Source organism: Lentzea sp. NPDC051213 (assembly GCF_044455585.1).
Classification (GTDB): Bacteria; Actinomycetota; Actinomycetes; order Mycobacteriales; family Pseudonocardiaceae; genus Lentzea.
The window spans coordinates 509,351-567,021 of record NZ_JBITEX010000007.1; the positions used below are offsets into that span (position 1 = coordinate 509,351).

A 57,671-nucleotide genomic window follows, 5' to 3' on the forward strand; every position below is an offset into this window, starting at 1 on the left:
CGCGGGCTCGCCGCTGCCGACCGGCTCGGCGGGCGGAGTGTCGGGCGGGATGGGCGGAGTGGTCAAAAGAGGCCCCCGTTTCGGCAGCGGACGCGGATGTGATCGTCTGGCCGACGCGAGCAGTCCCCCCAGACTTCCGCCCATCCTAGGGCGGCCCGGGACTTTCCCGGACCGCTCAACGGGTCATGTGCGCACCGTCTCAGCGAGATCGGACAACGCCGCCGGCAGCGGCTCGTGGTGCAGCACGCCGAGCCGTTGCGTGGCCCGGGTGAGCGCGACGTACAGCTCGGCCGCGCCGCGCGGTCCGTCCGCCAGAATCCGTTCCGGCGCAACGACGAGCACGGAGTCGTACTCCAGGCCCTTCGTCGCCGAGGCGGGCACCGTGCCGGGCACGCCGGGCGGCCCGATGACGACGCTCGTGCCGTCCAGCCGGGCCTCGGCCAGTTCGAACTCCTCGATGGCGGCGGCCAGCTCGTCCTCGGTCACCTGCCGCGACCACGGCTGGACACCGTTGGCGCGCACCGATTCCGGCGCCTGCACGTCCGGCGCGAACTCGGCGAGCACCTTCGCCGCGACGGCCATGATCTCCGCCGGGGTGCGGTAGTTCACCGTCAGCGACCGGTACTCCCAGCGGCCGGGCACGTACGGGTCCAGCATCTCGCCCCACGACGTGGCACCCGCGGGTGCGCGGCGCTGGGCGAGGTCGCCGACGACGGTGAAGGAACGGCCGGGGCAGCGGCGCATCAGCACTCGCCAGTCCATTTCGGACAGTTCCTGGGCCTCGTCGACCACCACGTGCCGGTAGGTCCAGCTCCGGTCGGCCAGCGCGCGTTCGACGAGCGTGCGGGTGTCGTGCTCCTCGAACCGCTCCGACAGGTCCTCCGCGAACATCATGTCCGTGGCGAACAGGTGGTCCTCGTCGTCCATGTGGTCCTGGCGGCCGACGAGGCTCTCCAGGACCTCGGCGGCGTAGCGGGTCTCGGCCTGCCTGGCCGCGGTGGCGGCGGCCTCGGCCGCGTCCTCGGCCCGCTTGTCGCGGCCCACCAGGTCGTGCAGCTCGTCGAGCAACGGCACGTCCGACACCGTCCACGCCTCGCCCTGCGCCCGGTACAGCGCCGGATCGGCACCGGCCGACCTCAGCCGCTCCGGTGACGAGTACAGCGAGCCCAGCAGCCACTCCGGCGTCAGCACGGGCCACAGCTCGTCGAGCGCCAGCGTGAACTTCTCGTCGTCGGCGAGGTCCTTGATCAGGCCGGACCGCATGTCCTCCCACCCGCGCCGATCCGACCGGGACAGCCAGCCCTTGCCGATCCGGCCGATCGCCCGTTCGGTCAGGACGTAGGTGATGATCTCGACGAACACCTTGCGGGCCTCGTTGTGCGGCTGGCCGCTGTCGCGCGCCTCCTGCCGGGCCCACTCCGCGGTCTCGGCGTTGATCTCCACCACGACGTCCTTCATCGTGATCGGGATCGACTCCTGCGGCAGCCGCTGCCGGTCCGCGACCGCGGCCGTCAGCACGTCCACCATCGCCCGCGAACCCTTGATCCGCGCGACCTGCGGTGAGTCCTCCGCCGTGACGGTGAGGCCCGGCAGGAGGCCGCCCGCGGTCGTGAAGACCACATCGGACTCACCGAGCGACGGCAGCACGCGGCCGATGTGGTTGAGGAACGCCGGGTTCGGGCCGACGACGAGCACGCCGTGCCGTTCCATGCGTTCGCGTTGCGTGTACATCAGGTACGCGACGCGGTGCAGCGCCACCACGGTCTTGCCGGTGCCGGGGCCGCCCTCGATCACCACCACGCCGGGGTGGTCGAGCCGGATGATCGCGTCCTGTTCGGACTGGATGGTCGCGACGATGTCGCGCATGCCCTCGCCGCGCGGCGCGTTCAACGCCGCAAGCAGCGCCACGTCACCGCGTTCCTCGCCGATGCGGCCGAACACCTCGTCGGTGAAGCCCGCCACCGCCCGGCGGCGGGTGTGGAACTGGCGGCGCCTGCTCATGTCCTCCGGGTTGGCGCCGGTGGCGGTGTAGAACGGCCGCGCGGCCGGTGCCCGCCAGTCGAGCAGGGCCGGCTCGAACTCGTTCTCCTCGTCGAACAGGCCGATCCGGCCGATGTAGGACACGTCACCGTCGACGCTGTCCAACCGGCCGAAGCACAGCCCGTTGTCGGCCACGTTGAGCCGCTTCATCTCGCGATGCCGGGCCCGCACCTCGTTGTCCCGTTCCATGACGGTCTCGCCGGTGCCGCCCAGTGCGACCTGGTACGCCGCCTTCACGCGCGCACGCTCGGCATCGAGCCGCCCGTAGAGGTCGGCAACGTATTCACGCTCGGACTGCAGTTCTTCTTCGTACCCCACGTGCTCCCCAGTGCGCCTGTGTTCTGGCATGAGGCGATGAGTGTGAACGATGCACGGGGCCTTGTGGCAAGGCCCCCTGTCTGCTATACGGTTAAGTGGGTAAAAGGGAGCGGAGATCCGCTCCCTTTTTCATGCCCTTCACAGCCACCCGCGCGCCTTGGCGCTCACACCGGCCTGGAAGCGCGTGTCGACCTCCAGCCGTTCCATCAGCTGCTGCACGCGTTTCTGCACTGTGCGCAGACCGATCCCCATCCGGCGTGCGATCGTCTTGTCGGTCGCACCGGAGGCCAGCATCGTCAGCAGCCAGCTCTCGGACTCCGACGGCAGGTCGGCGCCGGGCTCCGGGTCGGAGGGGCGCAGTGCCACGGCGTAGCGCCACATGCCCTCGAACATGCGCGACAGACCGTCGAGCAGGATCGAGGGTCCGACCACCAACGCGCTCGCTGTACCGCTCGAGTAGTCGGTGAGCGCGATCATCGCCTGGTCGTCGTCGGCGATCAGGAGCTTGAACGGCGCGCCGGTGATAACCCGCGACTCCTCGCCGGACTCCCGCATCGCGGCCAGGTACTCGACCTTGCCGGGAAGGTCGAGCACCTCGCGGTCGTAGAGCCACCGGTTCCGCACGCCTTTGCTGAGCATCTCGGCCTCTGCCTCGTTCTCCGTCATCAGGTACGGAGGCATGTCGATCCCGCGCAGCTGCGTGCGCGCGGCTCGTTCCAGCTGGTAGGCGCGTCGCCGCACCTCCTGCGGCCCGACGACGACGTCGATGAGGTCCAGGGGGTGCCGGACGCCGCGCAGCCGGAACCGTTCCGCGAGCTGCTGCACCGCGGCCCGTGCCCGCCGCACCTGCTCCTCGGCTCGGCGCACTCGCTCCTCCCTCAGCGCGACCATGGCCGCGAACCCGATTCCGGGTTCGATCGCGCAGTACTGGTCACCCGGCAGCCGGGCGATCAGGCCCAGCGACTCCAGGCGGGCCGGCACGTCCTCGCCGGCCGTCGAAGCGAGCTCGGCGGCGGTGAGGCTGCCCGCGTCCACCAGCGCGAGGTACACCGCCTCCTCGCGGGGATCCAGCTCGAAAGGCTCCAGCACGTCCGCATCCTCAGTTCGCAAACCCGCATCGGCGCATATCCGCAGTGCTGTTCGTATTCCCGCCGCCACCGCGACCGTGTCACGATCCGGTGCGTTGAGCAAGGGGTCGTGCACACCCCCTGAGCTGCGGGAACGTCCGCGTAACCAGTCGGTCGCTCCCCGTCGCACGCGCGGCTCGGCCGCGGTGTTCCCACGAAGGAGAACCCCCTGATGAGTTCGTTCTCGCGCGCCAGTCGCACCGGCCCTCGCCGGGTGGCGCTCCTGACCGCCGCCGTGGTGGCCGGCGGCCTGGTCAACACGATCTACCCGGCCGCGGCGGCGCCGTCGCCGTTCGCCGGGCAGCAGCTGACCTGGCAGGCCTGCGGTCTGCCGGGCCTCGAGTGCGCGAAGATCACCGTGCCGCGCGACTGGAGAACCCCCGGCGACGGCCAGACGTTGCAGGTGGCGATCAGCCGCACGAAGGCCACGCAACCCGCCGGTCGCAAGGGCGTCGTGTTCACCAACCCCGGCGGCCCCAGCGGCTCCGGCCTGGCCCTGCCGTGGTCGCTGTCGACGGCGCAGCCGAAGCTCGCCGCCCAGTACGACGTGATCGGCATGGACCCGCGCGGTGTCGGCAGCAGCACCCAGCTGAACTGCGATGTCGCCGTGGAGCCGCTGGTGGCCGCGAACGCCTACGACACCAGGGACCTGTCCACCGCGGCCGCCGCCGCTCGCACCGCCGCCACGAAGGCCATCGCCGACGGCTGCGCGGCCAACCCGCTCACGCCGTACGTCAACACCTGGCAGACCACGCACGACATGGACCTGATCCGGGTCCTGCTCGGCGAGCAGAAGCTCAACTACGTGGGTTACTCGTACGGGACCTGGCTGGGCGCGAAGTACGCCGCGCTGTTCCCCGCCGGCGCGGGCAAGGTGGTCCTGGACTCCAACACGGCGTGGATGGACGACCTGGCGTCGGCGTGGCAGCTGATGCCGATGGCGTTCCAGCGCAGGTTCGACGACCAGTTCACCGGATGGGCGAGCCGCAGCCTGTTCGCCAAGTACCTCGGCACGAGCGCCGACCAGGTGAAGGCGGTCTACGAGGAGGCGAGGGCCACCTACCTGCGCTACACGGGCATGCCGTCCGCCGGCACGAACCTGGACGGTCTCGTGCGCACCTCGCTGTACACCGACGCCGGGTTCTTCAACGCCGCGCTGAACGTCGGCGTGCTGAAGGCGTGCATCGTCGACAACAAGGACTGGTCGCCGCTCGCGGTCACGCTCTGCCTCATCGACTACATCAACGACGTCAGCGCGAACCTGCCGGCGCAGGCCGTCTCCGCCGAGCAGGCCACCGCGTTGCTGCAGAACCCGGCCGGCGTGCGTCCAGGCAAGCCGGGAGTCGAAGCCGCACTGGCCGCGGCCCGCGAGGCGACGGGCCCGACCGTGACGCTCAACGGGGTGTTCTACGCGGTCAGGTGCGGTGACGGTGGCCAGTGGCACAGCCCGTCGTGGTGGGCCGGGTACCAGAAGCAGTTCAGCGCCTCCTACCCGCTCGCCGGCTATTCGATCCCGCAGGAGGTCTGCGCCCACTGGTCGCTGCCGGCGCAACGGCTGCCCAACCCCGACCAGCGGAGCCTCTCGCCGATCGTGATGGTGCAGTCGGAGTTCGACCCGGCCACCGCGTACGAGAACGTCGGCCGCAACACCGCACAGTTCCGTGACGCCCGGCTGGTCTCGGTGCAGGACAACGGCACCCACGGTCTCTACGGCCTGCGCGGCAACTCCTGCGTGGACGACGTGGTGAACGCCTACCTGCTCGACGGCACCGCTCCGGCGGCCCGGACGGTGTGCGCGAGCCTGCCGCTCCCGTTCGAGACAACGGTGCACCCGGTCGCCGGACCGGTGGACGACAAGACGACGCCGCGTTCTACCCGCGCGGTGCTCGTCGACCAGCGGGTGCGGGACGAGATCGAGAAGATCCTCGGCTGACACCCCGCGGGGCGCCGGGGAGGTCAGCCCTCCCCGGCGTCTCTTCCCGCGTGTGGAGCGCGTGTAGGTGCCTTGTAGCCCGCCGCTTGAGGCTCTGCTCGTCCACACGACAGGGGAGACCAACCGTGAAGCGGATTCTCGTGGCGCTCGGCGCCGCAGTGATGTGCCTGGTCGCGCTGCAACCGGCCGCTCAGGCCGCGCTGCCGAAGCCGGCGTTCGGCGCGGCCATCGACAAGTACGCGACCTACGTCGGCCAGACGACCTGCGACCCGGACGCCAAACCGGGCGTGATCGGGTTCAGAGACGTCCTCAAGGCCGAGTACGGACGCGCCGACCTCGGCATGACGCGGGCATGCGGCGTCGGCGGCCAGAGCGAGCACAAGGAAGGCCGCGCGCTCGACTACCCGTTCAACGCCAACAACTCCACGCAGGCCGCAGAGGCTCAGGAGGTCATCAACTGGCTGCTCGCCACCGACCAGCACGGCAACAAGCACGCGCTGGCCCGCCGTCTCGGCATCATGTACATGATCTGGGACCACAAGATCTGGAAGGCCTACGAGTCGTCCCAGGGCTGGCAGTCCTACAGCGGTGACAGCCCGCACACCGACCACATCCACTTCAGCTTCAGCTGGGCCGGCGCGCGCAAGCAGACCACCTGGTGGACCGCCGCGCGCAGCCTGTCCGCGGAGAGCGTGAACGGCGACCGCTACGACGACGTGCTCGCCGTCGGCCCCGACAACACGATGCACCTGTACCCCGGCACGTCGGCCGGAAAGTTCGGTGGCTCAAGCGAGGTCGGCCCCGGCTGGGGTGCGTTCAACCGCATCGGCGTCGGTGACACGAACGCCGACGGCTTCGCCGACATCATCGCCACGGACGCCGATGGTTCGTTGCACTACTGGCACAACTCGGGCCGCGGCACGTTCACCAAGCTCGCCAACGGCGGCAGCGGCTGGCAGACCCTGGAGTGGTTCGCGGTGATGGACGTCAACGGCGACAACAGGGCCGACATCGTGGGCCGCGACGGCGGCCGCCTGTACTGGTACCCCGGCGAGGGCTCCGGCAAGTTCTCGCAGCGCGTCTTCATCGGCGAGGGCTGGGCGTCGTTCCCGAGGTTCGCGGGCGGCGACGCCGACGGTGACGGCGACGGCGACCTGTGGGCCACGAACGCGAGCGGCGAGCTGTTCTTCTGGGAGGGCAACGGAAACGGCACCTTCTCGAGCGGCCGCGAGGTCGGCTCCGGCTGGACCGGGTTCGGCCCGATCAACGTGCTCGACGTGAACGGCGACGCGCGCGCCGACCTCGTTTCGGTGCGGTCCAGCGACAACACGCTGTGGCGCTGGGGCGGCGAGGGCGACGGTTCGCTGACCACCGCGGTGCAGGTGGGTTCCGGGTGGACCGGCTTCCGGCCCGCCCACCACTGAGGGCGTGTGCAAGTACCGCCAACCACGTGGTTGGCGGTACTTGCACACCGGTGATCTACGGGTGCGCGATCTTCCACACCTTGCTGCGGGCGGAGTAGACCGCCTTGTCGGCTGCGGTCAGCGCGGTCGCGGTGCTCGCCCAGTCACCGGCGCGCAGTGAGGTCTCACCGGCGGTGATGCGGCCGAGCGCGAAGTCGACCTCCGCCTTCACCACGTTCGCGAAGCCGTCGCATTGCCCGCCCTGCAGATACGTGCGCGCGGTGGCCAGGTCGTGGTAAATGAATTCGTGGTTCCTGATCGGCTCCTGTTCCGCCCCGAATTGCGCCGCGTAGGCGGCTTGTCCGAGTGGGATGCCGGCGCTGCCCAGCTGTGCTGCGCAGGCATCGGCGGACGGTGCCGCGATCGCCGGTGCGGCGAAGGTGAATGCGCTGGTCACGGCCGCGATGGCCGCTGCCGTGCTGATCGAGCGCGTGAATGTGTTCGGCATGGAATACCTCGCGAATCGAGCGTCATGACCGGGGTGTGCGCACGATTCGAACGTAGCCAGGGCTTGTGTTGCGCGGCAACGATGTTGTTGAACATTGCCCTTTTCGCACCATTGTGTACCGGGATTTTATCCGCGCTGAACCGTTTGGTGTTCGATGGCGTAGTAGATGCCTCGGCCAGCGCCCGCGGCCGTCAGCTGCACGCCTGATCACGACGTGTGCTCCATGACCATCATCGCGGTCGTCCCCGGCTCCAGCGCCTTGCACACGTGCGGCAGATCCCCGGGATAGACGATGTAGTCCCCGGGCCCGAGCTCGACCGGATCCTCGGCCAGCCCGGCCAGACACCGCCCGGACGCCACGATCATGTGCTCGACGCTGCCCGGCACGTGCGGCTCGGACTCGCGCGCGCCGCCCGGTTCCAGGGCCAGCCAGTAGATGTCGTGCTTGGTGCCCGGACGGCACGCGGCCAGCAGCGTGGCGGAGTAGTGCGCGCGCTCGGAGTGGATGACCGGGCCCTCGCCGGCGCGGATGACCTGCACGCGCGGCACCGCCGGTTCGACGAGCCTGCTGAACGGGACGCCCAGCGCCACGCCCAGTGCCCACAGGGTCTCCACGCTCGGGTTGCCGCTGCCGGACTCGAGCTGGGAGAGCGTCGACTTCGCGATGCCCGCCTTCTTGGCCAGCTCGGACAGCGACACGCCGGCGCGGTCGCGTTCGCGGCGGAGGTTGGCCGCGATGAGGTCGAGTGGTGCGTTCGACACAGAAGTCCATCCGTTCGGCTTGACGAACACCCGTTCAGGTGTTCATCGTAGTGGGTGATGCGTTCGATATGGCGAACCCTTGATGCTGTGCTTCTGCGTGACGTCACCGCAGTCGCACTTGGTGCCGCGGTCACCGGTGCCTCCTTCGGCGCGATCTCGGTCGGCTCCGGCCTGCCGTGGTGGATGCCGGTGCTGATGTCGGTGGTGATCTTCGCGGGCGGCTCGCAGTTCATGGCTGTGGGCATTGTCGCCGCAGGTGGCGGCCCTGCCGCTGCGGTGCTGGCCGGGCTGGTGCTCAACGCGCGGCACCTGCCGTTCGGCCTCGCGGTGGGGGACGTGCTCGGCAACGGGTGGCTGGCGCGGATCGTCGGCAGCCACCTGCTGATCGACGAGTCGACTGCCTTCGCGATGGCCCAGAAGGACCCCGCGAGAGCGCGGGCGGCTTACTGGGCGTGCGGCGTGTCGATCTTCGTCTCCTGGAACACGGGCGTGCTCGTCGGTGCGCTCGTGGGGCAGGCCATCGGCGACACGATGACGTTCGGCCTGGACGCGGCGTTCCCGGCGGCACTGCTCGCGCTCACGCTGCCCGCCCTGAAGGGCGCGGCGACCCGCAACGCGGCGCTCGTCGGTGCGGCGATCGCGCTCGCGACCACGCCGTTCCTGCCCGCGGGCGTGCCGGTGCTGCTCGCGCTGGGCGGGCTGGTCGTGTTCAAGACCGCTAAGAAGGAGGAGCCGTGCCCATCACCGCAGTCCTGATCCTCGCCGCCGGCACCTTCGCGATCCGGATCGCGGGACCGTTGCTGAGGGATCGCGTCACGCTGCCGGAGAAGGTCCGCGAGCTGCTGTCGGCTTCCGCGACGGTGCTGTTGTTCGCGCTGGTCGCGATCTCGGCGCTGACGAACGGCAGGCAGTTCGGCGGCTGGGCGCTGGCGATCGGCGTGCTGGTCGGTGGTCTCGCGGCGTGGCGCAAACTGCCGTTCGTCGCGGTGATCGTGCTGGCTGCGGCCACGACGGCGGGCTTGAGGCTCGTAGGGGTGGCATAGGGGTGATGCCTCCGCGATAGGGGGCTGATGGGCGACGGGTTTCAGATGTAGGCATGGCTGCGAAACCTGGACTGGTCGGGCGGGACCGGGAGACGACTCAGCTGGCGGGCGCGCTGACGGCGGCGGCGCGCGGCGACGGGCACCTCGTGGTGGCCACCGGGGGACTGGGGGCCGGCAAGACGGCACTGCTCACCGCCGCACGCGAGCTGGCCGCTGAGCACGGATTCACGGTGCTCGCGGCGCGTGGCAGTTATCTCGAACGTGAGCTGCCGTTCGGCGTTGTGAGCCGTCTGTTCGTGTGTGTGCAGCCGAGCGAGGAGGTCCAGCACCTGCCGCGCATCGCGGCCGCGCTGGGCCAGACCGACTCGCTCGCCGAACCCGGCCCGGTGACGCTGCCCGAGCTGCACGTCCTGCACCGCGCGCTGGCGCGGATGGCCGCCGAACGTCCGGTCGCCATCGTCGTCGACGACGCGCAGTGGGCCGACCAGCCGTCGTTGCAGTGGCTGAGCACCCTGTCGCACCGCATCGAGCACCTGCCGGTCTTCGCGCTGGCCGGGGTCGGCGCGGGCGAGGTGTGCGCGGGGCCGCAGACGCTGGAGGAACTGCTCGCCGCGAGCGCTTGCGAGATCCGGCTCGACGAGCTGTCGTTCGTCGCGTCTCGCGCGTTGATCGAGCACGAGCTGGGCCAGCAGGTCGGCGACGACTTCGTCACGCTCTGCCGGGCCGAGGCGGGCGGCAACCCGTTGCTGCTGCTGAATCTCATCCGCGCGTACTCCGATCGCATCGGAGGACTCACCGCACCGGCGTTGCTGCCGACCGTCAACGTCCGCCTGCGCCGCCTCGCCCCGCACGCTCCCGACGCGCTGCACGCGCTCGCTGTGCTGGGTGGTGAGGTCACGCTGCCGCGCGTCGCCGAACTGATCGGCACCGAACCGTGCGAGCTCGCGGGCACCATCGCCGCGTTGCACCGGATGGGCTTGCTCTCGTCCGACGGTGCCCTGGTGCATCCGTTGGTGCGCAACACCCTTCGTGAAGAGCTGACCATCACCGAACGTCAGGACCTGCACAACGCCGCGGCCCGGTTGCTGACCGAGACCGGTGCGTCGGCGGAGGCGGTGGCCGAGCACCTGGTCGAGACCCGCCCGCTCGGCGAGGAGTGGGCGACCGAGGTGCTGGTGTCGGCGGCGGGGCGGGCCCGTGCCCGCAACCGGGTCGCCGACGCCGTCCGCTACCTGCGCCGTGCGCTGCACGAGCCGGGTTCCGGTGAGCTGCTGGCGGAGCTCGGCGAGGTCGAGTCCTATGTGGATGTTCCGGCGGCGGTGGACCACCTGGGCGAGGCCGATCCCGCGCACCCCGCGCTGCCGGGACTGCTGGAGTTGCTGGGGGAGGAGCCGGAGTTCGAGCCGGAGTGCACGGGCGACCCGGACGTCGCTCCGGCGACGCCGTCGGCGTTCGCCCCCTACCTGCGCGCCATCGGCCGGATGCGGCTGCGTGGCGAGCTGGCTGCCGCGTACGCGCGTGCGGACCGTGCGCTGACGTTGGCGCGGAGGTGGCAGCACCGGCCGTGCATCGCGTCGGCTCTCACGGTGCGGTCCGCCTGCCTGCGGGATCTCGGGCGGCTGGCGGCGGCGGAGTCCGATGCCCGCGAGGCTCTGGCGTTGCTGGAGAGCTGCGGCGCGGCACGGGCGTCCACCCCGATCTTCGCGGCGCTGACCGAACTCGCGTTGGCACTGCTGGAGATGGGCGACGTCGACGTGGCCGGCGCGGTGTTCGACGCGGTGCCCGGCGAGGTGCCGGACCTGTTCGGCGCGCCCGCATTGCTGGCCGCGCGCGGCCGGGTGCGGATCGCGGCCGAGCGACGCAAGGACGGTGTGCGCGACCTCCTGGACTGCGGCGAACGGTTGCGTGCGCGCGGTTGTGACAGGACGTCGTGGCGGCTGCCCCTCGGAGGAGACCACCTCGCTGCTGAGGAACGGCTGGCGCGCGCGTGCGGCGCGGTGCTGCCGTTGGCGGCGTCGTTGCGGGAGCAGGGTGTGCTGCTCGGCGTGGAAGGCATTGCGCTGCTTGAAGAATCGGTCGGGCTGCTGGCCTCGACCGGTGCCGTGCTGGAACGGGCGCGCAGCCACTTCGCGCTGGGCCGGGCGCTGCACCTGGCCGGACGGGTCAAGCCGGCGCGCGCCGAACTGCGGGTCGCGGTGGACCTGGCCGACGACTGCGGCGTCGAGGACCTGGCCGAGGAGATCCGCCAGGAACTGGCCGCCGGACCGGCCGGGCTCACCGAGTCCGAGCGCCGGGTCGCTGCGTTGGCGGCCGAGGGCAAGATGAACCGCGAGATCGCGGCGGCGCTGTTCGTACAGCTGCGGACCGTCGAGATCCACCTGACCAAGGTTTATCGCAAGCTCGGCATTGACGGCCGCGACCAGCTCGCGCCCGCGCTCAGGCTCGCCAGCTGAATTCAGTGCTTTCGGACATGCGAGAACAAAAGGTTCGTGTGCACTTCGGTCACTTCGCGGCGACTCGTGAACTTGTCCAGCACGAGTCGTTGCAAGTGGGCCACGTCCGAAACCGCGACGTGCACCAGGAAATCCTCGGGACCCGTCACGTGCGAGAGCGCGAGAGTTTCCGGCAGGCTCAGCACGTAAGCCATGAACGGGTCGACGATCTCCTTGGTGTGCGGCCGGATCTTCACCGCGAGCATCGCCTGTACGTGCTGTCCGATCGCGTTGGGGTCCACCTCCGCGTGGTACCCGGTGATCACCCCGCGCTCCCGCAACGCCCGGTGCCGGACCACCGCGGTGGACTGCGCGACGTTCACGCGTTCGGCCAGGTCCTTGTTCTGCAACCGAGCGTCCTTCCGCAACTCCCGCACGATCGCCTCGTCGATCGAATCCAGCACGGCTCTTCTCCATTCTGTCGAATCGGCTGCGGTAGTTCACCCGCCCTGCCGAGGAAGTCTCCACTATTCGGGCCATGACGCGCATCGAGACCATCGCAGTGCACGGCGGCCGCGGCGACCTCGCGGAGCTGGGCGTACACGCACCTCCGATCGACCTGTCCACCACCTACCCCGTGCCTGACCAGGCGCTCGGCGGCGAAGCGCTGGGTGAGTGGGCGACGGGCGCGGCACGGGCCTCCTCGCCCGTGTACGCGCGGCTGCACAACCCGACCGTGGCGCGGTTCGAAGAGGCGCTTGCCGGCTTGGAGCACACCGAGGCCGCGGTCGCGTTCGGCAGCGGCATGGCGGCGGTGACCGCGGTGATCCAGGCCGCGTGCGTGCTGGCGGCAAAGCCGCACGTCGTGGCCGTGCGACCGCTCTACGGCGGCACGGACCACCTGCTGTCGTCCGGGCTCCTGGGCGTCTCCGTCACGTACGTCGAAGCAGGCCTGGTGTCCTCCGCGATCCGGCCGGACACCGGGCTGATCGTCGTCGAGACCCCGGCCAACCCGAACCTGGACCTGGTCGACATCGAGCACGTCGTGCGCCAGGCCGGCTCGGTGCCGGTGATGGTGGACAACACCTTCGCGACGCCGATCCTGCAGAACCCGGCGCTGCACGGCGCCTCCTACGTGCTGCACTCCGGCACCAAGTACCTCGGCGGGCACGGTGACGTCCTCGGCGGCGTCGTGGCCTGCTCGGACGCCCTGGCAGCGGCGTTGCGGCAGGTCCGCATCATCACCGGCGCCGTGCTCCACCCGCTGGGCGGCTACCTGCTGCACCGCGGGCTGGCCACGCTGCCGCTGCGCGTGGAGGCGGCCTCCCGGTCGGCCGCGGTGCTGGCCTCGCGGCTCGCCTCGCACGACGCGATCGAGTTCGTGCGCTACCCGTCCGCGTCGCTGCAGATGCGGGGGACCGGCGCGATGATCGCGTTCGGCGTGCACGGCGATCCGACGGCGATCGTGCGCCGGCTTCGGCTGATCACGCCGGCCGTGTCGCTGGGTTCGGTCGACACCCTCATCGAGCACCCGTGGGCGCTCACCCATCGCCTGGTCCCCGGTGAAGAACTGCGCGCATCGGGCGTTCCGGAGAATTTGCTGCGCATTTCCGTGGGATTGGAGCACGTCGAGGACATTTGGTCCGACCTGAACGCAGCGCTGTGTGACGTCGCTTACGTTAAGCCTTCCCCAGGTGATTACTTGGTGATGACCGCCACTCGCTAAGGTCCCCCGAATCAGCGCGTCGGGGCGCGGGAGGTTCCGACGCGAGCAATTTCCGTTTCGGAAGGAACCTCCTCGTGAGTTCTGTGGAAACTGATGCGGACGGCTACACCAAGGCGCTGACCAAACGCCAGGTGCAGATGATCGCCATCGGTGGCGCTATCGGCGTCGGCCTCTTTCTCGGCGCGGGCGGCCGCCTCGCCAAGGCGGGGCCGTCGCTGATCCTGGCCTACGCGGTGTGCGGTCTCGCGGCTTTCTTCGTCATGCGCGCGCTGGGCGAACTCGTCCTGCACCGTCCCGTCTCAGGCAGCTTCGTGGAGTACGCCCGCGAGTTCATCGGCCCGTGGGCGGGCTTCGCGTCGGGCTGGATGTACTGGGTGAACTGGGCGATGACCGGCATCGCCGAGATCACCGCCGTGGCGATCTACATGCACAAGTGGTTTCCCGACCTGCCGCAGTGGATCACAGCCCTGGTGGCGCTGGTCGTGCTCGTCGCCATCAACATGCTGTCCGTGAAGTTGTTCGGTGAGCTGGAATTCTGGTTCTCCGTCATCAAGGTGACCGCGATCGTGGTCTTCCTGGTCACCGGCATCGGCCTGGTGATCGGCGCCGCGGACATCGGCGGCACCACCGCGTCGGTGTCGAACACCCTGGGCCACGGCGGCCTGTTCCCGGCCGGCTTCGGCGTGGCACTGATGACGCTGCAGGCGGTCGTCTTCGCCTACGCGGCGATCGAACTGGTCGGCATCGCCGCCGGCGAGACCAAGGACCCCGAGAAGATCATGCCGCGCGCCATCAACGGCGTGGTCTACCGCATCGCGATCTTCTACGTCGGTTCCGTGCTGCTGCTGACGATGCTCCTGCCGTGGCACCACTTCACCGGCACCGAGTCCCCGTTCGTCACGGTGTTCTCGGCACTCGGCATCCCAGCCGTCGGCGACATCATGAACGCCGTGGTCCTGACCGCCGCGCTCTCGTCGTGCAACTCGGGCCTCTACTCCACCGGCCGGATCCTGAGGTCGTTGGCGCAGAAGGGCGAGGCGCCCGCGTTCACCGGTCGCATGAACTCCCGGCACGTGCCCTACGGCGGCATCCTGTTCACCGGTGCCGCGTACCTCTTCGGCGTGGTGCTGAACTACCTGGTGCCCAAGGAGGCCTTCGACATCGCGATCGCCGTCGCGTCGCTGGGCGTCGTGTCGACGTGGGCCACGCTGATCATCTGCCAGATGCGGTTGCGGCAGAAGGCGTTGGCCGGTGAGGTGGAGCGGCCTTCATATCGAATGCCCGGGGCGCCCTACACGGGCTGGCTCACGCTGGCGTTCCTGGCGTTGGTGGTCGGGCAGATGGCGTTCTCCGACGGTCATGCGGAGCGGATCGCGTTCTGGTCTATTCCGGTGCTCGCCCTGGCTTTGTTCCTCGGGTGGCGGTTTGTGAAGTCGCGTGAGCGGGCCACGGCTCAGGAGCTCGTTTCCGTCGACTGACGCTGCTTTGTTCGTGGGGCCTCCTCGACCACCGCTTCTTCGGTGGCGGAGGAGGCCCTTGCCGGTAGCCGGTGGTGCAGCAGGTGCAGTGGAGCGGCCGTGATGCCGAACCTGTGCAGCGCATCCCGGTACACCCGGCCGAGCGCCGGGTCGACCAGTCCTCGCACGGGCGGCAGGGTGGGGTCGGCCGCGCACAGCAGTGACTCGAGCTGGCAGGACGCCATCGAGTCGGCGAGCACCTGGCGGGCGGCGTGGGCGGCCGCCGCGAGCGGCGGCAGGTCGGTGGCCGGGGTGCGGGTGGCCGGGCCGCAGCCGAGCAGGCCGCCTCCGCAGATCAGCACGTCGGCCTCGGTGTGCATGCGGGCCAGGGCCCGGTCGGTGTCCAGGCAGTGCGGGAACGAGTCGTCGACGACCACGGTGCCGGGCCGCAGCCGGTCCACGTCGAGCACGCGCACGGGCGCTCCGACGGCGGCCACGATCAGGTCGGCCGTGTACACGAGGTCCGGCGCGAACGGCGTCGCCGTGCAGAGTTCCGCTGCCACGCCCAGTTCCTCCAGCCGCACACCGGGAACATCGCACAGCACGAGACTCTGAGGCGGTCCGTCGGCCAGCAACAGCTCGAGGGCGGAGCGGCCGATGGACCCCAGGCCGAGGAACGCGACCCGCGTGCCCGCCCACGTGCGTCCGGTGGCGTCGAGTGCGGCCAGCGCGGTGAGCGCCACCGATGCGGCCGTGACCGCGTGGCCGGTGGTGAGGTTGGCGGTCGTGTGCCTGGCCACCGCGAAGCCGTACCCCGTGCGGGCCGGCAGGTTGCCCGCGAGCGACACGGAGCGCGCGCCGAGCCGGGTGGCGAGGTCGGCTGCTCGGGCGGCCTCGGCAGCGGGGTCGGCCAGTTCGTCGGCGAACCTGGGCAGGCACACGAATCCGGAGACGCCGATCGGGGTCTCCACCCGTTCCAGCAGACGTGGTTCACCGTCGGGGAACAGGAGTGCGCGGATCTGTTCGCGGTCCACCCCCGCGGCCGGCGCACCCATGTGTTCGGGAACGGGCAGGTAACCCACGATCGCCGCGTCCAGGGTCTGGCCACCGGTGAGCTCGCGGTGTAGTTCGCCGGCGACCGCGGCGAACATGGCCTGGCCGAGTGCGCCCGCCGGTGACCGGAGGTTCACCACCAGGCCCTGCCGGGTCATACGAGCGGCCAGGAACACGGCGACTCCCGCCGGTGGCGCGTCGAGGTGGGTGGTGTCGTGCCACTCGGCGCGCAGGCCGGTCGTCGCCGGCTGCTCGAAGTCCAGGTAGGTGAAGAAGAACTGGGTCGCCGAGGGTGTCGACCCCGTGCCGCGTTCCAGGACGCCGGCGATGGTGGTGGCCACGTCGGCGAGGTCGTTCGACCGCAACCGCAACGGCACGGCCGCGACGCAGGGGCCGAACACGTCGGTGAGGCCCGGCAGCGGCAGATCCCGGCCGGTGGTCGCGACGCCGATCACGAGGTCGTCCTGGCCGGTGGCGGCGGCGATCGCACGGTGGTAGGCGGCGAGCACCGGCGCGTGGGTGGCGGTGCCGTGCGCGGCTGCTCGTCGCCGCAGCTCGGCGACTTGTTGCGGGGCAACGAGGAAGTCGTATTTTTGTGCGGGCGTGTGCTCGGCCGGCCACGACGGTGGGCGGTAGTCCTCCAGGCCGCTCGTCCTGGTGCCTTGCTGTTCCAGCAGGTGCACGTAGTCGCGGAACGTGCAGCGCAACGGAGGCAGGGCCGCCGGTTCACCGCGCCGCAGTCGTTCGTGGACGGTCAGGAGCTCACGGGTCAGCAGGGCCGCGCTCCAGCCGTCGCCGATCAGGTGGTGGGCGTGGACCAGCAACGTGTGGTCGTCGGTAGCGGTACGCAGCAACGTCAGGCGCAGCAGCGGCCAGGACCACGGGTCGAGGCGGCGGGTGCGTTCGGCGGTGATGTGCTCGGTCAGTTCCGATTCGTCGGTGAGCACCGCGAACTCGATCGGGATGCGCAGGGTGCTCGGGAGTTCCTGATGTACCGGTGGGCGGGCGCCGGACGGGAACGTGGTGCGCAGCATGGGGTGGCGTTCGACGAGGAGGTCGACGGCCTGTTGCAGCGCTGTGCGGTCCAGGTTGCCGCGCAGTCGCAGGCACGCCAGCCAGGAGGAGCTGCCGGGGGCGAGTGTGTCGGCAAGCAGGAAGCCCCGTTGTGCAGGGGTGAGGGGGAACGCGGCTGCGTCGTCGTGAGCCGGCGCGTTGGTGGTGGGTGCGGCGGCGGTGCGTGTGGTGGTGGCCGCAGTGGGTGTCATGGCGGTGGGTGCGGTGGGTGCGGTGGCGTCGATGACAGCCGCGAGCGCGGAGATGGTGCGGTGCCGGTAGATGGCGGTGGGCCGGGGCAGTGCGGGCAGGTCGGCGAGTTCGTCGAACATCCGCAGCGCCAGGATCGAGTCGCCGCCGAGGGCGAAGAAGTCGGCGTCGCGGGCGACGTCCGGTACGCCGAGCAGGTGCGTCCACACCTCGGTGAGACGTCGTTCGGTGGCTGTCGCCGGTGCCAGCCGGGCGCGGTCCACCTTGCCCACGGCGGTGACGGGCAGGTCGGTCAGCAGCTCGAATCGCACGGGAATCATGTGGTGCGGCAGCAGTGCGGCCGCGTGCGCCCGCAGCTCCTCCGGCGTGACGGGACCGCTGGGCTGCACGTGAGCCACCAGACGAAGGTGTCCCGCCTCGCTGACCGGCACGACCACGGCCCGCTCGACGGCGGGGTGCCGTTGCAGCGCGGCTTCGATCTCGCCGGGCTCGACGCGGTGGCCGCGGATCTTCACCTGGCCGTCGATCCGGCCGAGGAACTCGTAGTCGCCGCCGGCGTTGACCCGGACGCGGTCGCCGCTGCGGTAGAACCGGCGCCCGTCCCGTCGCACGAAGGCGGCCGCGGTCAGCTCCGGCTCACCGAGGTAGCCCCCGGCCAGACCGGGACCGCCGATCAACAACTCTTCGTCCTCGACCCGCAGCACCGCACCCGCGGCGGGACGGCCGATGGGCAGCGCGTCGAGGTCGTCCGACGGGCGGCGATCAATGATGTGGCAGGTCGCGTTGATGGTGGTTTCCGTTGGGCCGTACAGGTTGGTGATGCGGTGGCCCCCGCCGAACAGGTCGAACCAGCGCCGCACGTGAACCGCGGACAGCGCCTCCCCGCCGACGTGCACCCAGCGCAACGCGGTCAGGTCGGGCGGGGCAGGACGTCGCTCGGACGCGAGGAGCAGCCGTTCCCACAGGGTCGGGACGGAACTCCACACCGTGACCCGGCCGCGCTCCAGCGCGGTCAGCAACAGGTCCGGGTCGCGGGTGTGCTCGCGCGGTACCGGCACGATGGTGGCCCCCACGAGCAACGGAGCGAGCAACTGCCGTACGGAGGCGTCGAAGCAGATCGACGACGTTGCCGTCAGCCGGTCGGCCGCGTGGTAGCCGAAGGTGCTGATGGCCCAGTCGAGGTAGTTCACGAGCGCGGCGTGGGTCACCGGCACGCCCTTCGGCCTCCCGGTCGAGCCGGAGGTGAAGATGATGTACGCGATCGCGTCCGGGTGCGCGGCTACCGGCGGAGCCGGTGCCGCTGGGCCGGAGAACGGGTCGATGGTCGTGGTGCCCATCGCGGTCGCGGCCGCCGCGGTGGCCGCGTGCCGGACGGTCAGCCGGACGCCGGCGCGCTCTACCTGGTCACGCAGGCGTGCCGGTGGGTGCTCGGCGTCGAGCGGCACCCACGCCGCCCCCGCCTTGAGGATGCCGACGAGCGCGGCCACGGTGTCGGCTCCGGGCGTGGTGAGCAGGCCGACGTGATCTCCCGGCTTGACTCCGGCGGCGTGCAGACGGGCCGCCACGGCGTCGGATTCCCGGTCCAACTCGCCGTACGTCAGCGAGTCGGCGACGGCGATCGCGGCCGGGGTGCGGCGGCACTGTTCCCGGATACGCGCGACGACGCTGGTTTGCTGCACGGGCTGGTGGTCTGGTGTGGGGGCGGGTTCTTCGGTTGGTGCGGGGACGCTGGCTTGCTGCACGGGTTGGTGGTCTGGTGTGGCGGCGGGTTCTTCGGTTGGTGCGACGGCACCGGCTTGCTGCACGGGTTGGTGGTCTGGTGTGGGGGCGTGTTCTTCGGTTGGTGCGGGGACGCTGGCTTGCTGCACGGGTTGGTGGTCCGGCGTGGCGGCGCGTTCTTCGGTAGGCGCGACGACACCGGCTTGCCGCACCGGCCGGTGATCCGGTGCGGCTGGCGCGCCGACGCCGGGCACTGGCTGGTGATCCCCGGCCAGTGCGAGCCCCGCGGCGAATTCCTCGGCGAACCGCGCGATCGTGTCGCGCCGGAAGAGCGAAGTCGGCGCGTTCCACGAGAAGTGCAGCGCTCCGTCGAACTCCCACCCCACCAGGCTGAGCCGGGTGGCGGCGGACGCGCTGCCTGCCGCGGTCGCGGTGATGTCGGCCGGACAGCCGCCGGGAGTGGCCGGCACCGGGAACCGGGCGAAGCTGAACCCGGCGGGCGCGGGCGTGCGGGGGCGTTCTCCTGGCACGGGGGCGAGCAGGCGTGCGATGTCGAGGCTGGACAGGCTCGCGTGCTGTTCGCACTTCAGCCAGGTGTCGCGGAGCCTGCGTGCCAACGTGCCGATGTCGTCCCCTGGCTCGACGTCGCACGCCACCGGCAGGGTGTCGGCGAGCGGGCCGACCGTGCCGGTGATGCCGGGCAGCCGCAGTTCCCGGCCGGAACGGGCCACGTTCACGGCGACCCGCGGTCGCCCGCTCCACCTGGCCAGGCACCGCGCGTAGGTCGCTAGCAGCAGGTGGAACAACGACACGCCTTCTCCGGCAGCCCGTTCCCGCAGGGCGGTGGTGGCCGTCGCGTCGAGCCGGACCTGGTGCGCCGCATACGGGGGTGAGGGCTCCGAGTCGAAGTCGTAGGGCAGCGGCAGGTCCTCCGGGAAGGTGGCGAGCTGGTCACGCCACCACGTCAGGTCCGCGGGGTCGGCGGTGCGGACGCACGCGCGGAACTCGGCGGGTGCGGGGCCCAGCGCGGGCTCACGGCCATCCGCCGCGTACGTCAGCCACAGTTCACGGCAGAGCAGATGCAGGCTGTACCCGTCGACGGCGGCGTGGTGCGCGACCAGGACGAGATGCGCCCGGTCGTCCTCCTGAGCGACGACGGCGCGCAGCGGTGCCGAGGTGGCGACGTCGATCGGCTGGTTGCAGAGCCGCTCTTCCCACTCGCCGATCGGCTCGGTGAGCCGCACGGCCTCCAGCACGACGCGCGCATCGGTGATCTCCTGGCCGTCCGCCGTGAAGCGCGCTCGCAGCATCGGGTGGCGTTCGGCGAGCGTGGTGAGGGCGCGTGCCAGCAGCGCGGTGTCCAGCGAGCCGGTGATCGTCTGGCGGACGTACGCGTACGCCGCCACGTCGGGGTAGAGCCGGCCCGTGGTCACGAAAGCGCGTTGCACGTCGGTCAGCGGGAACGCGCCGGCGGCCGGGGCCAGCAACGCGGCGAGCTCGCGGAGGGTCTGCGCCTCGAAGAACAGCGTGTGGGACAGCGTGCGGCCCAGCTGTTCCTCGAGCCGCTTGACCAGGTCCACGGCGGTGAGCGAGTCGAGTCCCATCGCGAGGAACGGTTCGTCGTCGCCGATGCTCTCCACCGGACGCTTGAGCGCGTCGGCCAGCAACGTGCGGACCAACGGCGCCACGGCGTTCGGTACCGGTGACCGGACGGGCACAGGGCTGGACACTGGGCCGGTCACCACGACCTGGGCGGTATCGGTCCGGAGCGCGGCCTCCAGTCCGGCAACGGCATCGGCGGGGCTGAGCGGACCGATGCCCGCGGCGGCCAGGGCGTGGTTCGTCCCGGCACCGGCGGCCATGCCGGTACCGGTGACGGCGGACAGGTTGACAGCGACGAAACGGCGACCGGCGGCGCGCTGCTGCGCGGCGAAGGCGTCCAGGTAGGCGTTGGCGGCGGCGTACGGTCCGACCGCACCCGCGAGCCCCGGCACCACCGAAGCCACGGACGACAACAGGACGACGAACGCATCCGTGTGGCCGTGCCGTGCCAGGGCATCGGCGAGCAGCCGCGCGCCCGTGACCTTGGGACCGAGCACGGCCGCCAAGTCGCTGTCCGAAGTGGACTGGAGTGAGACCGGCCGCAACACACCGGCGGCGTGGAACACGCCGTCCAACGCGGGCAGGCTGCGGATCAGCTCGTCGACCTCGTCCGGATCGGTGACGTCACATCGGCGGTGGCCGGCCGAACGTCCTGCCACCACAACGGTCGCGCCGTTCGCGGCCAAGGATCGCGCCAGCTCCCGTCCGATGCCGCCGGAACCACCGGTGATCAGGTAGGTGCCGTCGGGACGCAGCGGAGGCCCTTCCACCTCAGCCTCGACTCGGTGCTGGGTGAGGCGCCTACCCGCGCGCCACGCGACCAGCTCGGCCGATCCGGGGTGTGGCGGCGCGGCCAGCTCGGTGGCGATGGCCGCCTGCCGCGTCGCCTCATCATCCACAGTGGACAGATCGACGATGCGCAACGCGCGGTCGGGCTGTTCGTCCGGGAGCGCGCGAAGAAGCCCCGCGACCAGTGCCTGCTCCGGGCGGGCACCAGTGACGAAGGCGTCCTCGGTGACGACCACGAGCGGCGCCGGGTCGGCGAGGGCCTGTTGGAGGGTCGCCAGCGGGTCGCCGGCATGCAGAAGCTTCGCCGTCCCCGCACCGGCGGGCACCGGTGCCTCGCGCCAGACGAGCCGTTCGAGTCGTGAGGTCGTGTTCAGCCGAGGGCTCGGCTGCTCGTCAGTCACCCAGAACCGCCTGCGCTGGAACGGGTACGTCGGCAGCGGTACCCGGCGTGCCCCGAGGTCCATCGCCGTGCGGTCCAGCGGGGTTCCCCGCTCCCACAGGCGGCCCGCCACGGCGAGCAACGGCCGCGAGTCCCGCCCCGGCAACGCCCACGCGCGGCAGCCCTCGTGCCGCACGAGACCCGCGAGCCCGCCGTCCGGGCCGATTTCCACCACGGTGTCGTAGCCGTCGGACAGCAGCGTCCGCACGGCATCGGCGAACAGCACCGGCAGCACCGCGTGTGCGGCGAGATCGCCAGGGGTGAGCGGCGAGTTCCACGCCGCGTTGACGGTGCTCAGCTGCGGAACGACGGCGTCGGTGACGGTGAGCGCCGAGGCCGCCGCGGCGAGTGGTGCACGGACAGCGTCCAGCAACGGCGTGTGGAACGCGTGTGAGACGCCGAGGCGCCGGACGGGGACACGCCGTCGCCGCAACGCCTCCGCGGCGCGCTCCACCTCCTCGGCCGTGCCGGCGAGCACGAGCCGTCGCGGGCCGTTCACCGCCGCCACCCACAACTCGCCGGCCAGCAGATCGACCACCTCGTCCTGGGCCGCGGCAACGGCGAGCATCGCGCCCGGTACCGCGAGCTCGGCGATCAGCCGTCCCCGCTCGGCGGCGAACGCGACGGCCTCCAGCGGGGTGAGCCTGCCCGCGACGCAGGCCGCCGTCACCTCGCCGACGCTGTGCCCGAACACCGCGTCGGGCCTGATGCCCCACTCGGCGAGCTGATGCGCGGCCGCCACGCCCGACGCGACGAGCAACGGCTGTAACACCTCAGTGCCAACGGTGTCGTCGTGCGGCCACTCGCTCAGCAGGCGCCCGTTGATCGGCCCGAGTTCGGCGGAAACGGAGTCGAACATCGCCTGCGCGGCAGGCGCGCCGCGCAGGGTCCTGGCCAGACCGCGGATCGTGGCGTCCTGGCCGGGGAACACGAACGCGACGCGCGGAGACCGCACCGCCTCGGTGATCTCGGCGCTGCCGAGACGGTCCGCGAGATCACCCTCCACGACGACAGCGAGCCGGTGTGGTCCGTCGTCCCGTGCGGTACTCGCGGTCGCGCAGACGTCGGCCTCGGCGAGATGCGGATTCGCCCGCACGTGCGCCGCGAGCTCGAGCGCCGCCGCCCGGAGCGCGGGTGCGGTGCGGGCGGAAAGTGTGAGGAGAGAAGAAGGAGATGAGCCCTCGCCGGTGTGCTGCTCGGCGGCCACAGCGGCTTCCAGGATCGCGTGAGCATTCGTACCGCCGAACCCGAACGCGTTGACCCCCGCGATGCGCGGCTCCGGCCAGTCGACCGGCTCGGCGACCACGGCGAAACCCCGTGCCGCCAGGTCACAGCGCGACGACGGCGGCTCGTGGTGCAGCGACGGCGGCAGCTTCCCGTGTTGCAGGGCCAGCACCAGCTTGACCAGGCTCGGCATGGCGGCCGCGTTCAGCAGGTGTCCCAGGTTCGTCTTCACCGACCCCAGCCGCAGCGGCCGATCGCCGGGGCGCGGGGCGAACGTGTGCGCCAGCGACTGGACCTCGACCGGGTCGCCGATCGCCGTCCCGGTGCCGTGACACTCCACATAGGACACCTCCGCGGGGTCCACCCCCGCCGCACGGTAGGCAGTCGCGATCACTTCGCGCTGCCGCAAGGGGTTCGGGGCCAGGAGGCTCAGCGAACTGCCGTCGTTGTTGATCGCACTGCCGCGCACGAGAGCGAGCAGGGTGTCGCCGCGGCGCCGTGCGGAGGCCGCCGGGGCCAGGACGAGCGCGGCACCCCCTTCTCCCGGCACGAACCCGTCGGCCGTGTCGCTGAACGTCCGGCACCGGCCGGTCGGCGACAGCGCCTGTGCGGTTCCCAGCAGCCGGTAGGCCGTCGGGGTCAGGTTCAGGTTGACCCCACCCACCACCGCGATGTCGCACTCACCGTCGGCCAGGGCCTTTCGGGCGAAGTGCAACGCGACCAGCGCTGACGAGCACGCGGTGTCGATCGCGACCGCGGGACCGGTCAGATCCAGGGCCTGCGACACCCTGGCGGCGACCAGGTTGCGGAGATTGCCCACGAGCGCCGCGGTGGACCGGTCGTGACCGGTCCCTTGCAGCAACTCGGGATACCCGCTTTCACCGACCGCCGCGTAAACGCCGATGCGCAGACCGTCGCGGCGTGGACCGGCGTACCCGGCACGTTCCAGCGCCTCGTGTGCCAGTTCGAGCAGCATTCGCGCGTGCGGGTCGATGAGGCGGGCTTCTTCTTCGGTGATGCCGAAAACGTCCGGGTCGAACAACGCGGGGTCGTCGAGGAACGAGCCCCAGCCGGGTTCGTCCTGCCACCTGCTCGCGGGAATCCCGGTGACGCTGTCCGTACCGGCGACCAGTTGTGCCCAGAACTCCTCCGGTGTTTCCGCGCCGGGAAAGCGGCAGGCCAGGCCGATGACCGCGGCCGTGTCACCGGTCGTGGGGGGCACCGTTGTCACCGAGGTACCGGAGCGGTGCCGCAGGACGTGGCCGGCCAGCGCGCTCACCGTGTCGCACTCGCGCAATGCCGAAGGCGGCACGGTCGTCCCGAACCGTTCCTCCAGCTTCGCCAGCACCTCCATCGCTTTGAGCGAGGACCCGCCGATCGCCAGAAACCGGTCGTGCGCACCGATGCGGCGTGCGTCCACACCGAGCACGTCCGCCCAGATCTCCCGCACGGCTTCCTCGAGAGCTGTCGGCGTGGTGTGCCCGCGTCCGGACGCCGCCGGGCGGTGCTCCGCTACCTCGGCGAACGCCCCCGCCTCGTACCGCGAGCGCAACTCGTGGCGGCGTGCCTTCCCGCTCGTCGTGCGGGGAACGGCTCTCGCGGGCACGCCCAGCACGCGTACGTCGTCGTGCCCCGTCGCCTGGGCGACGCGCGCGGCGATCGCGGTGTGGTCCGCGTTCTTGCGCGCGAACACGATGATGCGCTCGCTACCCGTCGCGGGTTCGGTCGAGCCGACGACCACGATCTCCTCGCCCGGTGCGGCGGCCTCTTCCAGGTCGGCCGCGTGGAACGTGCGGCCGTTGACGAAGACCACGTCCTTCGCCCGGCCGGTGACACACAGCCGGCCGTCGCGCAGGAAACCGAGATCACCGGTCCGCACCCAGCCGTCCGCGAACGCCTCCGGCTCGTCGTGGTAGCCCCGGGCCACGTTCGGTCCGCTGACCTCGACGTGCCCGACGTGGCCGGCATCGACCACCTCACGCGCGTCGTCCACGACGCGCACAACGCAGCCGGGAACAGGACTCCCCACGTCCATCAGCTCCACCGCTCCGTCTCCCGGATCAGCGGGACGGACGCGGCCGCGGCTCAACGCCGCCCGATCGAGCACCAGCGGTACCGCCAGCTCGCCCAGCGGCGGGAACGTGACCGCCAGCGTCGCCTCCGCGAGCCCGTACACCGGTTGCAGCGCACGGGGATCGAGTCCGGCCGGTGCGGTCTTCGCGACGAACGAGCGCCAGATCACCGGTGAGATCGGCTCCGCGCCGACGAGCAGCAGCCGGACCGCACTGAGGTCGAGCGCCCCGAGCGTGTCGTCGGGCACGCGCCGCACCGCGTGTGCGAGCGCGAAGTTCGCCGCCGACAACACCGAAGCGCGGTACCGCGCGGCCGCCTCGAACCAGAGCGCCGGGTTCCTGGCGAACGTCATGGGTGGAATCCGCACCTGCGCCAGACCGTGCGCCATCGGGGTGAGGTGTGTGCCGATCAACCCCATGTCGTGGAAGTACGGCATCCACGTCAGGACGACATCGTCCGGCGCGGCCGCACCCGCCCGCCCGGCCTGGTCCAGGTTGGCGAGCACGTTGGCATGGGTCAGCCGCACGCCCTTCGGAGCACCGGTGCTGCCGGAGGAGAACTGCAGGAACGCCACGTCGTCGGCGGACGCCCGATGTACCTCTCCCACGTCGCCGTCGGTGCGCATGTCGGCAGAACCCAGCACCGGCGGCCCGCCGAGCTGGTGCGCCACTGCCCGCAGCTTCCCCTGCTCGGCGGGCAGCGGCACCGGCACGACCCCCGCGGCGACGGCGGCCCAGAACAACACCAGGAAGTCGTGATCGTCGTCCGTCCGGATGATCACCGGCGTGCCAGGACGCAGTCCCCGTGCACGCAGGCTCGCCGCGACGCGCAGCGCTTGGTCGCGCAGCCCGCGAAAGGTGACGGTGCGTTCGGCCCCGCCACTTCCGAGGTGGATGATCTGCTGCTCAGGCGCTGAGTCGGCGGCACCCAGCAGAACATCGATCAGCACAGCGTCTCCCATTTGAAGAATTCAACCCGCGCCCGGCATTTCCGGCCGGATCTCGGCGCGGAAATTCATCCTCCGCACTCATATCGGCCCACGCCAGGCCGGACGTGGCGAATCTGTCCCTGCGGGCATCAGCGCTGTCCATTGCGGCCTGTGCCGGGCGGACGGCGGGGACGGGCGTTGCGCGGGCGCCTGAGCGGGTCGAATATGCTGGTGAGCATGGTTGTCGCTGCCCCACCCGTTATCGGAGTGCTCGCCCTTCAGGGTGATGTTCAGGAGCACCTCGTCTCGCTCGCCAAGTGCGATGTCACCGCACGGCCCATCCGCCGGCCGGAGGAACTGGACGAGCTGGACGGCATCGTCATCCCCGGTGGCGAGTCGACGACCATCAGCAAGCTGCTGGAGAACTTCGAGCTGCTGGAGCCCCTGCGGGCGAAGATCAAGGCGGGTTTTCCGGCGTACGGGTCGTGCGCGGGCATGATCCTGCTGGCCAACACGGTTCTGGACGGGCGCGACGACCAGCATCAGCTCGGCGGACTGGACGTCACGGTCCGGCGCAATGCCTTCGGGCGGCAGATCGACTCGTTCGAGACCGACCTCGATCTGGCCGGGGAGAGCATCCACGCGGTGTTCATCCGGGCGCCGTGGGTGGAGTCGGTGAGCAGGGACGTCGAGGTTCTCGCTACGGTGCCCGTCACGGCTGAGGCGGGCGACGCCGCCGGTAGGATCGTCGCGGTCAGGCAGGGCAACGTGCTGGCCACGGCGTTTCATCCGGAGCTCACGGGGGATGAGCGCGTCCACCGCCTGTTCGTGGACATGGTTCTCGGTTCGACGGAGGAGAAATGAGCGGCCACTCCAAGTGGGCGACCACCAAGCACAAGAAGGCCGCTATTGACGCCAAGCGCGGCAAACTCTTCGCGCGGCTGATCAAGAACATCGAGGTGGCGGCCCGCACCGGCGGTGGCGACCCGGACGGCAACCCGACGCTGTTCGACGCGATCCAGAAGGCCCGCAAGAACTCGGTGCCGCTGGACAACATCGAGCGCGCGCGCAAGCGTGGCGGCGGCGAGGAAGCCGGCGGCGCCGACTGGCAGACCATCATGTACGAGGGCTACGGCCCGAACGGTGTCGCGGTGCTCATCGAGTGCCTCACCGACAACCGCAACCGTGCCGCCACCGAGGTCCGCACGGCCATGACCCGCAACGGCGGTTCGATGGCCGACCCCGGCTCGGTGTCGTACATGTTCAGCCGCAAGGGCGTCGTCATCGTGCCGAAGGCCGAGACGTCCGAGGACGACGTGATGATGGCCGTGCTCGAGGTCGGGGCCGAAGAGGTCAACGACCTGGGCGAGGCCTTCGAGGTCGTCTCCGAGGCCGGGGATCTCATCCCGGTCCGCAAGGCGCTGCAGGAGGCCGGCATCGACTACGAGTCGGCCGAGTCGAGCTTCCTGCCGTCGGTCTCGGTGCAGCTCGAGGTCGATGGCGCGAAGAAGATCTTCAAGCTCATCGACGCGTTGGAGGACTGCGACGACGTGCAGAACGTCTTCGCGAACTTCGACGTGTCGGACGAGGTCATGGCCGAGGTCGGCTGACCGCCAGCTTCACGAACGCCGACCACGCGTCTGCCGACACGGGCAGGTGGGTGGTCGGCGCTTTGCTGTCCCGGATGCCAACGCCGTGGCCGATCTCCACGCAGTTGTCGCCGGTGCCGCTGTAGCTGCTCTTGCGCCACGAGGTCATTGGAGGCCCTCCAAGATGCTGTTGATCACCGCCCTCGATTGTTCCTCATCCAGCGCGACGGCAGCGAGGTCCTTCAGGATGGTCTCGTAGGTGTCGACGGTCTCCCCGTCATCGAAGAACAGACAGCACTTGAGGCTCTCGATGTAGACGACCGGCGGGAACTTCGGAAACTTCATCAACCGGAAGTCGCCGGACGTGCCCGCGTGCATGCCGATCGATCTGGGGATGATCCGGATGCTGATGTACGTCCGCACCGACATCCGCAGCAGGTGGGCGAGCTGTTCCCGCCACACCTCCTCACCTCCGACCGGAAGCCACAGCGCCTGCTCGTGCACGTAGAAGGTGAAGGTCCGGCTGTAGTCGAGAATCTTCGCGCGCGCGATCCGTGCGGCTACAACCGCCGGAACGTCCTCAGCCTCAATGGGTGCGGCTTCGGTGACTACGTTGATGTACTCCGGTATCTGGAGCAGGCCGGGCACGAGGATCATCGACCAGCAGGTGATCTCCTCGGCGTCCTTCTCGTGGTTGATCAGCGTGCGGACCTGGTCCGGCACACCGTCGTCGGGAACCTGCAGGTAGACGTTTCCCGACTCCCGGAACAGCGCGAGCAGCGCCTCGCGTTCCTCCAGCGGTGTGCGGCAGTAGGCGAGCAGCGTGGCGACCTCCACCTCGTTCACGCCGCCTTTGCCGGCCAGCAGGTCGGACATCTTGGCCTCGTGCCAGCCGAGCAGCTCGGCGAGCCTGCGCTGGGTGAGCCCGGTGCGCTCGATGGCGACCCGGACGCCGTTGCCGAACTCCCGCCCCACCACGCTGGACGATCTCTTGGGCATGGACGAACGCTAGGAGCCGACGCCACCACGACTCCATCGTTTCCGGCCAAATCTGCCTGAAGGTGGGAGCCTTGGAGCAGCTCTAAGCAGGGCTGGGACATCTGGACGTTGCGTACGCTGGGCATCGTGCTTTCGGACGAAGATTTCGAACTAAGGGCCCGCCTGCTCTCCCAAGCGGACCTGCACGGCCACACGACCGTGACGGTGCCGCCGGACAACGAGGGCGCCGGTTACGTGTTCTCGGTCGGCGCGTGGCGGCGGTTCGGGGTTGCGGAGGCCGTGGTCATCGGCCTCGACCAGGGCATGGGCGAGATTCTGATCAACACCTACGTGAAGCGGGCCAGCCAGGGCGAACGATTCCAGGCGGGGCAGCTCTACCACGACTTCTTCGACGGCGTGCCGCTCACGTTCGAGCGGGTCTACAAGGGGTACTACCCGGAGTTCTTCGGCAGTGCGTACCTGCTTTACGACGGGTCGGAGTTCGCGGCGGTGCAGATCATCGTGCCCACCCCGCAGGGGAAGTGGCCGTGGCAGCCGGACGCGCCGGAAGGGTTCCACGAGCACCAGCTGATCCTCACCGAGAGCGGGCTGCCGGAGAGCTGGACGCCGGGGGTCACCGGGCCGTGAACGTCCACATCGGACCGCTCAGCACCGAACACGCTGGTGAAGTGCTTACCGTGCAACGTGCCGCGTACCTCGACGAGGCACGCCGGTACGACGCGTGGGAGTTGCCGCCGCTGCGGGAGACCGTGCAGCAGATCCAGGACCACATCGAGTCCGGCATGCCCGCGCTCGGCGCGTGGGACGGCACGAGGCTCGTCGGCAGCGTCCGGGGGAAGGTCGACCAGGCCCGCATGGAGGTCGCCCGGCTGTCGGTCGCGCCGGACCAGCAGGGCAGGGGCCTCGGCCGCCGGTTGCTCGACGCGGTCTGCGCGGAAGCCGCCGGAGAGGTCGTCTGGCTCTTCACGGGTGCGGAGAGCGAGGAGAACCTGCGCCTGTACCTGAGCGCCGGGTTCGAAGAGGTCGGCGAGCAGTTCGACGTCGTAGGCATCAGGTGCGTCACGTTGGAGAAGACGGTCATCTCGCGTTCAGGGCCGCGTCACGAGACCCTGGCAGGGTTCTGAAGCGGTCCACCCACGGCCAACCACCGGTGCGGACGTCGATCACACGTCGGCTGATCCGTCCGGCACCCGTCAGCCCCGGCGCATCCGGCGCCGGGGCTGACGCTGTTCGTGACCCGTGTATCCCAAATCGTTGTCCGGAGCTCGTTGTCCACTGAAAGCGCTCCGACACCGGACAACGTTTTGCCTGTACAAAAGCGATGCGCCAAGGGGATCGGGGGGATCTCACCGGCGCTGCCGGGGGAGGAGCGCCCCGTCTCGCAGGAGGCAAGGGGGATGCGGGGCGGGGCGCTTCGGAAACAGCCGGCGAAGAACGGGCGCGAGAACAGGCTCAGTTCTCGTTCAGGAACTTCTGCGCCAGCGCCTCACCCTGGGAGACGGCCTTCCCGTGGTCCTCGATCGGCGACACCTTCGAGTTCTTGAAGTACAGGTAGTGCACCGGGCCGTCGGTCCCGCCGTTGCGCGGGTCGGGGTTGATGCCCAGGTTCACCGCGGAGGCGTAGGACGCCTCGCCGATGATGTTCGACGGGCCCGTGTCGCCCACGACCACGTAGTCGACCTTGTTGTTGTAGACGATCGCGACGACGCCACCGCCCTGGATGCCGTGCTGGCGGTAGTCCCACGTGCCGCTCGGCGACGGCACCACCACGTACGGGAGCTTGTCCGCGACCAGCGGCTTGCCCTTCGAGTCGTGGAACGCGGTGTCCGGCTGGAACCACGGGTCGGTGTTCTTGTTGCACTTGGTGGTGGGCTGGCCATCGCAGTCGATGTCCATGTCGGCCTTGTACCAAACCGCGCCGTTCTTGCCGCAGACCGGAATGGTCGCGGCCGTCTCGGAGTCGGTGCGGTACTTGCCGTTGGAGATCTGCTGGCAGGAAGTCAGCTTGGCCAGCAGCTGGGAGGCGCTGGGACCGGCGGCCACGGCGGCGGGGGACGCCAGGACCGACGCCACGAGTGCGGCCACGGCGAAGAGCCCCGGGGTGAGCTTGCGCATTGCCACCTCTTTCAACAGGGAACTTTCCTGACTGAAAGCGGCGGTGCAGTTACCTTGCGCAACCGGAGTTGCGGGTGTCAAGGGGCTACGGCTTACGTCCCAGTAGTCCTATCAGTCGCGTTTGGTCGTCGGCGTCCGGAGACACCGGCACCGGCGAATCGAACATCGAGGTTCCGCTCCAGTCGGCGATTCGCGGCTCGACGTACTGCAACACCGTCGACGCCAGATCCGGATCCAGCTTCTCGTCGGCGCCGATCGAGCGCGCCAGATCCCACGCGTGCACCGCGAGATCAAGGGTCATCTGCCAGCAGTACTCGGCGGAGTCGATCACGCCGGACGACACGTGCACGGACTTGGCCAGCGCGTGGCGGTCGAGCCACGACTCGCGCGCCGCCGCGGCCGCCACCACCCAGGACACCAGCGGATCGTCGCCGAGGTTGTCGTGGTCGAAGCGGTCGCCGACCTGCCGGATGGTGCAGCCGGCCAGCAGTTCCGGAGCCCAGAGCTGCTCGTAGACGAGGTGACCGACCAGATCTCTGACCGACCATTCCCGGCAGGGGGTGCCGAGCTCCCACTGGTCCGATGCGATCTCTCGCACCCGCCGGTCGAACTCCGTCATCGCTACGCCGTGCGCCTGGATCAAGTCCACGCAAGCAGTGCATCAAATCCGGCTCAACTACGCACCCCGGAGTGAGAGTTGGGCCACTTGGACGCAACCCCGATTTCTAACCGTACGAGCGTTCGGCGTAATGTGCACCGATCCGCCGTGACATCGTTGACACGAGAGGACGATGGCCGTGAGCGCCCCTAGCGCCAGCATCTCCGACCAGGACAAAGGTTTCTTCGGGCACCCCCGAGGCCTGTCCACACTGTTCTTCACCGAACTCTGGGAACGGTTCTCCTTCTACGGGATGAAGGCCATTCTCGGCCTCTACCTGTGGACGGCCGTCTCCGAGGGCGGTCTCGGCGTGGACAAGGCGCTCGCGCTGTCCGTCGTTGCGATCTACGGCACCGCCGTCTACATGTCGGGTGTCGCCGGTGGCTGGCTCGCCGACCGCGTGTGGGGCGGCCAGCGCGCCACCTTCTACGGCGGCGTGCTGATCATGTGCGGTCACATCGCACTGGCGCTGCCGATCGGCATCACGGGCGTGTACCTGGGCCTGATCTTCATCGTTTTCGGCACGGGCCTGCTCAAGCCGAACATCTCGACCGTCGTCGGCGGCCTCTACGAGCAGCACGACACGCGTCGTGACGCCGGCTTCACGGTCTTCTACATGGCGATCAACATCGGTGGTTTCGTCTCGCCGCTGATCACGGGCGCGCTCGCGGACGGCATCGGCTTCCACGCCGGGTTCGCCGTCGCCGCGGTCGGCATGGCGCTCGGCCTGATCCAGTACCGGATCGGCCGCAAGAACCTGCGCGGCTCGGCCGCCGTGGCGCCGAACCCGTTGCCCGCGCAGGAGAAGGGCCGCGTCTACGGCGTCATCGCCGCCATCGCGGTCGCGATCGGCGTGCTGGGCGTGGTGTCGTACCTGCTCGATGGCGTCAAGGGCGTCATCCTGATGATCAGCATCATGTCGATCGTCCTGCCGATCACGTACTTCACCGTGATGTACCGCAGCAAGAAGACGCTGCCGGAGGAGAAGCCGCGCGTTCTGGCCTACATCCCGCTGTTCATCGCGGCCGCCATGTTCTGGCTGATCTTCGAGCAGAGCGCGTCGGTCATCGCGGAGTTCGCCGACTCGAACGTCGACAACCACGTGTTCGGCTGGGAGTTCCCCGTCGCGTGGTTCCAGTCGATCAACCCGATCATGATCATCGTGCTCGCGCCGGTGTTCGCGTGGCTGTGGCTGAAGCTCGCCGACCGCGCTCCCAGCACGCCGCGCAAGTTCTCCGGCGCGCTGGTGCTGGTCGGTTTGTCGTTCGTGCTCATGTACTTCGCGAGCAACTCGGCCGCCGACGGCAAGGTGACGCCGCTGTGGCTGGTGCTGATGTTCCTGATCATGACCTGCGGTGAGCTCATGCTGTCGCCGGTCGGCCTCTCCGTCACGACGAAGCTGGCGCCCAAGGCGTTCGCCTCGCAGACGATGAGCCTGTGGTTCCTCGCGGTCTCGGCCGGTACCGGTGTGGCCGCGCAGCTCGTGAAGTTCTACACGACGAGCCCGTCGGCGTACTTCTTCACGCTGGGCGGTGCGGCCGTGGTCCTCGGCGTCGCGCTCGCCGTGGCGGCGCCCGCGATCAAGAAGCTGATGGCCGGGGTCGAGTAGGTCCATGAGGGTGACCTTCATGGACCTGAGGTCCATGAAGGTCACCCTCATGACCGGAAGAGCGAGAGGGAGGCCCGTCGCGGCGGCGGTGCGGCGGGTCTCCCTCTCGCCCTCAAGGATGCACTACGGAGAAGTGTCATTGGGGCACGAACATTGCTCCAGGTGGGTGAAGTCGAGCACGTGCTGCGACGAATTTCGCCCCACGTCAGCTGTTCTTCACCGCCAGTGACCGTTTGGTTTCGTTCGCCCGAACCGGAAGTCGCAACGCGCCGCGGATGAGTTTCGACCTCCGCCGCGACATCGGACCGTCCGGACCGAGGTTCGGGAACCGCTTGAACAACTCGTGCAGCGCCAGCGAACCCTCGATGCGCGAGAGCCCCGCGCCGATGCAGTAGTGGATGCCCGCGGAGAACGCGAGGTGCTCGCGCGCGTTGGACCGCGCCGGGTCGAACTTCAGCGGATCGGCGAAGACCCGTGGATCGCGGTTCGCCGCCGCCAGCATCAACATCACCGGCATGCCCTTGGGCAGCGACACCCCGGCCAGCTCGAGGCGTTCCTTCGGCCAGCGGATCGTGTACTGCACAGGCGGATCGAGCCGCAGCACCTCCTCGACGAACCCCTCCGCGTACTCCGGGCTCTGCGCGAGCGGCGCCACGGTGTGCGGGTTCTCGAAGGCCTTCAGCACGCCGTTGCTGATGAGGTTCACCGTCGTCTCGAACCCGGCGAAGAGCAACAACCCGGTGGTGGCAACGAGATCCTCGCGGCTGAGGTCGTCGTGCTGCGTCACCAGGTGGCTGACGATGTCGTCCTGCGGGCTGCGGCGGCGCTGGTCCATCAGGCCGTCGATGAACTCGTTGTACTCGATGATCGTGGCGTGCAGGGCCTTGAGCTGTTTGTGCGACCACACGCCGTCGAGCGTCTCCGCGAGCGACGAACCCCAGCGCGCGAACGTCTCCTTCTCGCTGTCCGGCACGCCCAGCAGGTCCGCGATCACCTGGATCGGTACCTGCGACGCGAACTCCGCGACGACGTCGAACTGCCCGTCCAGCCGGTCCACGTAGGTCTTGACGATCTTCTGGATCGACTCGGTGCGGTCCTTCAGCGCGCGCGGCGTGAAGAACGGCTGCACCAGCTTGCGCAACCGCGTGTGGTTGGGCGGATTCATCATCAGGAACGAGTCCTGCACCGGGTTGACGATCTTCTCGCCGTCCTGGATCAGCGTGATCGGCACCATCGACGCCTCGTCGAAGGTCGCGGTCAGGAACCTGCCGTCCCGCAGCACCGAGTCGCAGATCTCGCGCGACGCCGTGACGTACGCGCCCATGCGACTGCGCACCATGTCGCCCTTCGCGCGCACCTTCTCGTACATCGGGTACGGGTCGCGGTCGGGCGGCGACGCGATCACGCCCGCGTAGGGATCACCCAGCAGCGCGTAGCCGCGCACGAGTGTGCGGAGTGCGAAGAACTGGGCGGCGGTCTTCAGCGTGGACGGCATGCCTCCACACTGCGGCGTAAGTGAAGAACCTTCAAGAGTTGCGGCGGTGGCGGCGCACGGTTTCTTCTACTAGATCGAGTACCGGCTCCATGTCGTCCGCCGGGAGCCCCATCGCGAGGTGCGACACCAGACCTTCCAGCACGAGCTCCAGGAAACTCGTCAGCACCGTCACGTCGACGTCGTCACGCAGGTTGCCGGCTTCCCGCTGGCGCAGCAGACGCTGATACGTGGCCGCCGTCAGCTGTTCGGAGCGCTCGGCCCAGCGCGCCCGGAAGTCCGGGTCGGTGCGCAGCCGGCGGGACACCTCGAGACGCGTGCCGAGCCAGTCGGCGGCGCTGTCCTCGTCCCTTTTCTCCGGTTCCTCCAGGAGGTCGCGCATGACCTGGACGAGGCCCTGCTCCGCGACCACGTCCGCCATCCGCAGGGCGTCGTCCTCGGCGAGCGCGAGGAACAGCGACTCCTTGTCCCGGAAGTGGTGGAAGATCGCACCGCGGGAAAGTCCCGTCGCCTCTTCCAGACGGCGTACCGTGGCACCCTCGTAGCCGTGGCGTGCGAAACAGGCACGCGCGCCGTCGAGGATCTGACGGCGACGGGCATCGAGGTGGTCCTGGCTCACCCTGGGCACCGGTAGATGGTCTCAGGGGGAGGGTGGGAAATCCAATCCGTACGTACGGATTGGACACCTCCATCCGTGTGATCTTTGGGCGATCCCTTTCGAGTGGATCTTCGGCCGGGTCTGCGCGGACGCGCGCGGCGCTACCAATATCCTCTGCCGCCATGGAGACCCGGGAGATCATCAAGCTGTCGGCGCTCGTGGAGCGCCTCGGGTGGCAGCGACGTGAATCCACAGGCGTCCACGTGGTCGATCTGCTCCTCAGTCGAGCGGTCCCCGATCTCATCGCCGCACTGGCGGAGAACCGGGATCGGTAACGGGATCTTGGTAAGCGCTTTCCACCGGTTCTGGCAAGGGGTTGACTCCAGCTGTCACACGGTGGTGTGATCTGCGCGACAGTTAGGAAAGTTTCTATTTAATAACTGAATCCGCCGCCGCTCCCAGTGATCCCCCGAACCGTCTTGTGGGAGGCACCACAGTGGCACCGAGCAGAGGTCGAGCGTTACGCGCGCTCGGCACGATGGGTGTTGCGTTCGCGACAACCATGGCAGTGATGTCGGTACCTGAGGCCGCGTCCGCGGCGCCGGTCAGGTACGAAGCGGAGGGCGCGACGATCTCGCAGGGCGTCGTGGAGTCCAACCACGCCGGCTTCTCCGGCACCGGCTTCGTCAACTTCGACAACGTCGCGGGGAGCTCGGTCGAGTTCACCGTGAACGCGTCGAAGGCGGGTCAGGCGAAGCTGACCTTCCGCTATGCCAACGGCACCGCCGACAACCGGTCGGTCGACGTCAGCGTCAACGACGGCCTCGCGGTCGACGAGCGCGCCTTCGCGGGCACGGGTGCGTGGACGACGTGGGTCGCTGTCGAGAACACGGTGAACCTGAACGCCGGCGCCAACAAGATCAAGCTCACGGCGACCGCCGCGACCGGTGGCCCGAACCTCGACTTCATCGAGGTGGACGAGATCACCGCGGTTCCCGCTCTCGAGCAGGAAGCGGAGAACGCGACTATCTCCCAGGGCGTCGTGGAATCCAACCACGCGGGCTTCTCGGGCACGGGTTTCGTCAACTACGACAACGTCGTTGGCTCGTCCGTCGAGTACACGATCTCCGCGGACCAGGGCGGTGAGCACGACCTCACGTTCCGCTATGCCAACGGAACGACGGCCGACCGTCCGGTCACGCTGACCGTCGACGGTGCCAACGCGCAGACCGTGTCGTTCCCCGGCACCGGCGCGTGGACGACGTGGCAGACGCGGACCGCGAAGGTCACGCTGCACGCCGGGTCGAACAAGATCAAGGCGACGGCGACGACCGCCAACGGTGGCCCGAACGCCGACAAGCTGACCGCCGTGCTGGTCGGCCCGCCGGACAACGAGGCGCCCACGCCGCCGCGCAACCTGCAGTTCGTCAGCTCCACCCACAACTCGGTCTCGCTGAAGTGGGAAGCGGCCTCGGACAACGTCGGTGTGGTCGGCTACGACATCTACCAGCACGGCCAGCTCGTCACGAGCGTCGGCAACGTGCTGGAGGGCACCGCGACCGGCCTGCAGGCCGACCGCGAGTACGACTGGACCGTGTTCGCCAAGGACCGCGCGGGCAACGTCTCGCAGGCCTCGAACAACGTGCCCGGCCGCACCAAGCCCGCGCCGCCGGACGGCCAGGCGCCCACCACCCCGGGCAACCTGCGTTCCACCGGCGCCACCTCGACCAGCGTGTCCATCGCCTGGAACGCCTCCACCGACAACGTGGCGGTCACCGGGTACGAGATCCACTTCGACGGCGCGCTCAAGCAGACCGCGGACGGTTCGGCGAGCTCGGCGACCATCGCCGGCCTGACCACCGGCCAGACGTACAACGTCAAGGTCAGGGCGAAGGACGCCGCGGGCAACCTCTCGGCGTTCTCCAACGAGATCCCCGTGAAGCCGTCCTCCGGCGGCGGCACCGGTGTGCCGAACCCCGGCACGGTGACGACGATCGCCAGCGGTGTCGACGTCGCGTGGGGCCTCGCGTTCCTGCCCGACGGCTCGGCGCTGGTGACCGAACGCGAGTCGTTCAACGTCCTGCGGGTCACCGAGGGCGGCAGCAAGACCGTCATCGGCAAGATCCCCGGCGCCGTGGGCACCGGCGGTGAGGGTGGCGCGCTCGGCATCGAGGTGTCGCCGAACTGGGCCTCCGACCGGTTCATCTACATCTACCACACGTATTCCGGCGGAAACCGGCTGGTCAGGGCGCAGTTCGACGGCGCGCAGCTCTCCGGCTGGACGACGTTGCTCGACGGTGTGCCGAAGAACCGCTTCCACAACGGTGGCCGGCTGCGCTTCAGCCCGGACGGGCGATTCCTGTTCATCTCCACCGGTGATGCGCAGAACGGCGACAACGCGCAGAACATGAACAACAACGCGGGCAAGGTCCTCCGGATCAACCCCGACGGCTCCATCCCGTCCGACAACCCGTTCCCGGGCAAGGCGATCTGGAGCTACGGCCACCGCAACGTGCAGGGTCTCGACTTCGACTCGCAGGGCCGCCTGTGGGCCTCGGAGTTCGGCAACTCGTCGCAGGACGAGGTCAACCTGATCAACCGCGGCGGCAACTACGGCTGGCCTGCCTGTGAAGGCACCTCCGGCTCCTGCTCCGGCACGGTCCCGCCGAAGAAGACCTGGTCGACGTCCTCGGCGTCGCCGTCGGGCCTGACGATCATCAACGACCACGTGTTCGTGGCCACGACCGTCGGCGCGCGCATCTACCGGATGCGCATCGACGCGAACTCGAACCTGGTCGAGCAGCAGATCTACTTCCAGGGCACCTACGGCCGGTTGCGCACGGTCGAGGTGGACCGCGAGGGCGACATCTGGCTGACGACGTCGACGGACAAGGACGGCTCGGCCGGCAACGACCGCATCCTGCACATCGACATCGTGTACGAGGGCGGCGGCAACCCCGGCCCGTTCCAGCTGACGTCGGCGGCGTTCGCGGACAACGCGATGATCCCGGCCAAGCACACCTGTGCCGGTGACGGCACGGCCGGCCAGGACCCGTCGCCGCCGTTCGCGTGGGGCGAGTCCTCCGGTGCGCAGGCTTACGCGATCGTGTTCGCCGACCGGGTGAACAACGGCAACAAGCTGCACTGGGCGATCTGGGACATCCCCGGTTCCGGCCGCTCGTTGCCGGAGAACCTCGGTACCGGATTCAACGTGCCCGGCCAGGGTGCGGCGAAGCAGAAGGCGATGGGGTCCGGTGCGAATTCGCAGAAGTACTTCGGGCCCTGCCCCGGTGGTTCCACCAACCCGTACACCTTCACGTTGTACGCGTTGAACACCGCCACGGTTCCGGGAATCACTTCCGGTTCCACGATGGCGCAGATCGAAACGGCCATCAAGAACGCGTCCACCGCCAACACGGTGCTGCGCGGCCGTTCGAACGCCAGCACATGATGTGAATAGCTGAAAAGGCGGGGCCTCTTCGCGGAGGTCCCGCCTTTTTTGTGCGCTACAGGTCCGGGCCGAAATTTCCGCATCGTTCTCCCATGTGAACGCCGCAGGTCACACACTGGGCGCGCGAACTCGTCGCGCAGAGTAATGCGCGAGAACTCTCCGGTCGTATTGCCTCGGTTCCGGGTCGGTGGTCCGATGGAACTAGATACAAAACCTCCGCCGCCCGTTCAACTGGAGGTTGTTTCGTGAACAAATTCGCTGTGGCCGCGTTCTCACTGGTGGCCGGAATCGCACTCGCGACCCCTGCCGTCGCCGCACCGGCCCCGTTGGCCCTGACCAGCACGGCGTACCAGAACAACGGCAACATCCCGGACAAGTACTCGTGCGCCGGCGACCACGGCGCCGGCAACGACATCTCCCCGCCGCTGGCCTGGACCGGCGGCGACGCGCCTGCCCAGTCCTACGCGCTGGTGTTCATCGACACCTCGAACGGCGGCAAGCACTGGGCGGCGTGGGACATCCCGGCCACCGCCAAGGGCCTGCCCGAGGGGCTGAAGAAGGGCTACGACGTCGTGGAGCCCGAGCTCAAGGGCGCCCACCAGCGGGCCATGGGCAACGCCTCCGTGAACGAGCAGTTCTTCGGGCCGTGCCCGCGTTCGAAGCACAAGTACGAGTTCACGCTTTACGCGGTGAAGGTGAAGAACCTGCCCGGCATCACCAAGAAGTCGAAGGTGGCCGATGTGGAGGCGGCCGCGAAGAAGGCCGCGGCGGGGCAGGCCAAGCTGGCCGGATTCTCCACCGCCAAGCCGTAGTTCCGCCTCGTGGGAACGTGCCCGGACGCACGCGTGCGTCCGGGCACATCCTTGAACGGTAAGGTTTTGAGGGCGTGCAACTGTCAGACCCCGCGTGTAGCGTCGAGTGCGCCAGACGATCACGGGGAGTGTGGCAGCGTGACTGCGTTGCGTAATCAACCGGCGCCGGCGAGGTTCGCCGACCGCGCTGAGGCCGAGGCTTACGTGGCCTCGGTCTGTTTCAAGCACGGGCCTCCGAGGCTGTTCGGCGTGGAGCTCGAATGGACCGTGCACCACGCGGAAGATCCAGTGCAGCCGCTCGACAGGAGCAGGTTGGCAGCGGCGCTCGGTGAGCACGCGCCTCCCACACTAATTCCAGACAGTCCCCAGCGGCCGTTGCCGAGCGGCACCCCGCTGACCGTCGAACCGGGCGGGCAGGTCGAGATCTCGACACCTCCCTGCACCAGCCTCCCGGACCTCTTCGAGACGGTCGCCCAGGACATCTCCCACCTCACCGCCCTGCTGGCGGATCACGGCCTCGTGCTCGGCGACAAGGGCGCTGACCTGCACAGAGGCCCGACGCGCATGCTGCAGGTGCCGAGATACGCCGCGATGGAGCACGCGTTCAACCACGTCGGCGGCGACGGCATCGCGATGATGTGCAGCACCGCCGGCCTGCAGGTGTGCCTGGACTTCGGCGAGCAGAAGCACCTGCAGGACAGGTGGGCCGCCGTGCACCAGCTGGGGCCGGTGCTCAACGCGCTGTTCGCGAACTCGCCCAGCATCGGTGGCAGGCACGAGAACTGGGCGTCGGCACGCATGCGGACGCTGTACGGCACGGATCCCGTGCGCACCAGACCGAGTGCTGTGTGCGCCGATCCGGCCCAGGCCTATGCGAAGAGAGTCCTCGACACACCGGTGATCGTCGTGCGCGGGCCGAGTCCCAGTTGGATTCCGCCGCGAAGACTGACGTTCGCCGAGTGGATCGACGGGGCCCTCGACCGCAGCCCCAACAGCGACGACCTCGAGTACCACATGACGACGATGTTCCCGCCGGTCCGGCCGCGCGGGTACATCGAGATCAGATACCTGGACACGCCCGCGCCCGGCGGGTGGATCGCGCCGAGTGCGCTGCTCGTCGCGCTGTTCAGCGATCCGTCCGTTGTGGACGGTGTGCTGGCGGCGACGGATCGGGCGGCCGGGCGGTGGCTTTCCGCCGCGCGGCACGGACTGGCGGACGAACGCATTGCCAGGGCGGCGAAGGACGTCGTCGCGCTGGGCATCGAGGCGTTGCCCCGCACCGGACTCCCTGACGACCAGATCAGCGCAATCAGCCGAGAACTTGAGGGGAAGCTGTGACAGAAGAACTCCGCGAGCGCGTGGCGGAGGAACTGTTGCGTTCGCGCGCGCGTTCCACTGCCTTGACCGACGCCGTCGACGAGCACGACCTCGTCCGGCAGCACTCGAAGCTGATGTCGCCGCTGGTCTGGGACCTGGCGCACATCGGCAACCAGGAAGAACTGTGGCTGGTCCGCGACGTCGGGGGCCGGGAACCGGTCCGCAGCGACATCGACGAGTACTACGACGCGTTCAAGTACGGCCGCAGCGTCCGGCCCGAGTTACCGCTGCTGAACCCGAAAGAGGCCCGTCAGTACGTCGGTGACGTGCGCGGCAAGGTGTTCGACGTGCTGGAGAAGGTGCCGCTGGAGGGTCGCAGGCTCGTCGAGAACGCCTTCGCGTTCGGCATGATCGTGCAGCACGAGCAGCAGCACGACGAGACGATGCTCGCCACGCACCAGCTGCGCACCGGCGAACCCGTGCTGCACGCGCCGAACCCGCCCAAGGGAAAGCTCGTCGCGGCGACGGAGGTGTTCATCCCGGCCGGACCGTTCGAAATGGGCACGTCGGACGAACCGTGGGCCCTCGACAACGAACGTCCCGCGCACGTCGTCCACGTCGACTCGTTCTGCATCGACACCACACCGGTCACGAACGCCGAGTACGCCGGGTTCATCCTGGCCGGCGGCTACGACGACCGTCGCTTGTGGACCGACGAGGGCTGGATGCACCGGACCAGGGGCAAGCTCGTGGCGCCGAGGTTCTGGCAGCGGGAGGGGAACTCGTTCACCCGCACCGCGTTCGGCGTCACCGAACCGATCGTGCCGGACGAACCCGTGGTGCACGTGTGCTTCCACGAGGCCCAGGCGTACGCGACGTGGGCGGGCAAGCGGCTGCCGACCGAGCAGGAGTGGGAGAAGGCGGCCCGCCACGACCCAGAAACGGAGCGGAGCCGGCGTTATCCGTGGGGTGACGAGGAGCCGAGCGAACTTCACGCCAACCTCGGCCAGCGCCACCTGCGCCCGGCCCCGGTCGGCGCCTATCCGGCCGGCGCGTCCACGAGCGGTGTGCACCAGCTGATCGGTGATGTCTGGGAGTGGACCTCCAGCGACTTCCAGCCCTATCCGGGCTTCGAGGTCTTCCCGTACGCCGAGTACTCGCAGGTCTTCTTCGGATCGGACTACAAGGTGCTGCGCGGCGGTTCGTTCGGCACCGACTCCTCCGCGGTCCGCTCGACGTTCCGCAACTGGGACTACCCGATCAGAAGGCAGATCTTCGCCGGCTTCCGCTGCGCCAGGGACGCCTGAGAGATGTGCCGCCACCTGGCTTACCTGGGCCCCGCCGTGCCCTTGGCAGGGCTGCTCTACGACGCACCGCACTCGTTGGAGCACCAGTCGTACGCGCCCGCGGACATGCGGGCCGGCGGAACCGTGAACGTCGACGGCTACGGCGTCGGCTGGTTCCCCGGCCCGGTCCGGTACCGGCGCGCGGGCACGCTGTGGAGCGACGCGAACCTGCGTCAGCTGGCGGCGACCCCGTCCACCGCGTTCCTGGCCGCGGTCCGTTCGGCGACGGTCGGTATGCCGGTCGCGGACGCTGCGTGCGCGCCGTTCACCGACGGCACGTGGCTGTTCAGTCACAACGGACGCATCGACGGCTGGCCGTCCAGTGTGGCCGGGCTGGCGAAAGCGCTGGACGTGACCGATCTGCTCACCATGGACGCACCGACCGACTCCGCGCTGTTGTGGACGGTCCTGCGGCGCAGACTGGAAACCGGGAAGAACCCGGCCCAAACGCTTGTTGAACTCGTCCAGGAGGTCACGGACGCGGCTCCGAAGTCGCGCCTGAACTTCCTGTTGACCAACGGGGAAGTGCTCGTGGGGACGACGTGGACACACGCCCTGTGGGTACTGGAAAAAGGACAGAGCGTGACGCTCGCGTCCGAACCGCTTGACGACGACCCGGGCTGGCGGGAGATCCCCGACCGGCACGTGGTCACCGCCGTTCCATCCACTGTGGAGGTTCGACCGATATGACCGAGCCGGTGCTGGACGTTCATCTCAAGCCCGAGGACGCCGCACACGCGCTACGTGCGGACGTTCGGGCAGGGCTGACCGCCGACCCGAAGTGGGTCTCACCGAAGTGGTTCTACGACGCGACAGGCAGCGAGTTGTTCGAGGACATCACGCGCCTGCCCGAGTACTACCCGACGCGTGCCGAACGCGAGGTGCTCGCCGACCGGGCGAGCGAGATCGCGGCCACCACCGACGCGCACGCGCTGGTGGAGCTGGGCTCCGGTTCGTCGGAGAAGACGAGGCTGCTGCTCAGCGCACTGCGCGAGCACGGCACGCTGCGGGAGTTCGTGCCGCAGGACGTCTCGGTGTCGGCGCTCACGGACGCGGCGCACGCGATCATGGCGGACTACCCGGGCCTGCGGGTGCACGGCGTGGTCGGCGACTTCACCCAGCACCTGTCGCTGCTGCCGGGTGAATCCCCGCGCGTGGTGGCGTTTCTGGGCGGCACGATCGGCAACCTCATTCCGGAGGAACGGGAGAAGTTCCTCCGCACGGTCCGCGATGTGCTGCAGCCGGGGGAGTGGTTGTTGCTCGGCACGGACCTGGTGAAGGACGAGCGAACGCTGGTGCGCGCGTACGACGACGAGCAGGGCGTGACGGCCGAATTCAACCGGAATGTCCTGAACGTGCTGAACCGCGAGGTGGGCGGAGACTTCGACGTCGACGCGTTCGAGCACGTGGCGTTGTGGAACGCCGAGCAGGAATGGATCGAGATGCGCTTGCGCGCCAAGCGGGACATGCGAGTGACCCTCGCAGAGCTCGGCTTGACCGTTGAGTTCCACGAAGGTGAAGAACTGCGCACCGAGGTGTCGGCGAAATTCCGCGAGGACCGCGTGCGTCAGGAGCTGGAAGAAGGCGGCTTTTCCTTGCACAAGTGGTGGACCGACTCCGAAGGCCGTTTCGCCGTCTCCTTGGCCAGGGCTGTCTAGTGCCGTGACCGCCTACCTTCGCCGCGTCTTCCGGCGCTCAGCAGGGCGCCTCGCGGCACCGGGCCGGCACCACGATGCACCCGTCTGACCACCGAAAGACGGGGCAAAGGAAGGCGGTCACGGCACTTGGAGACACAACCCTCCGATAGACGGGTACAAACGCTGCACCGGCAGTGATGGGCTGCACGCGTGACGTCATCTCCTGCATCAGCACGAGTCACGCGCGCAGCTCTCGCTTCTGCGCTCGTGCTCGGCACCATCGTTTCCGGTCTGGGCACGGCATCCGCCCAGACCGACGCCGCAGCCGTCAGACCCGCCGCCTGGGGGCAGTGCGCGGCAGACGTTCTCGCCGGACTTCCCGCCAGTGTCACGCCTGAGGAAAAGGCTCGGCTGAGCTGCGCCGTCCAGGACGTGCCCGTCGACCACTCGCGCCCGCGCGGGGACAAGACGGGCATCGCCATGATGAAGCGCCCGGCGAACGACCCGGCGCACAAGATCGGCACGATCTTCCTCAACCCCGGCGGTCCCGGCGGCTCTGGCCTGACCCGCGGCGCCACCGCCAAGAACTACTTCGGGCAGCAGGTGCTCGACCGGTTCGACGTCGTCGGCTTCGACCCGCGCGGTGTGGCCCGCAGCGCCCCGTTGCGCTGCTTCCGCACCAAGGAGGAAGCCGACTCGGTGAACGCGGGCATCTACTCGTTGCCCATCACCAAGGACGAGATCACCAGCACGATCCGCAACTCCAAGGTCTACACCGACTACTGCAAGATCAACGCCGGCCCGCTGCTCAACCACATGTCGACCGAGGCCGTCGTGCGCGACCTCGACATCATGCGCGAGTCCGTCGGTGACAAGCAGCTGAACTTCGTCGGCTTCTCGTACGGCACGCTGATCGGCTCGACGTACGCGAACATCTTCCCGCACCGCGCGCGGGCGATCGTGATCGACGGCAACGTCGACCCGCAGCTGCGCCTGACCAACGGCACCGAGTACGACCGCCAGCGCGCCAAGGGCTTCGAGATCGCGCTCGACGCGATGCTGAAGCGCTGTGACAGCGCCGGTGCGGCCAAGTGCGCGTTCGCGGGCAACGCCCGGCAGAAGTTCGAGGACATGAAGGTGGCGCTGGCCAAGGCCCCCGCCACGCTCCCGAACGGCACGAAGGTCACGCTGGCCGACGTCGTGGGCCGGGTGGCGGGCGACCTGTACTCGGTGCCGCGGTTCTCGACGCTGGTGGCCTGGCTGCAGAGCGTGCACACGGCGCTGAACCCGGCCGCCGCGGCCGCTTTCAGCACTCAGTCCGTTGTGGACCTTCCGGCGCCGCTGAACAACCAGGGCGGCCGCATGGACGTCGACCCGTTGCCGGACACCCCGTACACGGTCGACGACTCGTACTACGCGGTCAACTGCACCGACAAGCCGTTCGCCCGCACGAACCGCCTGTGGGAGCAGACGGCCACCAAGTGGGAGAAGGAGTCGCCGACGTTCGGCCGCTACCAGGCCGCGTCCGACCTGGTGACGTGCCCGACGTGGCCGACGCGCCACCCGGACCGCTGGATCGGCCCGTGGAACCGCAAGACCGCGAACCCGGTCGTCGTGGTGGGCAACTACTACGACCCGGCGACGCAGTACCTGTTCTCGCAGCGCATGGCCAAGCAGCTCGGCAACGCGCGCCTGATCAGCGTCGACTCGTTCGGCCACTGCATCTTGGGCCGCTCGGCCGGCACTGACGCGGCCGTGGCCAAGTACCTGCTCGACCTCGTCGCACCGGTGGACGGCTCGGTGTACCAGCCGAACGTTCAGCCCTTCGCCTGATCGGTTCGTGAGGAGTGCGCTACAGCAGCGCACTCCTCACGATCAGCACCACGGCGCTGGTGCCCGCGACGATCAGCATCGGCTTGCGGATCCCGCCCGCGTCGAACCGCTTGCGCAACGGCCCGGACAGCAGGAATCCGGCGATGAGGAACGGGATCAGCACGAGTCCCGTCCAGAGCTGGTGGCTCGTGACCTGCCCGGCGACCAGCAACCCCAGCACCGACGCACCCGAGCCGAGCACGAAGAACGCCGCCAGCGTCGCCCTGACCTGCGGCCCAGCCTGGTTCTGGTAGAGCAGCGCGACCATCGGGCCGCCCACCGACGTCGCCGTGCCGAACGACCCGCTCGCGAACCCGCCTATGACCAGCGATTTCGGCCTCGGCTCCGGCCGCCACGCGGTGATCGACAGCAGCACGCACCCCAGCACCGAGCCGCCGACCACCAGCCCGAAGCCCTTCGGGTCGAGCGCGTCGACGATCCAGATGCCGACCAGCGTGCCCGGCAGCCGGCCCAGCATCGCCCAGCCGACGCCGCGCCAGTCGACGTGACCGAACTCCCTGGCCAGCGACATCGACGCGTGCGCGGTCGCGACCATCAGCACCGGCACCGGCAGCAGCGTGGGGTCGAGCAGTGCCAGCAGCGGCACGGCCACGAGCGCCAACCCGAAGCCGATCAACCCTTGCAGCAGCCCTCCCACAGCAACGACGAACCCGGCAGCAACCACCAACCCCCAAGACATAGTTAGCGATGCTATCGACCGTGGCGGTGGCTCACGACCAGGTTTCGCCCGCCGTTCGCCCGCCGTTGGTCAAGCCCACTTACGATCCGCGCCATGACTGCGTCTCGCCGTTCTTTCCTGCTGGGCACGGGTGCGACCGCCGCCGCTGCCGCCTTGGTCACCCCCGGATCCGCAGCCGCCGACAACGTTGTCACCGGACGGCCGGACCCCGAGGCGCGGCGGTTCACGCTCGCGGTGATCCCGGACACGCAGTACATGTTCGATCTCGACCGCGGCGACTCGGCGCCGTTGAAGGCCACGCTGCAGTACCTGCTCGACCACCAGAAGTCCGAGAACATCGTCTTCGTCAGCCACCTCGGCGACCTCGTCGAGAACGGTGAGAAGAGCGAGATCGACGACATCGGCGAGCGGTTCGAGGTGCTCGACCGCCGCCGGGTCGGGTACAGCGTGCTCGCGGGCAACCACGACCTGCCGGACTCGCGCACCGACGACCAGCGCGGCCGCACGCCCTACCTGGACACGTTCGGGCCGCAGCGGTTCCGGCACTCGCCGACGTACCGCGGTTCGAGCGCCGACGGCTACAACAGCTACCACGTGTTCCGCGCCGCCGGTCAGGAGTGGCTCGTGCTGGCGCTGGACTGGCGCCTGTCCGCCAAGGGTTTCGAGTGGGCGCGCGCGGTGCTGAAGAAGCATCCGAAGCTGCCCGTCATCCTCACCACGCACGAGCTGGTCTACGACGGTGCGGACGGTGTCGCCGCGATGTCGGACTACGGCCGCAAGCTGTGGGACGAGCTGATCAAGGACAACGACCAGATCTTCCTGACGCTGAACGGCCACTTCTGGCCGCCGGCGCGCGCCACGCTGCGCAACGCCGCCGGCAACGACGTGCACGTGCACATCGCGAACTACCAGGACCGCTACTACGGCGGCGGCGCGATGATCCGGCTCTACCGCTTCGACCTGGATCGTCAGACGATCGACGTGCGCACGCTGTCGCCGTGGCTGCTCGGCAAGAAGTCGCTCAACCCGTTGGAACGCAAGGAGATCGAGCTGACCGGACCGGCCGACCGGTTCAGCGTGCCGCTCGACTTCGAGCAGCGCTTCGCCCGCTTCGACCCGCCGGTGCTGCCGCCCGCCCAGCCCGTCTCCGACGTCCTGGTGCGCGGCACGGTCGCGTACTGGCGGCTCGGCGAGGGCCTGAAAGACCTGTCCGGCAACGGGAACGACCTGGTGCAGACCGGCGTGCTGACCGCATCGGACGACCACCACCGGTTCGCGCCGTCACACCGCTCGCTGTACTTCGGCAAGAACGGCCATCTGACCACTGTGGACAGTGCGCCGGTGAACAGGCAGACGTTCGAGCGCGGCTACACCATCGAACTGTTCCTGAAGCTGCCGGCGGATTTCGACCACCCGTGGTGCGGGCTCTTCACGAAGCTCGCGCCCGGTTCGGCGGCCAGCAAGACCGGGGACGACCCGAGCGAGCCGATCGCCACGCTGAACCTCGCGGGCGGCGGCGGGTTGCAGTGGGCGGTGTTCCCGCGCAACCTGCCGGGCATCTCCACGAACTGGGGCCACGAGATGGACTTCGGGACGTGGTGGCACATCGCGGTGGTCAACGACGGCGTGCACACCACGCTGTACGTCGACGGTTCTCCGTTGCTGCGCAACCCCTCCACGCCCGCGCGCGGCATCTCGACCGCCGGTGACCCGTGGCTCGTCGGCGCCTACGCGTACAACAAGGTCATCGAGAAGTCGTTGCACGGCTGGATCGGCGACATGCGCATCGTGAACCGGCCTCTCGGCCGCGCGGAGTTCATGCGGTCGAAGGCAGCCCGAACTTCGGGAACAGACTGAGGTCGAAGAACGACGAGACGCGCGTGATCCGGCCGTTGCCGATCTCCAGCACCTGGAGGTTGAAGGGCCGGAACACGCCGTCCGGTTCTCTGAGGTACAGGCCGTAGGCGGGCTGGCCGTTCGCCTCCACCGGGATCATCCGCGCCCCGTGCGGCACGGCAGGGCACTGGTTCGTGAGGTGCCACGCCACCATGTCCGGGCCGTGGTACCACTGCGGGTACGGCGGCATCTCCCAGACGACGTCCTCGCTGAACATCGCGATGATCGCCGGGATGTCCTTGGCCTCGAACGCTTTCACCCACCGGTCGAGGAGCGGCTTGGCGTCCGCGGGCTCGATGACCGAGTCCTCGTTGAGATCCTTGAGCTGCGCGTGGGCCCGTTGCAACGCGCTGTTGACGGCAGCCACCGTCATGTCGAGCTCGTCGGCCGTCTCGGCGGCGCTCAGCTTGAGGACGTCGCGCAGGATCAGGGTCGCTCGCTGCCGCGGAGGCAGGTGCTGCAGTGCCGCGACGAAGGCCAGCCGGGTGGACTCGCGCTCGGTGACGATCGCGGCCGGATCGGTCGGGAACGGCTCCAGCCAGCCGATCTCGTGGTCCTGGGTCAGCGCGTCGTCCCGGCCGGAGCCCTGGGTGGAGAGCCCGAACGGCAGCGGCCGCCGGGTGCGGCTGTCGAGCGCGGTGAGGCAGACGTTCGTCGCGATCCGGTACAGCCAGGTGCGCACCGAGGAGCGGCCCTCGAACTGGCCGTACGCCTTCCATGCGCGCAGGTACGTTTCCTGCACGAGGTCCTCGGCGTCGTGCAGGGAGCCGAGCATCCGGTAGCAGTGCGTGAGCAGCTCTCGCCGGAACGGGTCCGCGGCGGTCGCGAAGTCGGTCACTCCCGCACTCTAACCGCGTTCTGCAGCCTGTCGATGAGCGTTCGCACGTGCTCCGCGAGTTCCGGTGGCTCGTGCACCTCGAAGTCGTAGCCCAGGTACAGCAGGTAGAACATCATCCGGTCGATCGACTCGGCGCCCGTGCGCATCAGGCAGGAGTTGTCGTCGATCGGCTCCAGCGACGCTGCCGTGGGGGAGGTGCGGTCCGCGACGGCCTGCAGCGGGGCGTGGATCGTGAGCACGGCCTGGTAGGTGTAGACGCTCGAGGCGACCTGGCGGGACACGAACTCGGCCAGGGACTCCGCGGGTGGTTCGCGGGGCGGGAAACGCGCGGCGAGTGTGGGTTCGGTGGTGACGCGGTCGACCCGGAACGTGCGCCAGTCCTCTTTGGACACGTCCCACGCGACGAGGTACCACCGCCGGCCCGTGTGCACGAGGCCCTGGGGCTCGACGAGCCGCTTCGTGGGCTCGCCCTGCGTTGGGGCGTAGGTGAACCGCAGCTGCTGGCGATCGCGGCAGGCGGCGGCGATGATCGTGAGCGTCTCCGGGTCGACGGTCGGCCCGCCCGCGGCCAGGGGCGTGGTGTGCGCCCCGAGAGCCTGGACGCGGCGGCGCAACCGGGACGGCAGGATCTGTTCGAGCTTCGTGAGCGCACGGACCGATGTCTCTTCGATACCGGCGATCGTGCCGTTGGCGGCCGTTCTCAGCCCCACCGCGACGGCGACCGCTTCGTCGTCGTCGAGCAGCAACGGCGGAAGCTCCGCGCCCGCGCCGAGCTGGTAGCCGCCGGTCGCGCCGGGCAGCGACGTGACGGGGTAGCCGAGGCTGCGGAGCTTGTCGACGTCACGGCGAATCGTGCGCACGTCCACGCTGAGCCGGCCGGCGAGTTCCGGCCCCGTCCAGTCGCGCCGCACCTGTAGCAACGAGAGGAGCTTCAGCAACCGCGCGGACGTCTCCAGCATGTGAGGAAGTCTAGATTCCATTGCGGACAACGGCCCGGGATGGCTAATGTTCTTGGTATGACTGCCGGGTCGGCCTTGTGCCGTGAGCGGAACGGTTGCCCGGCCCTGACTTGATCAGGGCCCCTCCGGATCCCGCGCTTCTCAGTTGGAGATGCGCTTGGGAGAGGAGGTGATGCGCAATGCTTCCCAACATTGGTGATGTTTTCTCCGGGAAGGTCGTCTCGACCGTCCCGTTCGGCTCCTTCGTCGAACACCCCGCCGGTGCACACGGGCTTCTGCACGGCCAGCAGGCCGAGGTGGGCTCTTCGGTGCAGGTGAAGGTGCTCGCGGTGGACGCTGTACAGCAGCGTTTCAGCCTGGAGCTGGCCTGATCTGAGTGACTGCGCGGGCAGAGGCGCCCTGCCCGCGTGTCCCCTCACGGCCTGCGATAGTCCGCGCACTCCACGATCAACCGGTCGTGGAGGCTTCTGCGGTGCCCTTGTTCCTGGGGTGCCGTACCGAGCGCGTCTGCCGGGCTGGTGACGTCGTGCAGCAGCCGGTACAACACGACATCCGTTGCGGTGTAAAGCCAATCGTCCGCCTTGCCGGGCGGTGCGGCCGGTCCGAGCATGTTCTCGAACCACGCCGGGAACAGCAGATCGCGCGCGACCGCGTCCTCGATCCGGGTGCGGATCTTCTCGCGCGCCTCCGCGACGGCCTCGTTGCCGGCCGACTTGGCAACGGTGTCCCTGGCGTGCGTGTCGTCGTCCGGAGCCTCCGGGCGTTCGGTCTTGGCGAACGTCTGCCACTGCTTGTACTTCTTGCGCCACAACGCTTCCGCGTTCGGCGGCAGCGTGGTGAGGGCTTCGGCGGCGTCGATCGCCTCGTGCGCCCTGCGGTCGTACTCGGCGATGGCCTTGCGGGTGTCCTTGGCCTCCTGCGGCGTGAACGTCTTGCGCCCGTAGGCTTCCTGGCCCGCGAGGATCTTCGCGATGAGCGGTTTGGTGATCTCCGGCCAGGTGTCGAAGTCGGCCCGCTGGGTCTCGCCCGCCCTGACTTTCCGGTTGAGCGCCACCAGAAGCCGTTCCAGCCGGTGCACGCTCTCTGCCAGTTCGGCGATCCGGTCGTTGCTCTTGGTGATCTTGCGGTGGGTGTCGCGGAGCTGGTTGGTCTGGCTCAGGTGCTGCTGCGCGGCTTCGGTCTGGGCGTTGTCGAGGCGGGCGCCCAGCGACTTGAGGTCTTTCTTGAGGCGCTCGACCTTGTCGTCCAGGGCCTTGACCGGGTCGATGTTCATCGCCACACCTTCCACGCCCACCACGCCGCGCCGGCCAGCACGGCCAGTGCGGCCCAGCCGTTGGCCAGCGGGGTCAGCAGGACGGCCGCCAGAGCCGCGATGATCGCGACCGTTCTGGCCCGCGGTTCCCACAGCCTGCGGCCGATCGGGTCCACCAGGACCGCGGCCGCCACGGCGACCGCGAGCAGGAGCGACAGGAGCGACCAGCCGTCGAACCAGCCGATGACCACGATGAGCGCCGCGACGGCGGTGCCTGCGGCGATCGCCCTGTTCGGCACGGTCAGGCGGGCCGCCTCGACGTCCCGGCGGGCCTGCATCACGGCGGCCACTTCCTTGTCGGTGTCCGCCAGGAGGGCGGGGAAGTCCGGGCTGCCGGGGCCTGCTGTCTGCAGTGCTCGTAGTGCTGTTCGCAGTGCGTGCTGGCGGTCGGCCAAGCGGGCGAACGGTTCGGCTGCCATGCCCCGAAATCGTGATCAAGGAGGGTGGGTGGCCGCCAGACCTGTGAGGGGAGTTGGTCCGGTTGCCGACGAACTTCCCTCATGTGGACTAGTCACGGCGCTGGTCACGACTTCCGGCGTGCCTCAGGTGGCCACACGACCTCGATCGGCACGCCCGAAGCGCGTGCCTGCTCCACCACGTCCGCCGTCCCGCCCTTGCCCTGCGCCGGCACCCCGTCCCACACCGCCACCAGCAAGTCGACCGACGCGAGCATGCGTTCGTTGGCGGCGACGTAGGCCTGCCGGCCCGACGACATGTGCGGCAGCACGCTCACGACGGTCGCGGCCGCCCGCAGCTCGTCGTACTCGGCCACCTGGTGCGGCTTGAGCCGATCGCGGTAGTCCAGAGCCGGAAGGACGACCTCGACCTGCCCGCCGAGGCCCAGCACGGCCCTGGCGAACACCTGGTCGGCGCCCGGTGCCAGGCACGTCACGCCGACCAGGGGACGGTCCAGCCGCTCGAGCACCTCCGTCAGCGCTGCCTGCACGGCCAGGACGCACTCAGGCACCAGGTTGCTGTGTCCGGTGATCCCGACCCGCATCAAGCCGTCCGGATCGCTCTGATCGCGTCCCTCGTGTCCTGCACGGCGGGGATGTGGCGGTGCGAAGCTGCTTCCTTGGCGAAATCCTCCAGCTTCCGGAGCACGCGCCCCGAGGAGAGCTTCGCCGCGGTGGGCAGGACCTCGTTGATCAACCCGCACGCCGCCTCCGGGTCTCCCGCGACCATCTTGGTGCGCGCCAGTCCGATCACGTCGAACGCGCGGTTGCGCACCTTCGACGGGTCGCGCAGTTCCAGTGCGCGCCGGATGTGCTGTTCGGCGAACACGGCCTGAGCCGGGTCGTGCATCGCCAGGTCGCGGCACCGCGCCCCGATCACGCCCTCCAGCTCGGCCTCGTCGAAGCTGTGCAGGTAGCGCGGTTCGTTGTCCGAGTCGCGGTGCGAGAAGCTGTCCTGCGCCTGGCCCACGGCCTGGTGGAACTCGCGGATCTTGCCCATCTGCGCGTACGCCCAGGCCTCGCGGGTGAGCAGGAGGGCCTTGAGGGTCGGTGTGCCGGTGCGGCGCGTGCCGTACTGGCCGAGCTGCACGAGCTCCAGTCCGTCCTCCGGGCGGCCGAGATCGAACATCTGCCGCGCCATCGCGGCGAGGCAGAGGGCCGCGAAGCCGTCGTTGTGGCCCGCCTTCGCCATCCGGATGGCCAGCACGTAGTAGCGCTGGGCCGCGTTGTGCAGCCCCGCGTCGAACGACATGCTCGCCGCCACCTTGGACAGCTCGGCGCCGATGAAGAACGCCCGTTCCGTCGTCGGGCCCGAGGGAGCGCGCCCGAGCCGTTCGGCCAGCTCGTCGAGCTGACCGAGCACGGCCTTGCGCGCCAGTCCGTACCCGCCTCGCCCGCCCCAGCCGCGCAACCCGTCCGCGACGCGTTGCAACGCGGCCAGCTCCTCCTCGCTGATCGCCGAGTGCGACGACCACTTCGACAGGTTCTGCAGCGGATGCAACCACCGCTGCAGCGGCTCGACCAGTGCGGAACCCACCGTCACCGCGGCGGCTCCGGTGAGCGCCGCTCGTCTGCTGATCGCCAAGTCGCTCCTCGCCGTCTCCTCGACCGAACGGGCAATGCTCGTCGCCTCCCAGGGGGCGGCGAGCACATCTGGCGGGCCCGTCTCGGGGGAGCCCACCTGAGCTGGGATGACGACTCTGTCGAACCACAGTCGTTCGCCCGGTACACCGAGCACGAGCGCGAAGTGCCGCAGCCGGTCGAGCCGGTCGATCTGGTTCTCGCCCGACTCGTAACGCGAGAGCTGCGCCTGGCTGATGCCGAGCCACGCCGCCATGCGGTCCTGCGTGACGCGGCTCAGGTGCTGGGGGTGGTGGCGGTACGCGGAGATCAGCGCACCCATGTCCCGGTCGGCACAGGCGGCATCGATCGCGGGGTGGTCCCAGAAGTCGCCGGGTACCTCAGGTGGGCCGTGCACGCCGGAACGAGCGTTGCGGCGGCACCGGTGACACAGCCGATCGGTGTTGTCAGCGGCGATGAACGCCCCACACGGGCAAGCGCGCCTGGATTTGGGTCTAGCGGTATCCATCGGCCTCGCCCCCGTCACTGAGCGTTTTCCAAGTGTACGGAGCTGTGATCGTCAGTCCATCCATCTCATGCATAAGACGTAATGGATTCGCGTGTCGCAGTCCCGGTACCCCCGTGCGGCGGATGGGCTTCATACGTCCGCTGCATGAAGCCCATGCAGCGGCCGAGTGGTGTTGGCGCGAAGTGCGACGCACCCTGCACATCGGCAGGTCGGCGGGTCGATCCCCGTGGCCTGCAGTGCCTGACCCACCAACGGGGAGGACAACCGCCGATGAGCCTCACGACCGCGGAGACCGGCACGGGCAGTGCCGGAATCCCACAGAACAGGGCGCACGATCGAGCGATCGGGGAGGCCGTCGCCGGCTACCGGTTGCTCGGCTGGCAGGTGAACATCACCGAGCAGGGCGTGTTCCTGCCCCTGGGGCCCGCCACCACCGCCCTAGCCATGCCGGCGCGCATCGGATCGCGCGTGCTGGCCGACCTCAAGTCGCGCATGCTCGCCGGCCCCGTCACCGTCATCCCCGGCCCCCGCGAACACTGGATCTTCCTCGCCGAGCTGGTCGCGCTGCTGCCCACGCACCTGAAGGCGCCGCCGGAGGTCCAGTTCGTGCGCTCGCCCCACCGGATCGCGCTTCCACCCACGATGACCAGGTACGGATCGCTGCGGTGGGCCAACCCGCCGTCGCACTCGCGGCACTGGTTCCCGCCGTTCACCGCCGTGCTGGCACTGGCCCGGACGGCGGCCGCGGAGGACCAGCGCCGATAATCGGCGCTCGTGCCTCTGGATCGTCGTTCTGTGCTGTTGCTGTGTGGGCTCGCTGCCGCTTTGAGCGCCTGTGGCGAGCCCGCTCCTCGCAAGACGGGCGGTGTCGGGACCGCCCGGCCTGGTGATCGCGTGGCTTCCGCCGCTTCCGTGCCTTTGCGCAGCGGCGTGCTGGTGGACATGCCCGGCAACGCCCAGCTGCTGGTCGTGCAGCCTCAATCGGGTGAATTCCGCGCATTCAACCCCGCCTGCCCCCACGTGGGTTCAATGGTTAACCCTCCCGCGGCCGGTGTCATCACGTGCCCGCTGCACGGGAGCGCTTTCGATCCTGTTTCGGGCGCGGTCCGCAAAGGACCTGCGACTTCGGGGTTGACTGAGGTTGCCATCGCCCGTTCAGGTGAAGATCTGGTGCTCGCCTGAGACCTGTGAGGTTGCTGTGCATTGGGTGTCTCACTGAACTCCTGCTGACCGATCCGCGTAATGCTGTGGTGTGACCCCGAACACCCACCACCACGGAGGATCGGTCGTGAACAGCGAAAGCCTGGTCAGCAGGCGGGCGGCGCTTTGCGGAATCGTGGTCGCCCTCGCCGTGCCCAGCGGACTCGTGACCGCGTGCAGTTCTGGTTCATCGGGTACTACTACTCCTACGCCGACACAAGGTGGTTCTCAGCCGACTTCTTCCGCCGGTACCGCTCTGGTCGCTTTGGCCGACGTGCCGGAGGGCGGCGGCGCGGTCGTGAGCGGTCCTGGCGGCAAGATGATCGTCGTCGCGCGCATTTCCGCGACCGAGGTGAAGGCCTACGACGCGACCTGCCCGCATCAGGGTTCGACGGTCGCGGAGCCTTCCGGCGGAACAATCACGTGTCCGTCGCACGGCAGCCAGTTCTCACCCGCGGACGGGGCTGTGAAAAAGGGCCCCGCGACGTCGGGCCTGCGTGCGGTCGGCGTGAAGGTGGACGGCGACCAAGTGGTGCTGACCTGACCCTTTCTGGTTTTGTCAGACCTCGCCTCTAGTCTTGAGGGCGTGGCAGATCCCTCGACGTACCGCCCCGCAGTGGGCACGATTCCTGAGGCTCCCGGCGTCTACAAGTTCCGCGACGCCGGCGGCCGGGTCGTGTACGTCGGCAAGGCGAAGAGCTTGCGCGGCAGGCTGAACTCGTACTTCGCGGATCTCGCCGGCCTGCACCCGCGCACGCGCCAGATGGTGACGACGGCCGCGTCCGTCGAGTGGACGGTGGTCGCCACCGAGGTCGAGGCGCTGCAGCTCGAGTACAACTGGATCAAGGAGTTCGACCCGCGCTTCAACGTCCGGTACCGCGACGACAAGTCGTATCCGGTGCTGGCGGTGACGCTGCATGAGGAATACCCGCGGCTGCATGTGTACCGCGGTCCGCGCAAGAAAGGCGTGCGGTACTTCGGGCCATTCGCACACGCGTGGGCCATCCGCGAAACGCTCGACCTGCTGCTGCGCGTGTTCCCCGCACGCACGTGCTCGGCGGGCGTTTTCAAGCGGCACAACCAGATCGGCCGCCCGTGCCTGCTCGGGTACATCGACAAGTGCTCGGCGCCGTGCGTCGGCAAGGTCTCCGCCGACGAGCACCGCGCGATCGTCGACGACTTCTGCGACTTCCTGGCGGGCAAGACGGACAACATGATCCGCCGCCTGGAACGGGAGATGTCCGCTGCTGCTGAGGAGCTGGAGTTCGAACGCGCTGCTCGGCTGCGGGACGACCTGGGCGCGTTGCGCCGCGCGATGGAAAAGCAAGCCGTCGTGCTGGGCGACGGCACGGACGCCGACGTGATGGCGTTCGCCCAGGACGAGCTGGAGGTCTCGGTCCAGGTCTTCCACGTCCGCGGCGGCCGCGTGCGCGGCCAGCGCGGCTGGGTGCTGGACAAGGTCGAGGCCCTCGACGACGGCGGCCTGGTCGACCAGTTCATCATGCAGTTCTACGGCGACAACACCGAGAACACCCCGCGCGAGGTCCTGGTCCCGGTGCTGCCCGATGATTCGGTGGCGTTGGAAGACCTGCTGTCCGAACAACGAGGCTCCCGCGTCGTCCTGCGCGTCCCGCAACGCGGCGACAAGCGGGCGCTGATGGAAACAGTGGCCCGCAACGCTTCCGAAGCCTTCGCCCAGCACAAGCTCCGCCGCGCCGGCGACCTGACCGCCCGCTCCGCCGCCCTGCAGGAACTGCAGGACGCGCTGACCCTGGACACCGCGCCGCTGCGCATCGAGTGCATCGACATCAGCCACGTACAGGGCACCGACGTGGTGGCGTCCTTGGTCGTCTTCGAAGACGGCCTGGCCCGCAAGTCGGAATACCGCCGCTTCGCCGTCCGCGAAGCAGCCGCGGAAGGCGACGTCGCCTCAATAGCCGAGGTAGTCCGCCGCCGCTTCCAGGCAATGCTGCGCGAAACCGCCTCCGGCGGCCCGAACCCGGGCATAGACCCGGACACCGGCAAACCCCGCAAGTTCGCCTACCCGCCCAACCTCCTGGTGGTGGACGGCGCCGCCCCCCAAGCCGCCGCAGCCGCCGACGTCCTGGCCGAACTGGGCATCACCGACGTGGCCGTGGTGGGCCTGGCCAAGCGCCTGGAAGAGGTCTGGGTGCCAGGCGAGCCAGACCCGGTGATCCTCCCCCGCACGAGCGACGCCCTGTACCTGCTGCAGCGAGTCCGCGACGAGGCCCACCGCTTCGCCATCGCCTACCACCGCCAGAAGCGCTCGAAGCGCATGATCGTCTCCGAGCTGGACAACGTGCCCGGGTTGGGTGAGACCCGCAAAGCCGCGCTGCTCAAGCACTTCGGGTCGGTTCGGAAGCTGCGGCAGGCCACTGTGGACGAGATCAGCGGGGTGCCCGGGGTGGGGCGGCGGACCGCCGAGGCGGTGGTGGCGACGCTCGCTTCGGCTTCCTCTGTTGGGGCCGCTTCGGCCTCGGCCGCCGTGCCTGCTTCGGCTGGTGCGCCTGGCGTGCCTGGTTCGGGCGGCGGCTCGCGTGCCGTGCCTTCTTCGGGCGGCGGCTCGCGTGCCGTGCCTCCTTCGGACGGCGGCTCGCGTGGCGCAGGTGCCGCGCCTTCGACGTCTGCCGCGTCTTCCGCTTCAGCTGAGTCCGAGGGGAAGCCGGTGCTCTGATGAGCTCCGAGCTCGCCCGCCGCGCCATGACCGAGCACGTGCCGCTGCACCCGCTGCCCGCGGCCGTCGAGACGCTGCTGTCAGACCTGCAGGCCCCGCCACGCCTGGTCGCGCACCTCCGCGCGGTGCACGACGTGGCCCGCCAGCTGACCGACTGGGTAGCGCGGCACCACCCGGCGGCGACGTTCGACCG

47 protein-coding genes (2 of these 47 running past the window's edge) are annotated in these 57,671 nt (G+C 69.3%); 27 read left to right on the forward strand and 20 right to left on the reverse strand.

From position 1 onward, the window contains the following. The 3 genes from ACIA8G_RS31060 to ACIA8G_RS31070 form a co-directional block, all read right to left on the reverse strand. Nucleotides 1-66: the 5' portion of a hypothetical protein gene (locus ACIA8G_RS31060; protein WP_396422228.1), read on the reverse strand. The gene continues 639 nt to the left of window position 1, outside the view; 66 of the gene's 705 nt are visible here — the first part of the coding sequence; the start codon lies at nt 64-66; the stop codon falls past the left edge of the window. Between the two features lie 117 nt (nt 67-183). Continuing rightward, complete coding sequence (helR, locus tag ACIA8G_RS31065; RefSeq protein ID WP_396422229.1) at nt 184-2,358, reverse strand: RNA polymerase recycling motor ATPase HelR; 2,175 nt, start codon at nt 2,356-2,358, stop codon at nt 184-186. Nucleotides 2,359-2,496: 138 nt separating this feature from the next. Continuing rightward, on the reverse strand, nt 2,497-3,447 hold the full coding sequence (locus ACIA8G_RS31070) for a LuxR C-terminal-related transcriptional regulator (RefSeq protein ID WP_396422230.1): 951 nt from the start codon (nt 3,445-3,447) through the stop codon (nt 2,497-2,499). A 210-nt stretch (nt 3,448-3,657) separates the two neighbouring features. Between ACIA8G_RS31070 and ACIA8G_RS31075 the strand changes: the two genes are divergently transcribed. After that, nucleotides 3,658-5,418: an alpha/beta hydrolase gene (locus ACIA8G_RS31075; RefSeq protein ID WP_396422231.1), complete on the forward strand. Its 1,761-nt coding sequence runs from the start codon at nt 3,658-3,660 to the stop codon at nt 5,416-5,418. A 125-nt stretch (nt 5,419-5,543) separates the two neighbouring features. Then, nucleotides 5,544-6,842, forward strand: a complete 1,299-nt coding sequence (locus tag ACIA8G_RS31080) for an FG-GAP repeat domain-containing protein (RefSeq protein ID WP_396422232.1) — start codon at nt 5,544-5,546, stop codon at nt 6,840-6,842. Between the two features lie 55 nt (nt 6,843-6,897). Here the strand turns inward: ACIA8G_RS31080 and ACIA8G_RS31085 are convergent, their stop codons facing one another. Together ACIA8G_RS31085 and ACIA8G_RS31090 are read right to left on the reverse strand one after the other, a co-directional pair. After that, the gene (locus tag ACIA8G_RS31085; protein ID WP_396422233.1) at nt 6,898-7,329 is read right to left on the reverse strand and encodes a hypothetical protein; all 432 of its coding nucleotides are present in this window, start codon (nt 7,327-7,329) and stop codon (nt 6,898-6,900) included. Nucleotides 7,330-7,536: 207 nt separating this feature from the next. Continuing rightward, on the reverse strand, nt 7,537-8,091 hold the full coding sequence (locus ACIA8G_RS31090; RefSeq protein WP_396422234.1) for a helix-turn-helix domain-containing protein: 555 nt from the start codon (nt 8,089-8,091) through the stop codon (nt 7,537-7,539). Between the two features lie 57 nt (nt 8,092-8,148). Here ACIA8G_RS31090 and ACIA8G_RS31095 point away from each other — a divergent pair, with 57 nt between their 5' ends. The 3 genes from ACIA8G_RS31095 to ACIA8G_RS31105 are packed head-to-tail and all read left to right on the forward strand — an operon-like array spanning nt 8,149 to nt 11,587. Then, the gene (locus tag ACIA8G_RS31095) at nt 8,149-8,847 is read left to right on the forward strand and encodes an AzlC family ABC transporter permease (protein ID WP_396422235.1); all 699 of its coding nucleotides are present in this window, start codon (nt 8,149-8,151) and stop codon (nt 8,845-8,847) included. Beyond that, on the forward strand, nt 8,826-9,134 hold the full coding sequence (locus tag ACIA8G_RS31100) for an AzlD domain-containing protein (protein ID WP_396422236.1): 309 nt from the start codon (nt 8,826-8,828) through the stop codon (nt 9,132-9,134). Before ACIA8G_RS31095 ends, ACIA8G_RS31100 begins: the two co-directional genes overlap by 22 nt. A gap of 53 nt (nt 9,135-9,187) precedes the next feature. Continuing rightward, a complete protein-coding gene (locus tag ACIA8G_RS31105; protein WP_396422237.1) occupies nt 9,188-11,587 on the forward strand; it encodes a BREX system ATP-binding domain-containing protein in 2,400 nt (799 codons plus the stop codon). A gap of 2 nt (nt 11,588-11,589) precedes the next feature. On the opposite strand, the gene ACIA8G_RS31110 is transcribed toward ACIA8G_RS31105, so the two are convergent. Continuing rightward, a complete protein-coding gene (locus ACIA8G_RS31110; protein ID WP_396422238.1) occupies nt 11,590-12,030 on the reverse strand; it encodes an Lrp/AsnC family transcriptional regulator in 441 nt (146 codons plus the stop codon). 74 nt (nt 12,031-12,104) lie between these two features. Here ACIA8G_RS31110 and ACIA8G_RS31115 point away from each other — a divergent pair, with 74 nt between their 5' ends. After that, the gene (locus ACIA8G_RS31115) at nt 12,105-13,292 is read left to right on the forward strand and encodes a trans-sulfuration enzyme family protein (RefSeq protein ID WP_396422239.1); all 1,188 of its coding nucleotides are present in this window, start codon (nt 12,105-12,107) and stop codon (nt 13,290-13,292) included. 137 nt (nt 13,293-13,429) lie between these two features. Then, nucleotides 13,430-14,770: an amino acid permease gene (locus ACIA8G_RS31120; RefSeq protein WP_396422362.1), complete on the forward strand. Its 1,341-nt coding sequence runs from the start codon at nt 13,430-13,432 to the stop codon at nt 14,768-14,770. On the opposite strand, the gene ACIA8G_RS31125 is transcribed toward ACIA8G_RS31120, so the two are convergent. Next, a complete protein-coding gene (locus tag ACIA8G_RS31125; RefSeq protein ID WP_396422240.1) occupies nt 14,746-25,860 on the reverse strand; it encodes an amino acid adenylation domain-containing protein in 11,115 nt (3,704 codons plus the stop codon). The genes ACIA8G_RS31120 and ACIA8G_RS31125 overlap by 25 nt on opposite strands. A gap of 216 nt (nt 25,861-26,076) precedes the next feature. Here ACIA8G_RS31125 and pdxT point away from each other — a divergent pair, with 216 nt between their 5' ends. After that, nucleotides 26,077-26,703, forward strand: a complete 627-nt coding sequence (gene pdxT / locus ACIA8G_RS31130) for a pyridoxal 5'-phosphate synthase glutaminase subunit PdxT (RefSeq protein ID WP_396422241.1) — start codon at nt 26,077-26,079, stop codon at nt 26,701-26,703. Continuing rightward, the gene (locus ACIA8G_RS31135; RefSeq protein ID WP_396422242.1) at nt 26,700-27,449 is read left to right on the forward strand and encodes a YebC/PmpR family DNA-binding transcriptional regulator; all 750 of its coding nucleotides are present in this window, start codon (nt 26,700-26,702) and stop codon (nt 27,447-27,449) included. The genes pdxT and ACIA8G_RS31135 overlap by 4 nt, the downstream gene beginning before the upstream one ends. Here ACIA8G_RS31135 and ACIA8G_RS31140 read toward each other — a convergent pair. Both ACIA8G_RS31140 and ACIA8G_RS31145 read right to left on the reverse strand, forming a co-directional pair. Next, on the reverse strand, nt 27,430-27,597 hold the full coding sequence (locus ACIA8G_RS31140; protein WP_396422243.1) for a DUF397 domain-containing protein: 168 nt from the start codon (nt 27,595-27,597) through the stop codon (nt 27,430-27,432). The genes ACIA8G_RS31135 and ACIA8G_RS31140 overlap by 20 nt on opposite strands. Continuing rightward, nucleotides 27,594-28,427, reverse strand: coding sequence for a helix-turn-helix domain-containing protein (locus ACIA8G_RS31145; protein WP_396422244.1), 834 nt, complete (start codon nt 28,425-28,427; stop codon nt 27,594-27,596). The genes ACIA8G_RS31140 and ACIA8G_RS31145 overlap by 4 nt, the downstream gene beginning before the upstream one ends. A 126-nt stretch (nt 28,428-28,553) precedes the next feature. On the opposite strand from ACIA8G_RS31145, the gene ACIA8G_RS31150 reads away from it, so the two are divergent. Next, nucleotides 28,554-29,054: a DUF4262 domain-containing protein gene (locus ACIA8G_RS31150; protein WP_396422245.1), complete on the forward strand. Its 501-nt coding sequence runs from the start codon at nt 28,554-28,556 to the stop codon at nt 29,052-29,054. Nucleotides 29,055-29,095: 41 nt separating this feature from the next. Beyond that, nucleotides 29,096-29,551: a GNAT family N-acetyltransferase gene (locus ACIA8G_RS31155; RefSeq protein ID WP_396422246.1), complete on the forward strand. Its 456-nt coding sequence runs from the start codon at nt 29,096-29,098 to the stop codon at nt 29,549-29,551. 328 nt (nt 29,552-29,879) lie between these two features. On the opposite strand, the gene ACIA8G_RS31160 is transcribed toward ACIA8G_RS31155, so the two are convergent. Together ACIA8G_RS31160 and ACIA8G_RS31165 are read right to left on the reverse strand one after the other, a co-directional pair. After that, on the reverse strand, nt 29,880-30,542 hold the full coding sequence (locus ACIA8G_RS31160; RefSeq protein WP_396422247.1) for a glycoside hydrolase family 75 protein: 663 nt from the start codon (nt 30,540-30,542) through the stop codon (nt 29,880-29,882). 85 nt (nt 30,543-30,627) lie between these two features. Beyond that, entirely contained in the window at nt 30,628-31,191 is a 564-nt protein-coding gene (locus ACIA8G_RS31165) for a TIGR03086 family metal-binding protein (protein WP_396422248.1), read from the reverse strand. Between the two features lie 142 nt (nt 31,192-31,333). Between ACIA8G_RS31165 and ACIA8G_RS31170 the strand changes: the two genes are divergently transcribed. Next, nucleotides 31,334-32,809, forward strand: a complete 1,476-nt coding sequence (locus ACIA8G_RS31170; protein WP_396422249.1) for a peptide MFS transporter — start codon at nt 31,334-31,336, stop codon at nt 32,807-32,809. 205 nt (nt 32,810-33,014) lie between these two features. Here ACIA8G_RS31170 and ACIA8G_RS31175 read toward each other — a convergent pair whose 3' ends face one another. Then, a complete protein-coding gene (locus tag ACIA8G_RS31175) occupies nt 33,015-34,304 on the reverse strand; it encodes a cytochrome P450 (RefSeq protein ID WP_396422250.1) in 1,290 nt (429 codons plus the stop codon). A 31-nt stretch (nt 34,305-34,335) separates the two neighbouring features. Continuing rightward, nucleotides 34,336-34,929 carry a helix-turn-helix domain-containing protein gene (locus ACIA8G_RS31180; RefSeq protein ID WP_396422251.1) on the reverse strand — a complete coding sequence of 198 codons (594 nt, stop codon included), beginning with the start codon at nt 34,927-34,929 and terminating at the stop codon, nt 34,336-34,338. A 152-nt stretch (nt 34,930-35,081) separates the two neighbouring features. Between ACIA8G_RS31180 and ACIA8G_RS31185 the strand changes: the two genes are divergently transcribed. The 8 genes from ACIA8G_RS31185 to ACIA8G_RS31220 all read left to right on the forward strand — a co-directional run bounded on the left by ACIA8G_RS31185 (nt 35,082) and on the right by ACIA8G_RS31220 (nt 45,295). Further along, nucleotides 35,082-35,234 (forward strand): hypothetical protein, encoded by a 153-nt coding sequence (locus ACIA8G_RS31185; RefSeq protein WP_396422252.1) that lies wholly within the window; start codon nt 35,082-35,084, stop codon nt 35,232-35,234. A gap of 236 nt (nt 35,235-35,470) precedes the next feature. Beyond that, nucleotides 35,471-38,350, forward strand: coding sequence for a PQQ-dependent sugar dehydrogenase (locus ACIA8G_RS31190; protein WP_396422253.1), 2,880 nt, complete (start codon nt 35,471-35,473; stop codon nt 38,348-38,350). A 245-nt stretch (nt 38,351-38,595) separates the two neighbouring features. Further along, a complete protein-coding gene (locus ACIA8G_RS31195) occupies nt 38,596-39,162 on the forward strand; it encodes a YbhB/YbcL family Raf kinase inhibitor-like protein (RefSeq protein ID WP_396422254.1) in 567 nt (188 codons plus the stop codon). Nucleotides 39,163-39,411: 249 nt separating this feature from the next. Further along, a complete protein-coding gene (locus ACIA8G_RS31200) occupies nt 39,412-40,500 on the forward strand; it encodes a glutamate-cysteine ligase family protein (protein ID WP_396422255.1) in 1,089 nt (362 codons plus the stop codon). Then, nucleotides 40,497-41,786 (forward strand): ergothioneine biosynthesis protein EgtB, encoded by a 1,290-nt coding sequence (egtB, locus tag ACIA8G_RS31205; protein WP_396422256.1) that lies wholly within the window; start codon nt 40,497-40,499, stop codon nt 41,784-41,786. The genes ACIA8G_RS31200 and egtB overlap by 4 nt, the downstream gene beginning before the upstream one ends. 3 nt (nt 41,787-41,789) lie before the next feature. Beyond that, on the forward strand, nt 41,790-42,515 hold the full coding sequence (gene egtC, locus ACIA8G_RS31210) for an ergothioneine biosynthesis protein EgtC (protein ID WP_396422257.1): 726 nt from the start codon (nt 41,790-41,792) through the stop codon (nt 42,513-42,515). Further along, on the forward strand, nt 42,512-43,483 hold the full coding sequence (gene egtD, locus ACIA8G_RS31215) for an L-histidine N(alpha)-methyltransferase (protein WP_396422258.1): 972 nt from the start codon (nt 42,512-42,514) through the stop codon (nt 43,481-43,483). The genes egtC and egtD overlap by 4 nt, the downstream gene beginning before the upstream one ends. A gap of 246 nt (nt 43,484-43,729) precedes the next feature. After that, on the forward strand, nt 43,730-45,295 hold the full coding sequence (locus ACIA8G_RS31220) for an alpha/beta hydrolase (protein WP_396422259.1): 1,566 nt from the start codon (nt 43,730-43,732) through the stop codon (nt 45,293-45,295). 19 nt (nt 45,296-45,314) lie between these two features. Here ACIA8G_RS31220 and ACIA8G_RS31225 read toward each other — a convergent pair whose 3' ends face one another. Continuing rightward, complete coding sequence (locus tag ACIA8G_RS31225; protein ID WP_396422260.1) at nt 45,315-46,034, reverse strand: TSUP family transporter; 720 nt, start codon at nt 46,032-46,034, stop codon at nt 45,315-45,317. Between the two features lie 93 nt (nt 46,035-46,127). Here ACIA8G_RS31225 and ACIA8G_RS31230 point away from each other — a divergent pair, with 93 nt between their 5' ends. After that, a complete protein-coding gene (locus ACIA8G_RS31230) occupies nt 46,128-47,891 on the forward strand; it encodes a LamG-like jellyroll fold domain-containing protein (protein ID WP_396422261.1) in 1,764 nt (587 codons plus the stop codon). On the opposite strand, the gene ACIA8G_RS31235 is transcribed toward ACIA8G_RS31230, so the two are convergent. Next, nucleotides 47,851-48,768, reverse strand: coding sequence for a sigma-70 family RNA polymerase sigma factor (locus tag ACIA8G_RS31235; protein WP_396422262.1), 918 nt, complete (start codon nt 48,766-48,768; stop codon nt 47,851-47,853). The two genes, ACIA8G_RS31230 and ACIA8G_RS31235, sit on opposite strands and share 41 nt — an antisense overlap. Further along, nucleotides 48,765-49,727 carry a helix-turn-helix transcriptional regulator gene (locus ACIA8G_RS31240; protein WP_396422263.1) on the reverse strand — a complete coding sequence of 321 codons (963 nt, stop codon included), beginning with the start codon at nt 49,725-49,727 and terminating at the stop codon, nt 48,765-48,767. Before ACIA8G_RS31240 ends, ACIA8G_RS31235 begins: the two co-directional genes overlap by 4 nt. Nucleotides 49,728-49,906: 179 nt before the next feature. Between ACIA8G_RS31240 and ACIA8G_RS31245 the strand changes: the two genes are divergently transcribed. Then, a complete protein-coding gene (locus tag ACIA8G_RS31245) occupies nt 49,907-50,098 on the forward strand; it encodes a S1 RNA-binding domain-containing protein (RefSeq protein WP_396422264.1) in 192 nt (63 codons plus the stop codon). Nucleotides 50,099-50,142: 44 nt separating this feature from the next. Here the strand turns inward: ACIA8G_RS31245 and ACIA8G_RS31250 are convergent, their stop codons facing one another. From ACIA8G_RS31250 to ACIA8G_RS31265, 4 genes are all read right to left on the reverse strand, one after another. After that, nucleotides 50,143-51,000 (reverse strand): hypothetical protein, encoded by an 858-nt coding sequence (locus ACIA8G_RS31250; RefSeq protein ID WP_396422265.1) that lies wholly within the window; start codon nt 50,998-51,000, stop codon nt 50,143-50,145. Then, nucleotides 50,997-51,458 (reverse strand): hypothetical protein, encoded by a 462-nt coding sequence (locus ACIA8G_RS31255; protein WP_396422266.1) that lies wholly within the window; start codon nt 51,456-51,458, stop codon nt 50,997-50,999. Before ACIA8G_RS31255 ends, ACIA8G_RS31250 begins: the two co-directional genes overlap by 4 nt. A gap of 104 nt (nt 51,459-51,562) precedes the next feature. Next, entirely contained in the window at nt 51,563-52,039 is a 477-nt protein-coding gene (locus ACIA8G_RS31260) for a hypothetical protein (protein ID WP_396422267.1), read from the reverse strand. After that, entirely contained in the window at nt 52,039-53,472 is a 1,434-nt protein-coding gene (locus ACIA8G_RS31265) for a helix-turn-helix domain-containing protein (RefSeq protein WP_396422268.1), read from the reverse strand. Before ACIA8G_RS31265 ends, ACIA8G_RS31260 begins: the two co-directional genes overlap by 1 nt. Before the next feature lie 381 nt (nt 53,473-53,853). Here ACIA8G_RS31265 and ACIA8G_RS31270 point away from each other — a divergent pair, with 381 nt between their 5' ends. From ACIA8G_RS31270 to ACIA8G_RS31290, 5 genes are all read left to right on the forward strand, one after another. Beyond that, nucleotides 53,854-54,348 carry a hypothetical protein gene (locus ACIA8G_RS31270; protein ID WP_396422269.1) on the forward strand — a complete coding sequence of 165 codons (495 nt, stop codon included), beginning with the start codon at nt 53,854-53,856 and terminating at the stop codon, nt 54,346-54,348. Nucleotides 54,349-54,477: 129 nt separating this feature from the next. Beyond that, nucleotides 54,478-54,765, forward strand: a complete 288-nt coding sequence (locus tag ACIA8G_RS31275) for a Rieske (2Fe-2S) protein (protein WP_396422270.1) — start codon at nt 54,478-54,480, stop codon at nt 54,763-54,765. A 106-nt stretch (nt 54,766-54,871) separates the two neighbouring features. After that, nucleotides 54,872-55,327 (forward strand): Rieske (2Fe-2S) protein, encoded by a 456-nt coding sequence (locus ACIA8G_RS31280; RefSeq protein ID WP_396422271.1) that lies wholly within the window; start codon nt 54,872-54,874, stop codon nt 55,325-55,327. A gap of 42 nt (nt 55,328-55,369) precedes the next feature. Continuing rightward, nucleotides 55,370-57,478, forward strand: a complete 2,109-nt coding sequence (gene uvrC, locus ACIA8G_RS31285) for an excinuclease ABC subunit UvrC (RefSeq protein ID WP_396422272.1) — start codon at nt 55,370-55,372, stop codon at nt 57,476-57,478. Continuing rightward, nucleotides 57,478-57,671: the 5' end (the start) of an HD domain-containing protein gene (locus ACIA8G_RS31290; protein ID WP_396422273.1), read on the forward strand. It continues 394 nt past the right edge of the window; only the first 194 of its 588 coding nucleotides appear in the window; its start codon is at nt 57,478-57,480; the stop codon falls past the right edge of the window. The genes uvrC and ACIA8G_RS31290 overlap by 1 nt, the downstream gene beginning before the upstream one ends.

What these genes read in the sequence shown, in the direction of transcription:
- ACIA8G_RS31075 (WP_396422231.1), top strand. Translation starts at nt 3,658, where the DNA reads ATGAGTTCGTTCTCGCGCGCCAGTCGCACCGGCCCTCGCCGGGTGGCG.
- ACIA8G_RS31085 (WP_396422233.1), bottom strand. Translation starts at nt 7,329, where the DNA reads ATGCCGAACACATTCACGCGCTCGATCAGCACGGCAGCGGCCATCGCG.
- ACIA8G_RS31095 (WP_396422235.1), top strand. Translation starts at nt 8,149, where the DNA reads ATGCGTTCGATATGGCGAACCCTTGATGCTGTGCTTCTGCGTGACGTC.
- ACIA8G_RS31105 (WP_396422237.1), top strand. Translation starts at nt 9,188, where the DNA reads ATGGCTGCGAAACCTGGACTGGTCGGGCGGGACCGGGAGACGACTCAG.
- ACIA8G_RS31115 (WP_396422239.1), top strand. Translation starts at nt 12,105, where the DNA reads ATGACGCGCATCGAGACCATCGCAGTGCACGGCGGCCGCGGCGACCTC.
- ACIA8G_RS31120 (WP_396422362.1), top strand. Translation starts at nt 13,430, where the DNA reads ATGATCGCCATCGGTGGCGCTATCGGCGTCGGCCTCTTTCTCGGCGCG.
- pdxT (WP_396422241.1), top strand. Translation starts at nt 26,077, where the DNA reads ATGGTTGTCGCTGCCCCACCCGTTATCGGAGTGCTCGCCCTTCAGGGT.
- ACIA8G_RS31135 (WP_396422242.1), top strand. Translation starts at nt 26,700, where the DNA reads ATGAGCGGCCACTCCAAGTGGGCGACCACCAAGCACAAGAAGGCCGCT.
- ACIA8G_RS31140 (WP_396422243.1), bottom strand. Translation starts at nt 27,597, where the DNA reads ATGACCTCGTGGCGCAAGAGCAGCTACAGCGGCACCGGCGACAACTGC.
- ACIA8G_RS31145 (WP_396422244.1), bottom strand. Translation starts at nt 28,427, where the DNA reads ATGCCCAAGAGATCGTCCAGCGTGGTGGGGCGGGAGTTCGGCAACGGC.
- ACIA8G_RS31160 (WP_396422247.1), bottom strand. Translation starts at nt 30,542, where the DNA reads ATGCGCAAGCTCACCCCGGGGCTCTTCGCCGTGGCCGCACTCGTGGCG.
- ACIA8G_RS31170 (WP_396422249.1), top strand. Translation starts at nt 31,334, where the DNA reads ATGGCCGTGAGCGCCCCTAGCGCCAGCATCTCCGACCAGGACAAAGGT.
- ACIA8G_RS31175 (WP_396422250.1), bottom strand. Translation starts at nt 34,304, where the DNA reads ATGCCGTCCACGCTGAAGACCGCCGCCCAGTTCTTCGCACTCCGCACA.
- ACIA8G_RS31185 (WP_396422252.1), top strand. Translation starts at nt 35,082, where the DNA reads ATGGAGACCCGGGAGATCATCAAGCTGTCGGCGCTCGTGGAGCGCCTC.
- ACIA8G_RS31190 (WP_396422253.1), top strand. Translation starts at nt 35,471, where the DNA reads ATGTCGGTACCTGAGGCCGCGTCCGCGGCGCCGGTCAGGTACGAAGCG.
- egtC (WP_396422257.1), top strand. Translation starts at nt 41,790, where the DNA reads ATGTGCCGCCACCTGGCTTACCTGGGCCCCGCCGTGCCCTTGGCAGGG.
- egtD (WP_396422258.1), top strand. Translation starts at nt 42,512, where the DNA reads ATGACCGAGCCGGTGCTGGACGTTCATCTCAAGCCCGAGGACGCCGCA.
- ACIA8G_RS31225 (WP_396422260.1), bottom strand. Translation starts at nt 46,034, where the DNA reads ATGTCTTGGGGGTTGGTGGTTGCTGCCGGGTTCGTCGTTGCTGTGGGA.
- ACIA8G_RS31230 (WP_396422261.1), top strand. Translation starts at nt 46,128, where the DNA reads ATGACTGCGTCTCGCCGTTCTTTCCTGCTGGGCACGGGTGCGACCGCC.
- ACIA8G_RS31240 (WP_396422263.1), bottom strand. Translation starts at nt 49,727, where the DNA reads ATGCTGGAGACGTCCGCGCGGTTGCTGAAGCTCCTCTCGTTGCTACAG.
- ACIA8G_RS31245 (WP_396422264.1), top strand. Translation starts at nt 49,907, where the DNA reads ATGCTTCCCAACATTGGTGATGTTTTCTCCGGGAAGGTCGTCTCGACC.
- ACIA8G_RS31250 (WP_396422265.1), bottom strand. Translation starts at nt 51,000, where the DNA reads ATGAACATCGACCCGGTCAAGGCCCTGGACGACAAGGTCGAGCGCCTC.
- ACIA8G_RS31255 (WP_396422266.1), bottom strand. Translation starts at nt 51,458, where the DNA reads ATGGCAGCCGAACCGTTCGCCCGCTTGGCCGACCGCCAGCACGCACTG.
- ACIA8G_RS31260 (WP_396422267.1), bottom strand. Translation starts at nt 52,039, where the DNA reads ATGCGGGTCGGGATCACCGGACACAGCAACCTGGTGCCTGAGTGCGTC.
- ACIA8G_RS31270 (WP_396422269.1), top strand. Translation starts at nt 53,854, where the DNA reads ATGAGCCTCACGACCGCGGAGACCGGCACGGGCAGTGCCGGAATCCCA.